Here is a 57671-nt window from a genome sequence, read left to right on the forward strand (position 1 = left end):
TTGGCCCGTAAACCTTTGATATAGTGCCCCCTGCCGGATCTGACGGCTATCCCGCCTGGCGCATCCGCATCATTTCTTCCCCTGGCGTAACGCCAAAATAGCGCTTAAATTCGCGTGAAAACTGCGACGGACTCTCATATCCCACCTTAATGGCGGCCACGCTGGCCTTCATACCTTCCTGCAACATCATCATGCGCGCCTGGTGCAGGCGATAGCTTTTCAGATACTGCAACGGCGAGGTGCTGGTGACCGCTTTGAAGTTATGATGAAACGCAGACACACTCATATTGGCTTCGGCGGCCAACAGGTCCACGCTCAGGCTGTCGGTAAAATGGTGCTCAATACGCCGTAAGGCACGGGCAATCTGGCTGAACTGCGTCTGCCGACTGACCAGCGCCAGCAGCGCGCCGCCGCACGGCCCTTGCAGGACGTGATAGAGAATTTCCCGCACTATCTGCGGCCCCAACACGCGGGCATCGCGCGGGTGGCTCATCACATCCAGCAGGCGCTCGGTGGCACACAGCATCTCTTCCGTCAGCAGCGCGGAGTGGATTCCGCGCGTTTGCGGTTCCGGATGGAAGCCATCGTCTTCACCGATATCAATCAGCAGATCCTGTAGCTTCAGCGCATCTACGCGCAGTGACAATCCCGCCAGCGGCAGCTCCGGCGTCGCAAAGGTTTCGCATTCAAACGGCAGCGGGACGGTCAGCATCAGATATTTGGTGGCGTCATACTGGAACTCGCTGTTACCGAGGTAACCCGTTTTCTGCCCCTGAAACAGGATCACAATGGCGGGCTGGTACATCACCGGCTGACGTGCCCAGTAGCGATCGGCGTACATTAGCGTGATGCCCGGCACCGGAGCCAGTCGTTCTTTATCGCCCGTCACCAGGCCGATGACCTGTTGCGCCAGTCGGGCGCAGATTGCCTGTCGATCCATTATTGCTCCCCATTTACCGAAAGAAACCCGGCGCTATCATCGCCCGCACATTGCCATTTCTCCAGCCTTTTGGAGAATCAGGCAAGAAACAGGCAGGAATGTGCATTGAGCCAACAGCACCTTGTGGTGACAATTGAAGCGACTCTTCAGACAATGCCCCACTCACCAGGACTGTCATCGATGAATAATTTTTTACTGCATACTCCCACCCGTATTCTGTTTGGTCAGGGGCAGATCGCCCATTTAGCCGCTGAAATTCCTGCTAACAGCAAAGTGCTGATCACCTTCGGCGGCGGCAGCGTGAAGAAAAATGGCGTGATGGACCAGGTGTACAGTGCGCTTGAAGGCTTTGACGTACAGGAATTTGGCGGTATTGAACCGAACCCCAGCTTCGAAACGCTGATGCAGGCCGTTGACGTGGTTAAACGTGAAAACATCACCTTCCTGCTGGCGGTGGGCGGCGGTTCGGTGCTGGACGGCACTAAATTTATCGCCGCTGCTGCTTTCTACCCGCAAGATCCGTGGCACATCCTGCAAACCGGCGGCGCGGAGATCCATAAAGCGCTGCCGATTGGCTCGGTGCTCACACTGCCTGCAACCGGATCGGAATCGAACCGCAGCGCAGTGATCACCCGCCGTTCCACCCACGACAAACAGGCATTTCGCAATAATCATGTGTTCCCGCGCTTCGCCGTACTCGACCCGGTGTATACCTACAGCCTGCCACCGCGCCAGATTGCCAACGGCGTGGTCGATGCCTTTGTGCATACCATCGAGCAGTACCTGACTTATCCGGTCGATGCCCGGGTGCAGGATCGTTTTGCCGAAGGCCTGCTGCTGACGCTGATGGAAGAAGGCCCGAAAGCCCTGGCCGAGCCGGAAAATTACGCGGTGCGCGCCAATGTGATGTGGAGCGCCACCATGGCCCTGAATGGCCTGATTGGTGCCGGGGTGCCGCAGGACTGGGCGACCCATATGCTCGGCCACGAACTGACCGCGCTGCACGGGCTGGATCATGCACAGACACTGGCCATTGTGCTGCCTTCGTTGATGAACATTAAGCGTGATACCAAGCGTGAGAAACTGTTGCAGTTCGCCGCCCGCATCTGGGGCCTGCACGATGGCAGTGATGATCAACGTATCGATGGCGCGATTGCCGCCACCCGCAGCTTCTTCGAGCAGATGGGTGTACCGACGCGCTTTAGCGACTACCAGCTCGACGGTTCTTCCATTCCGCAACTGCTCAAGAAACTGGAAGAAAAAGGCCTGACCGCGCTGGGTGAACGCCAGGACATCACGCTGGACGTCAGCCGTCAGATTTATCTGGATGCCCGTTAATCCCCTCCCGTTGTCTGTGTATCAACTAGACTTAGAGCCATCAACCGGTGCCCGCGCACCGGTTCACTCGCTGATAAGGAGATAACATGGCAGATCAACCAATCATTAAACTGCACGATGGCAATATGATGCCGCAGCTCGGACTGGGTGTCTGGCAGGCCAGCATTGATGAGGCTCGGGCCGCCGCCGTTAAGGCGTTATCCGTGGGTTATCGTTCCATTGATACCGCTGCAATTTATAAAAATGAGGAAGGCATTGGCCAGGCATTACAGGAAACCGATGTCGCCCGCGATGATATCTTCGTGACCACCAAACTGTGGAATGACGATCAGCTCAACGCCCCACAGGCGCTGGAAACCAGCCTGAAAAAATTGCAGCTGGAGAGCGTCGATCTCTATCTGATGCACTGGCCTTGCCCGGGGAAGAACAACTTTGTTGCGGCCTGGCAGGCGATGATTGAGCTGCAAAAGCAGGGGCTGACCAAAAGTATTGGCGTGTGTAATTTCAACGAGCCACACCTGAAGCGCCTGCTGGATGAGACAGGGGTCAGCCCGGTGATTAACCAGGTTGAACTGCACCCGATGCTGCAACAGCGCACCCTGCATGCGTGGAATGCGCTGCATCAGATTCAGACCGAATCCTGGAGCCCGCTGGCACAGGGCGGTAAAGGCGTATTCGATCAGGATGTGATTAAACAGCTGGCGAAAAAGTACGACAAAACCCCGGCGCAGATTGTCATCCGCTGGCATCTGGACAGTGGGCTGGTGGTGATCCCGAAATCGGTCACGCCGTCGCGTATTGAGGAGAATTTCAAGGTGTTCGATTTCCGCCTGCAAAAAACGGAGATCAGTGAGATTGCCGCGCTGGATCAGGGTAATCGACTGGGGCCGGACCCGGATGAATTGAATTAGTATTCCGTCATTTCGTATTATCTGTCACGGGCGAGGCATGCCTCGCCCCTACAAAAGCGCGAAACGTTAAAAACTACCTTGCCCGACCTGAACGGCGGGATTCACCGCCAGCTGCCCCGCCGTGCCACGATCCGCCATCTCCAGCGTCTGGCTGTAATAGGTAAACGGGAAATGCTCTGATGATGCCTGAGTAAAGGAGACAAACAGCTCGACGTCGCCATCCACCCACAGTGTATCTTTCCAGCCGCGATCTTCTGCCATCGGCTGTGCGCCATTCACGCTCTTGATCAGGAACATCACGCCCTGAATATGGAACGACTGCGGCATATCAGCATGAATAACCCAGCGCTCAAAACTGCCCTGCTGTGCCTGCACGTCAATGCGCGTCATATCCCACAGCGCGCCGTTAATGCCGGGCATTGAATCCCCCAAACGGAACTCGCGCGTGCGGCTGACAGCACCCTCGATCATCTGATCGGCCAGCAGACGCATCGGTAAGTTATCCGTCACTAACGGCAGCAGCCCGGTCGGGCGCAGGGTCAGGATCAGCGTTGAGGTCAGAATCGAAGAGGGTTCAAAGAAACCGCGCAGACGGTCGACAATCCCGGCGGCTTCCCCGGCGGTAATCGAGACTTCATCGCCCTGGGACATATCAACAAGGATTTCACGTCGTTCGCCAGGCGCCAGCGACAGCTGTTCAACCGCTACGGGTGCGGGCAGGAAGCCCTGATCGCTGGCAATCACATTAAACGGGCGGCTGTCACTCATGCGCAGCTGATAGCGGCGAGCGTTAGAAGCATTCAGCAGACGCAAACGCACCCAGCCTCGGGAGACTTCGAGAAACGGATTCTGTACGCCATTCACCAACAGCGTATCGCCAATAAACCCGCCATTACCCGGTGGGTCATACTCCGGTGCACCAAAATTATCCAGCCGCTTGTCCTGAATAATCAGTGGAAAATCGTCCACGCCGTAGTGATTGGGGATAGGTAAGGACTTACTCACTTCATCCTCGACCAGCCACATCCCGGCCAGGCCGTTGTAGACGTGCGGAGCCATGCGATTAGGCGTGTTGGCATGATACCAGCAGGTGGAGGCCGCCTGACGGATCGGCACCACCGGCGCCCAGTCAACACCCGGCGACATCATACGCGCCGCGCCGCCCATCAGCACACCCGGCACCTGCAGGCCGCTCACCGTCATCGACACCGGTTCATTCAGACGGTTGCTGTAGATCAGCTTAACGTCATCCCCGTTCCAGACGCGTACCGTTGGGCCAAGATAGAGACCATTCATTCCCCATACCGGCACTTTATTGCTGCCGTTAAAGGCCCAATGGCTGCGTTGCAACGTCAGGAACAGCGGCTGCCCGCGACGTGACTCGATCAGTGGCGGGACCGGTAACGGATTGCCCTGCCCGGCACCCGCAGCACGGGCACGTAAGGGAAGAGTAGAAGCACAGAGGGCAATGCCTGAGGCTTGAATAAACTGACGACGACTGAAGGACATACCCACTCCGTAAGTCAAAACGGCCGCCGCAGCGACGCTATTCCATTTTTTATCATTATGCGCGGGCTGTGTTTCCGCGTGATGTGCTGTCGTAAAGAGAGGACAGCGTGGCCGGATCACCGGCCACTCCGTTAATTTATAGCTTACCTGACGCTTCGCGTGCAGCGACTTCGGCATTTAACTCATCCAGCTTCGCCGACATCAGTTCACGACAGTGTGTCGCCAGCTTGCGCACGGACTGCTCGGCAAAGGCCTGGGTATCAACCGGCGGCAGCATTTCAACAATCGCCAGCCCGTTCTTCAACCGGTTCAGTTCGATTTTTCCGTGAATATTCGACACCACGATCGGAATAATGGGCACACCAGCCGCAACCGCCGCATGGAAGGCACCCGTCTTGAATGGCAGCAGGCCACGACCGCGGCTGCGTGTCCCTTCCGGGAACATCAGGAAGGAGATCCTTTTACGTTTAAACTGATCCACCAGTTCACCAATAGTACCGTGTGCTTTGGCGCGGTTATCACGGTCAATCAGCAGGTTACCTGTCAGCCAGTAGAGCAGACCAAAGAAAGGCACCCACAGCAGGCTGCGCTTACCGACAGTGACCGTTGTTGGCTGCACCATGCTGGCCGCCGTGATCATGTCGTAATTGTTCTGATGGTTACAGATATAAATCGCGTTCGGGTAGTTTTCAGCGCCCTCTGGCTTGCGCAGCTCCACCTTCAGACCGAATATCGGTGCCAGACGACCAAACAGATGACCAAAGGTAGCAACATGGCGCGGATCGCGCGGCCTGAACAGACAACAGTAGATACAGCCAAACACACACAACAGGATCGAATACATCACCACGATGATGATACGTAGAAGAGAAAGCATCACTACCTCGTTTTTACTTACAGGTCACACACCGGACAGGTCCATGCGCACTCATGCTTATTATATTTTTTGGGAAATAATCGCCGAGCTGGCCCGTCAATGACGATCGGGCCAGACGAGCGAATTACTCCTCGCTGTCATCCGTTGGGGCTGCACGCACCGGGCCGTCAACGTCGACCCGATCAATGCGCTGCAAGCCACGCGGCAACAGCGTGCCACGACGCCCACGCTCGGCACGGAACTTTTGCAGATCGGCCGCTTTCAGCGTCAGCTTACGTTTACCCACATGCAGCGTAATATCACTTTGTGGTGTCAGCAACAGCAACCAGGCCAGTTTATCCTCACCGGAGGCTGCCTGAGCCGACGGGATGGAGACAATTTTATTCCCCTTCCCTTTCGACAGCTGCGGCAGGTCACCCACCGGGAACATCAACATACGTCCGGCAGCAGTAATGGCCAGCAGCAGATCGTCATTGCTGTGGATCGCCATTGGCGTCATCACTTTGGCATTTGACGGCAGGGTCAGCAGCGCTTTACCGGCACGGTTACGTGACACCAGGTCGCTAAAGGTACAGACGAAACCATAGCCCGCATCGGACGCCATCAGCAGTTTCTGATCGTCCTCCTCCATCAGCACCTGTTCAATAACGGCGCCCGGTGGCGGTGTCAGTTTACCCGTCAGCGGCTCACCCTGACCACGCGCCGATGGCAGTGTGATCGGATCGAGCGCATAGCTGCGCCCGGTGGAGTCGATAAAGGCCACCGGCTGGTTACTCTTGCCACGAGCGGCAGCACGGAAGCTGTCACCCGCTTTGTAGCTGAGGCCCGTTGGGTCAATATCATGGCCTTTGGCGCTGCGCACCCAGCCGCTTTGTGACAGGACGATCGTCACGGGTTCGGACGGCACCAGCTCACTTTCGCTGATGGCTTTTGCTTCTTCGCGCTCACGCAGCGGTGAACGACGATCATCGCCATACGCATCGCTGTCTGCCTGCAACTCTTTCTTCAGCAGGGTATTCATTTTGCGTTCAGAGGCCAGAAGCCCTTGCAGATAGGCCTGCTCTTTTTCCAGCTCATCCCGCTCCCCGCGAATTTTCATCTCTTCCAGTTTGGCGAGATGGCGGAGTTTCAGCTCGAGGATGGATTCAGCCTGGATTTCAGTGATGTCGAAACGCGACATTAATACCGGCTTCGGTTCATCTTCCGTACGAATGATATGGATGACGTCGTCGATATTGAGGAACGCCACCAGCAAACCAGCAAGGATATGCAGACGTTTCTGCACTTTTTCCAGACGGAAGTTCAGACGGCGGCGCACCGTATCACGACGGAACACCAGCCATTCATTGAGAATTTCCAGCAGGTTTTTCACCGCCGGACGGTTATCCAGGCCGATCATGTTCAGGTTAATGCGGTAGCTGCGTTCAAGATCGGTGGTCGCAAACAGGTGGTTCATCACCTGTTCCATATCCACACGGTTGGAACGCGGCACAATCACCAGACGCGTCGGGTTTTCGTGGTTCGATTCATCGCGCAGATCTTCGACCATCGGCAGCTTTTTGTTACGCATCTGCGCAGCAATCTGCTCAAGCACGCGCGCGCCGGATACCTGATGCGGCAGCGCCGTAATCACCACGTCACCGTCTTCTTTCTTCCATACCGCACGCATACGCACCGAGCCACGACCGCTCTGGTAGATTTTACGTATTTCGTTGCGCGGGGTAATGATCTCCGCTTCCGTCGGATAATCCGGCCCCTGAACGATATCGAGCAGGTCATCCAGCGTGGTTTTCGGGCTGTCGATCAGTGTAATGGCAGCTTTGGCGACTTCACGCAGGTTATGCGGTGGAATGTCGGTTGCCATGCCCACGGCAATCCCGGTGGTGCCATTGAGCAAAATGTTCGGCAGGCGCGCCGGCAGCATCGACGGTTCCTGCATGGTGCCGTCAAAGTTGGGTACGTAGTCAACGGTGCCCTGCCCGAGCTCGCCCAGCAGCACTTCGGCATACTTTGACAAACGTGACTCGGTGTAACGCATCGCGGCGAAAGATTTGGGATCGTCCGGTGCCCCCCAGTTCCCCTGGCCATCAACCAGCGGGTAACGGTAGGAGAACGGCTGCGCCATCAACACCATCGCTTCATAGCAGGCGCTGTCACCGTGCGGATGGTATTTACCCAGCACATCACCGACGGTACGAGCAGATTTTTTGAACTTAGCGTTGTTGCTCAATCCCAGTTCTGACATCGCATACACAATGCGGCGCTGAACGGGCTTGAGGCCATCGCCAATATAAGGAAGCGCACGATCCATGATGACGTACATGGAGTAGTTAAGGTACGCATTCTCAGTAAAGGTATGCAGGGCAAGGCGCTCTGCACCATCCTGCGTCAGATCAGTCATTATTCTCTTTTCCTCACATCGCGGCGCGTTAAGGGCCTGCCAACTCCGCACCACACAGCGGTAAGTTTGGCGAGGATAGTACCTTATCTGATAAGGGTCTGTCACAGGGATCAATGGTTCAGCACGAGTGACAGCAACAAATTGTCCTGCACTAAGGGAGAAATGAATATTCCCCAGCCCGGAGAAATAAAACTAATAATATGAGAACAAGATCACACTTATTCACCCATTCATTAATGTGATCCCTCTCCCAAATAATAATCCCGCATTCTGCTGTTTTAATTTTGTCCCGCACAGGGACACGCTTTAGTATTGCCCACATCCCCGACAGCAACTAGATTTAATCTCACTCAGTCAGCACAAGATAAATCCGACCCGAAAGGGTGAATAATTAAAACATAATACCCAAAGTCATTGACGTAACAGCACGACAGCAAACACCGCTGGCATGTCAAATATCAAGGGTATTCAAGGGTGATCTGATGCAACTACTAACCTCTCGACAACACAAATTGCTGAAGTATCTTCTGCAACATCAGGAGTATGTTCCGGTTAAAAATATGGCCAGCCTGCTGGCCGTGTCAGAAAAAACGGTACATCGCGATATCCAGTTTATCGAAACACTGTTAACCGAGTGGAATATCACTACAGATAAAAAGGTTGGCATTGGTATTATGCTGATTGCCGATGACAGCCAGCGTTTAATGCTGCTGGAGCAACTGATAACACCAGAAGAAGGCGGCGCTGAGGCGCTGGCCAATAATTCACGCCGGGTAAAAATTGCGTCTCAACTTCTGAGCGATACCCCGCGGGAAACCTCCATCAGCAAGCTGTCTGAACGCTACTTCATCAGTAGCGCCTCTATCGTCAATGACCTGAAGATCATTGAAAGCTGGATTGCCCCACTCGGCCTGGCACTGGTCCGCAGTCAGAGCGGTACGCATATTGAAGGCAGCGAAAATCATATTCGCCAGGCGATGGCCTCACTGATTAATGATGTGATGAATTTCCAGGACCCGGGGACGGTCAATCATTCACGTCTGGACCCCGGCAGTTATAAAGCCCTGACGCACTATTTTGGTGAAGAGGATGTGCTGTTTGTTCAGCAAATCCTGGAGCAGATGGAACGCCAGTTAACCTATCCCCTGGGTGAACCTTATTATATTAATCTTTTCACCCATATTTTAATTATGATGCACCGCATGGCGCTGGGTAACCCGCTTATTCTGAGCGAAGAAAACATCAGCCAAAAACCGGACGAAATTATTTTCGCTATCGCACAGGAAATGATTAATCAGGTTGAAATCAGAATTAATAATCAACTACCTTGTGATGAAGTCTGGTTTGTTTATCAATATATCATTTCCTCTGGCATTGTGGTCGAGGAAAATGAGGATAACCCTCCGTTGTATTGTCAGTTATCCAATAGTGAGTCGCGCCATTTAACGCTGGATTTAATCGCCACCTTTTCTGCCGTGATTAATATTGACCTGAGCAGCGACCGTCTGCTGCATGAAGGGTTGCTGGTGCATATTAAGCCGTTACTTAACCGACTTAAATATCAAATACGCATCCGCAATCCGTTACTGGAAGATATAAAAAAAGAGCTGGCCGATATTTATCAGTTGACCGGACATGCAGTGTCGCAACTGTGCCAGCGCTTTAAATTACCGGAGATTGCCGATGATGAAGTGGGTTATCTGACCGTGCATTTTCAGGCGGCACTGGAGCGCCAGATTGCTCACAAACGCATCCTGATTGTCTGTTCAAGCGGTGTGGGCACGTCGCACCTGCTGAAGAGCCGCATTCTGCGCGCCTTCCCTGACTGGGTCATCGCTGGCGTCGTCTCGGCCAGCACCATGAACCAGTGTTGCCAGCAGCAGGATATTGAACTGGTGATCTCCACGATTCATCTGGCCGACCAGCCGCTTCCGGTGGTCTACGTGTCGGCCTTTTTTAACGACGACGATATTAAACGCGTCACCGAGAAGGTCATCGCCAGCAAATTGATGCAGGCATCCGATCGTATCAAGGCACCCGAACACGCCTTTTCAACTTGCTCTTAAGAGGTCTGCAAATGGATATCAATAAAATTCTCAGCGCCCGGCGCGTCAAATTAAACATGAACGCCAGCACGAAAGATGAAGCGATACGCGAACTGACCGATTTGCTGTATGAGGACGGTGCCCTGACCTCGAAAGAGGACTTTATTCACGACGTCTGGTTACGTGAAGCCGAAGGCTCGACCGGATTCGAGAATCATATTGCTATTCCACACGGCAAGTCGCTGGCAGTAAAACAGACCACGCTGGCGATTGGCCGGACCCGCGCCGATATTCCGTGGGAAACGCTCGATGGCAGTGAAGTGCGCTGCATTATTTTATTTGCGGTCCGTATGGAAGATCAAAACACCACACATATTCGTCTGTTGTCTCAGGTGGCCTGTGCCCTGGCGGATGATGATGTGATTGCCCAACTGTTACAAGAGCAGGATGCAGACAGCATTATCCAACTGTTCAGCCAGTACGCGGAAACAGACCTCTGTTAACACTGAAGACGAGGCTTACCATGAAAATTGTTTGTGTGGCCGCCTGCACGGCAGGCATCGCGCATACCTACATCGCGCGCGAAAAACTGATTAAGGGCGCGAAAGCGCTCAACTTCGACATCCTGGTGGAAACCCAGGGCACCATCGGCACCGAGAATGCCCTGAATGCGGCAGACATTGCCGCGGCTGACGTAGTGATCCTGGCCGTCGATATCAAAATCAACGGCGAGGAGCGTTTTAAAGGTAAACCGGTGGTGCGGGTGAAAACCGATGTCGTGATCAAATCCCCGGTGAAGTTCCTGGAAAAAGTGGCCGATTCGTTAGCACGTGCCTGAGCACTCTCACGGGGAAATCACGATGAACACTCAATCAAACAAACTGGGGCAAGAGATTAAGGGGCATCTGCTGACCGGTATCTCATGGATGATCCCGTTGATCGTCGCCGCCGGGATCTGCATTGCGCTAGGCCAGGTGATCGGCGGCCCGGACGTCGGTAAACAGACCGGCAGCGTGGCCTGGATGCTGAATCAGATCGGCGGCTGGGGAATGGGGCTGATCGTGCCGCTGATTTCTGCGGCGATCGCCTGGTCAATTGCCGATCGCCCCGGCTTTGCACCCGGTCTGATCGTGGGTTTTATCTGCGGCCAGATCGGCACCGGGTTTATCGGCGGCATTCTCGGCGGCTTCCTGGTGGGCTACACCGTGCTGCTGCTGAAACGCAGCATCAGGCTGCCCACGTCTATGCAGGGGCTGATGCCGGTGATGATCCTGCCGGTGCTCAGTACCGTGATCGCCGGGTTGCTGATGATGACGTTCATCGGCCAGCCGATCATCTGGTTGCAGAAAGCGCTGATCCATCTGCTGGAGTCGATGCAGGGCGGATCGAAGTTCCTGATGGGAGCGATCCTCGGTGCCATGGCCACCTTTGACTTCGGCGGGCCGGTGAATAAAACCATGTCCCTGTTTGCTGACGGCATGCTGGTTGATGGCATCTATGGCCCGGAAGCGGTGAAGTTTGTCGGCTCAATGATCCCGCCGTTTGGTATCACCCTCTCCTTCCTGCTGACGCGCAATAAATACACCCGCGCAGAAAAAGAGGCCCTGAAAGCCGCCTTCCCGATGGGCATCTGCATGATCACCGAAGGGGTGATCCCCATTGCCGCCCGTGACCTGTTCCGTGTGGTTGGCAGCTGTGTGGTGGCCTCCGCCATCGCAGGCGGGCTGATTATGGTCTGGGGCGTAGAGGCGCCTGTACCGCACGGCGGGATGTTTGTGGTGCCGCTGTTTACCAAACCCGTGATGTTCTGCCTGGCCCTGGGGATCGGCACGGTGATCTGCGGCGTGATGCTGTCAGTCATTAAGAAACGCGTGACCGAAGCGGATGAAGAGTTTAACGATGTCGACGATGGCAGCATGCGCGACGAAGACATTAAATTCACCCTGGAATAAGGAGTTGTTATGTACGCCTCAATGAAAGCCGTGATTGCCGATGCCTTTCAGCGACAGTACGCGGTCTTAGCCATTAACTGCTTCAATCTGGAGAGCGCCCGTGCGGCCATCAGCGCCGCCAGCGCACAGCGCGCCCCGATTATCCTGAATATCTATCAGGGGCACTGCGAACACTTCCCACCAGCAGTCGCGCTGCCGCTGGTCAGGGCGCTGGCAGAGCAGGCCAGCGTGCCGGTGGCCCTCAGTCTTGACCACGGCCGTGACTTTACGCTGATTGGTCAGTGCTTCCGCGCCGGGTTTACCGGGCTGATGATTGACGCCTCCGCTTTTCCGCTGGAGGAGAACATCCGCCAGACTCAGCAGGTGGTACAGATGGCCCACACTGCAGGGGTTTGCGTGGAGGGCGAGCTGGGCCATATTGCTGATGCGCCGGTCTATGACCTGCAGGATGCCAGCGTGAAGATGACCCAGGTGGCCGATGTGATGCCGTTTATCGCACAGACCGATATTGACCTGCTGGCGGTATCCGTCGGTACGGCACACGGCATCTATCCGCCGGGTGTGACACCCGCGATTGATTTCACCCGGCTGGAGGAGCTGCATCGCGCTTCACCGTTACCGCTGGCCCTGCATGGCGGCAGCGGCACCAAAGCGGAAGATATTCGCCGCGTCAGCCAGCATGGTGTGGCAAAGATTAACGTTGGTGCGGCGGTGTTTGAAGCCGGAAAAAGCGCACTGCAACAAGCCTTAAAACAGCACCCTAAGGCGGAGCTGCCCGATCTGATGGCGGTGATGGAATCCGCCTGTCGCGAAGTCGTTACTGAGTATCTCAACTGGTCTGGCGCCGTGGGTAAAGCGTAACGCCCGATCCGATTCCGTTCACCCTGCGTTCCGTCAGTGACCCGTCACTGATGCAGGAAAGTTTTGCCTAAAATCTGACTCTGAGGGAGTACAACCATGTTGATGTCAATGCACGAACTGTTAAAACCAACCCGTGAAAATCGCTTCGCCATTGGTGCCTTTAACGTTGCCGACAGCTGCTTTATCCGCGCCGTCGTCGAGCAGGCAGAGGCCAGCAACAGCCCGGCGATTATCTCCATCCACCCCAGCGAACTGGAGTTCGTGACCGATGAGTTCTTCGGCTATGTGCGTGAACGCACCCTGCGCAGCCGCATTCCTTTTGTTATCCACCTTGATCACGGCGCATCGGTTGAGCACGTCCAGCGCGCCATTCAGTGCGGGTTTACCTCAGTGATGATTGATGGATCGCTGCTGCCGTATGAAGAGAACGTGGCGCTGACGCAGGAAGTGGTGAAGCTGGCCCATGCGGTGGGGATCTCTGTGGAAGGTGAGCTGGGCACCATTGGGGATACCGGCACGTCAGTGGAGGGCGGGGTCAGTAAGGTGATTTATACCGATCCTGATCAGGCAGAGGACTTTGTTGCCCGCACCGGCGTGGATACGCTGGCGGTCGCCATCGGCACCGCGCACGGTATTTATCCAAAAGATATGAAGCCGGAGCTGCAAATGCATATCCTGCGCGAGATCTCACAGCGCGTGTCGATTCCACTGGTGCTGCACGGCGGATCGGCCAACCCGGATGCGGAGATCGCGGAGTCGGTGACACTGGGTGTCGGTAAGATCAATATCTCCAGTGATATGAAGTATGCCTACTTTGCCAAAGCCCGTGAGATTCTGAGCCGCGAAACCTGGTGGGATCCGAATGTGATCTACCCTGAGCCGATCAAGGCGGCAAAAGAGGTGATTGCTTATAAGATGTCGCTGTTTGGTTCGACGGGCAAAGCGGATTTATATCGTTAGGGTGGGTCTTTGGTCTGGGCCGCTGTTTTAAGGGCCAGGCATGCCTGGCCCCTACGGACGGTGTAGGGGTCGGGCATGCCCGCCCCTGATGCGTTATTTCCCCGCCAACCACTGCTTCACAACCTGCTGGTATTCCCCAGTGGCTTTACTCAAGTGCAGCCACTGGTCAACGTACATCTTCCAGCTGATATCATCACGTGGCAGCATCCACGCCTTCTCACCGTACTGTAACGGCTTGTCCGGGTTAATCGCACACAGCGACGGATAGCGCTTCTGCTGATACTGGGCTTCCGACGCATCGGTGATCATCACGTCCGCTTTCTTATCCACCAGCTGCTGGAAAATCGTCACGTTATCGTGAAACAACGTCAGGTTGGCCTCGGGCAGATAAGCATGCACAAAGGCTTCATTGGTGCCGCCCGCCGGTTCAATCAGACGCACCGACGGTTTATTCATCTGTTCAACGGTGTGGTATTTCTTCTTATCCGCGCAGCGCACCAGCGGGATTTTCCCGTCGGTATCCAGCGGTTCCGCAAACCACGCCGTCTGCTGACGCTTCAGTGTCACTGAAACACCGCCCAGAGCGATGTCACACTGCTTGCCGATAAAGTCAGGTGTCAGGGTTTTCCAGGTGGTGGGGACCCACTTCACCTCGGCGCCCAGGCTTTTTGCCAACGACTGCACCAGCGAAATATCAATGCCTTCATAGCCGCCATCCGCACGCAGATAGGTATAAGGCTTGTAGTCTCCCGTGGTACACACCACCAGCGTTTTACTCTGCATGGCACGGTCAAGATGCGATTGCGCGCTGGCGCTTCCCGCTACCAACAGAAGGGCCACAGCCCCGATTTTCATCATCATAGTTCTCTCATTGTTATTATCAGTGCCGCGTATTGTTGCTTAAAACGCAATAGTATTGTGATCCATACCCCATTTTTCTCACCCCTGTCGTCAGATACACTCTCCGAAATTGCACACAGCTGAGAAAAATTTATGAGCCAGATTCTGATTATTGATGCCGGGAAAGCCTTCGCTCATTCAAAAGGCGAACTGAACCACACGCTGACTAACGTGGCCGCCAGCTTCCTGCGTGACGCGGGTCATCAGGTCGATGTTACCGTACTCGACGACGGTTACGTAGTCGCTGAAGAAATCGAAAAATACCTCGCTGCCGATACCATTATTTACCAGATGCCAGGCTGGTGGATGGGCGAGCCGTGGACGCTAAAAAAATATATCGATGAAGTATTTACCGAAGGCCACGGCAAACTGTACGCCAGCGATGGCCGTACCCGCTCTGATGCAGCCAAAAAATATGGCTCTGGCGGCCTGTTACAGGGTAAAACCTATATGCTGTCGCTGACCTGGAACGCCCCGTTACAGGCGTTCACCGATCCGGAACAGTTCTTTGAAGGCGTGGGCGTTGATGGCGTGTATCTGCACTTCCACAAAGCAAACCAGTTCCTGGGTATGGACGGTTTACCGACCTTTATCTGCAACGATGTGATCAAACAGCCGGATATTGACGGCGATATTGCACGCTATCGGACTCATCTGAACGCGATCTTTGCTTAACTAAAGGTACACACCTCGAGTAAAAGGAAACAGTATGCTGACCGTGATCGCTGAAATTTGTATCAAGCCAGGCCGACGTACTGCCGTTTTACAAGCGATAGAAACGCTGACGCCTGTCGTTCTGGATGAGGAAGGCTGCGGCAGTTATCAGGCGCTGATTGACCATAAAGCCCAGGTACCGTGGAAGCAGTACTCACCGGACTCGATCTTTATGGTGGAGCACTGGGACTCACTGCGCCATCTTGAGCAGCATCAGCAGGCTGCCCATATGGAAGCACACCGTACCGCGATTAAAAACGATGTGGTGGATGTGAAGATCTTTGTGCTGGAACCGGCACTGTAAAGACACGCGGGCTGATCGGAACAGAAGGTCAGCCCCTGCTTTTTGCCTTATAACAACGTCTTGCTGGCAAACTGCTCACTGAGAAAATCCAGGAAACAGCTGATCCGCGCCGACAGCGTGCTGTTACGGTAGTACACAGCATGAATCGGGTGGTGCATCTCACGCGTTTCAGCCTCCAGAACCGGCACCAGCCGACCGGAAGCCAGATCCTCACGGCTGAGAAAATCCGACACGCGGGTAATACCCATGCCGTTCACCGCCAGCTGGCGCAGCGTTTCCCCACTTGATGCCATCACCGTTGGTTTAATCTGTAAAAGCTCCCCCTCCACCCGCCATACCGGCCAGATATTGTGCTGGTCAAGATTGCAGAAGCCCAGTAACCGATGGTTCTCGACCATATCGGCCACGCTTTGCGGTACACCATGCTCCTCCAGATAGCCCGGGCTGGCCATCAGCCGCAGCCTGCTGCACCCCAGCGCGCGAGCATGCATCGTGGAATCGCGCAGCTCGCCAATACGGATCGCGATATCCGTCTGCTGTTCCAGCAGATCGATCACCACTTCATCAGTATTCAGCTCCAGCTGGATCAGCGGATAACGGCGTGAAAACTCCGGCATCAGCGGCACAATCACATGCAGCATAAACGGCGTGGCAGCATTGACGCGCAGCCGGCCAGACGGGATCTCACGCCGCTGAGCGATCTGCTCTTCGGCGGTTTCGACTGAACGAATGATCTGCCGCGCGTGCTCAAGAAAGATTTGCCCTTCTTCAGTCAGTGCGATACGGCGAGTGGTGCGGTGCAGCAACGTGGTTTGCAGCTTGCTTTCCAGCCGACTGAGGGCGCGGCTGATACCGGACGTGGTCTGGTTAAGCTGCTCTGCGGCGGCAGTGATCGAACCGGTATCGACCACAACAACCCACGCACGAAGCTCTTCAAGGGTGATTTTCAATAGTTCAACCTGCTGGAAAGATGACACTCACAATACTAACAGAATCATCACGAGTCCTGGCGCAGGTTGACATTTTTATGCGTTTACGGCATTACCGGGCGTGAATACGGAAACAATCCGATCAAGCGTCAGCAAAGCAGATGATTAGATTTTACTTTCAGAAGGGGTAAAAAGAACACTGCAGAATGGGCAAAGAAGATTTTTGTTCTTATGAACTCTTGGAGCACTGTGGTCGGAATTTTTACTGCATTTAGGACATGCGATGGAGATGAGGAAGCCGTTGGATTTAGGTTGTTTTTGATTATAAGCCATAAATATTTCCTGTGTTGTTTGGACGCGTATAGTACACCCTCAATCAACATTCCCCTTACTCTTTCTTTCTTAAAAGCAGTTTTAGCTATCAAAATGGTGCGCCAACAGGCTGTGAATGCTCAACATAACCCTCTGTCACAAGGCCGCATCCGTTAATCCTCGTTAAGGAGCGATGCGAATAATTTTCTGCGTCAGGCGCATGGCTGAATCAAACGGGCCTGTATTGCGCACAATTTTGACCATCACGCTGGCACCCAACCAAAGCTGATAAAGGTTTTCCGCCACGTTGGTGGGATGATCATCGATAGTCAGAGAACCCTCAGCGACACCGGCCTCTAACGCTTCCGCCAGGCGCGATATGATTCCTGAAGTTCCTGACTCAAGTGTCACGCGCATAGTGTCAGAAAGATCGGCCACTTCAGCCCCGAGTTTCACGGCAAGGCACTTACCCTGACAATGCGAAAACGATTGTGATTCACGCCATTGCCGCCAGTAGTTCATCAGCCGCTGCGCCATATTGAGACCAGGCTGGCTCAGGGTGCTATCAATTTCTGCCAGATAATCATCAAAATAACGAGCCAGCATCGCTACCCCAAATGCTTCTTTCGAGCTGAAGTAGTGATAAAACGAACCTTTGGGCACACCCGCATCAGTGAGTATTTCGTTTAATCCGACAGCCGAAAAACCCTTGCCTGCCATGATACGTTGGCCTGTGGCGAGGATATGGTCGCGGATGTCGTTGCTATGATGTTGAGTTGAAGTCGTCATAGGTTAACGTTACCAAAAAACTAGACCAGTCGTCTATATGGGGCAGCTAAATATCGCTGCCCCAGGTAAGCACCGTTTATTCGGTCAGCTGTCGGATCAGTTGTTCCGCCGTTGCCGCTGATGAAGTTGGATTTTGTCCGGTGATCAGCAGACCATCGCTGACGACATACGAACTCCAGTCCGCCCCTTTGGAATAAATTCCACCTTTGGCAATCAATTCATCTTCCACTAGGAAAGGCACCACGTCAGTCAGGCCCACTGCGTCCTCTTCACTATTGGTAAAGCCGGTGACTTTGCGGCCTGCCACCAGCGGTTGCCCTTCGGGTGTTTTAACGTGGCGAAGGACGCCCGGTGCATGGCAGACCAGTGCCACAGGCTTGTTTGCCGCGAGGAAGGCTTCAATCAGCGCGATAGAGTTTTTATCTTCGGCCAGATCCCACAGCGGGCCATGGCCGCCCGGATAAAAGACCGCGTCGTACCCGTCTTGCGAAATGCTGTCCAGACGCACCGTGGCGGCAAGCTGGGCAGTTGCTTCTGCATCGGCCTCAAAGCGGTGGGTCTGTTCAGTCTGAAAATCCGGCTCATTACTTTTTGCATCTAACGGCGGGTTGCCGCCCTTTGGCGAGGCCAGCGTAATTTCTGCGCCCGCATCTTTAAATGCGTAGTAGGGAGCTGCCAGCTCTTCAAGCCAGAAACCAGTTTTACGTCCGGTATTGCCCAGCTGGTCGTGTGAGGTTAACACCATAAGAATCTTCATCTTAATCTCCTGCCTGTCAGTTTGAAATGCTTGAATTAGACCAGTCGTCTAGATGGTAGTTGTAACAAGGCTTCATCTGCTCAAGTCATGTCGTTAAGCTAACAGCAATTAGACCAGTCGTCTACAAATAATAGTTAACATCTTCAGATTGTCTTTCATCCTGGGGACAGATCATTCAGCGTGAGGCAAAAGCATCCTTGCTTAAAAGGCAGTTTAAAAAAACTGCCCCCCGGCGATCACCTTTCAATAAACTGGGAAATTAATTCTCTTTTTCAACAGCTTAACTTCAACTCCAGGGTCAACTGACATCAGACTTCGATTTCAGCCATATCGCCTTTTTCCTGCAACCAGTTACGGCGGTCTTCGGAGCGTTTCTTCGCCAACAGCATGTCCATGATAGCCATGGTGTGCTGAATATCCTCATCGCTGATGGTGAGCTGCACCAGACGACGCGTGTTGGGATCCAGCGTGGTTTCGCGCAGCTGTAACGGGTTCATCTCACCCAGACCTTTGAATCGCTGCACATTCGGTTTGCCTTTCTTGCGCTTCAACTGCTCAAGAATACCGGCCTTCTCGTCTTCATCCAGCGCGTAATAGACCTCTTTACCGAGATCGATACGGTACAGCGGCGGCATCGCAACGTAGACGTGACCGTTTTTCACCAGCGTGCTGAAGTGGCGCACAAACAGCGCGCACAACAGCGTGGCAATGTGCAGACCATCGGAGTCCGCATCCGCAAGGATGCAGATCTTGCCGTAGCGAAGCTGGCTCAGATCGTCACTGTCAGGATCGATACCGATCGCCACTGAAATATCATGCACTTCCTGTGATGCCAGAACCTCATCAGAGGAGACTTCCCACGTATTGAGGATCTTACCTTTCAGCGGCATGATCGCCTGATATTCACGGTCGCGAGCCTGCTTGGCAGAACCGCCCGCCGAATCCCCTTCCACCAGGAACAGCTCGGTACGGTTAAGATCCTGAGCAGAACAGTCCGCCAGTTTACCCGGCAGCGCCGGTCCGCTGGTCAGCTTTTTACGCACCACTTTTTTCGCCGCACGCAGGCGACGCTGCGCGCTGGAAATCGCCATTTCTGCCAGCATTTCTGCTGTCTGGATATTCTGGTTCAGCCACAGGCTGAAGGCATCTTTAACCACGCCTGAAACGAAGGCCGCGCACTGACGGGATGACAAACGCTCTTTAGTCTGCCCGGCAAACTGCGGGTCCTGCATTTTGACCGACAGCACGTAGGCGCAGCGATCCCAGATGTCTTCCGCCGACAGCTTCACGCCGCGCGGCAGAATATTGCGGTATTCGCAGAACTCGCGCATCGCGTCGAGCAGACCCTGACGCAGGCCGTTAACATGCGTACCGCCCTGCATGGTCGGGATCAGGTTAACGTAACTTTCCGTCAACAGCTCGCCGCCTTCTGGCAACCACAGCAGCGCCCAGTCCACCGCTTCCACATCACCGGAGAAGGCCCCCACAAAGGCTTTTTCTGGCAGGGTTGGCAGGCCGTTAACCGCTTCCATCAAATAGTCCGTCAGACCATCGGCGTAGCACCAGGTCTGCTCGGTGTTGTTCACTTTGTCTTTAAAGACAATCTCAACACCCGGGCACAGCACCGCTTTCGCTTTCAGCAGATGGCTCAAACGTGAGACCGAGAAACGCGGACTGTCGAAGAAAGAGACATCCGGCCAGAACTGTACGCGGGTGCCGGTGTTACGTTTGCCGACGGTGCCAGTGACCGTCAGGTCCTGCACTTTATCGCCGTTTTCAAACGCCATCTCGTACACTTCACCGTTACGACGAACGGTAACTTCCACACGTGTTGACAGGGCGTTGACCACCGAGATCCCGACGCCATGCAGGCCACCTGAGAACTGATAGTTTTTATTGGAGAATTTGCCCCCGGCATGCAGGCGGCAGAAAATCAGCTCAACGGCCGGCACGCCCTCTTCGGGGTGAATATCCACCGGCATGCCGCGCCCGTCGTCGATCACTTCCAACGACTGGTCAGCGTGCAGAATCACTTCCACGCGTTTAGCGTGACCGGCCAGCGCTTCATCCACGCTGTTATCGATCACTTCCTGGCCTAAGTGGTTAGGACGCACGGTATCGGTGTACATGCCCGGGCGGCGACGCACGGGTTCAAGGCCGCTGAGAACCTCAATGGAGTCAGCGTTGTAGCTGGATTGAGTCATCGTAACAATCTGATTGGTGGTGGCTAAAAATGAGTGACCAGACTCCGGCTATCTCATTCCTGGAAACCCAGGAAGTCGAGCATCGCGGAGAAATGGCGTTCGAATCCGATAAAAGCATGATTTCCGCCCTCTTCTACCGTTTGGCGGCAGGCGCTGTAGTAGTCCAGGGCCTGGCGGTAGTCGAGCACTTCATCACCCGTTTGTTGCAGTAACCAGAGCAAGTCTGGTGACTCTAACGGGTCAATTTGCATCACTTTTAGATCGTAAATATGGCGAGACTCTAACACATATTGCTGACCGGTGTATGGGTTCTCGTTGTGGCCGAGGTAATCAGCCAGCAGCTCAAACGGGCGTACCGCTGGGTTCACCACCACGGCGGGCAGCGTGAAACATTGGGACAGCCAGGTGGCATAATAACCGCCCAACGACGAGCCTATAATGCCCAGCGGCTCGCCCGCTGACTGCATAACAAACGTCTCCAGCAGCGCGGCAGCTTCGGAGGGGAATGCCGGAAGCTGGGGCACATGCAGAGTGATGTCAGGACGTTGCTCTGCCAGCCACTGTTTAAACTGCGTTGCCTTGGCAGACTGCGGCGAACTGTTAAAACCATGCAGATAAAGCAGCGTGGCCATCGGTCAGTATCCTTCTGAGTCGAGATCCGGGTTAAATATGCGCGTGGTCAGACGTTGCACCTGAGTGTCGAGCCGACCATCGTCATACAGGTCCAGCCAGCGCCAGCCTGGAGACTCAGCGTCAATCGTGAAGTTGGTACAGTGTGGTTTGAACTGGACGCAGGTGGAAGGTGAAGCCAGCACACGCCGCCCCTGCCATTCAAGGTCGAGTTCTTGATGGATATGCCCGCATAACAAATTTCTCGCCTGCGGATAGCGTCGCAGGACCGTATCCAGCATATGCGGATTACGCAGACTGTGTTGGTCAAGCCACGAACAGCCAGACGGTACCGGATGGTGATGCAATAATACCAACGTGTGCCGCTGCGGCTCTGCTGCCAGTACACTTTCAAGCCATTCCAACTGGTACTCGCTCAGTTCACCGTGCGGGACACCGAAGACCTGACTGTCCAGCAACACAATTTGCCAGTGATCCCCGACCAGCACCTGTTTTTGGTCGGCAATCGTCGAGGCCGCCAGCGTGGTAAACATGGTTGGCTGGAAGTCATGGTTGCCAGGCAACCAGACGCAGGGGGCAGGCAGGCGAGCAATGCCCTCAGCGAAATGCTGATAGGCAAGAGCGGAGTGGTCCTGTGCCAGATCGCCAGTGGCGACAATCAAATCGTAGTGACGCTTATCCGCTGCGATAACATCCAGCACGGCATCAAAACTGGCCCAGGTATTTACCCCTAGCAGCGTTTCATGTTTACCTGCAAAAAGGTGAGTGTCCGTTATCTGTAAAATCCTGACTTTGGACCCACTCGCCACAGGAAGTTTTAACAGGCTATCCAATCAAAGTCCTTAAGGTAATACCCATCTGTTTCAGGCCGCAGGCGCATCGGCTTCCTGCTTTATACATTCATTTGGGTACACATCTGAAAATTGTTGCAGCGTTTTCAACATACCGGAACGGCTATCGCACCGTGGGACAAACAGTAGCGCAACCAGTCCGCTAAAAATTGGTTAATTTGGTGCTTTTCATCACGCTGATGCAGCTTTTTATTAGGATAATCATAGCGTGCTTTAAAGCGATAGATCTGCTGAGTGGAACACACTTCCGCCACCATCGCGTCATGATACAACCGCACGGACATCGAAGGCAGGCTCCAGTAACTGACCGCAGGGGCCGTTTGCCTGATTTCCACCAGCGTGGTGTAACGGGTCGACTCCTGAATGGTGATGAGATAGCTGGCACCGTTCACCTGATACGCCATCGATTCACCCACCCGATCCTCCTTTGGCAATAAACGCCGCAGCTGCGCAAAGTTCGTTTCGCAGACACGCATCATTTCAGGAAAGTCGGGGACATAACGTTTCATTATTCAGGATTCCACTCTTGGCGTAGCTGTTTATGGTGCAACTCCAGCCATTGCAAAGCAATGACAGCAGCAGCGTTATCGATTTTCCCCTGTTCCACCCATTGATAAGCCTGACTCCGGCTGACCACATGCACAAGAATATCCTCATTCTCTTCCTCCAGGCCGTGGTTTCCCTGCGCCACGCTGGCATCCACTTCACCGACAAACACCGTCAGACGCTCGGAGGTGCCTCCCGCACTAGAGAGGTAATTGCTAATCGGCTTGATACGACCCGGCGTTAGCCCGGCTTCTTCCAGAGCTTCTCTGCGCGCCACACCCTCCGGGGTTTCTCCCGGTTCGATCATCCCGGCCACCAGTTCAAGCACCCAGGGCGTCGCGCTGGTATCGTAAGCGGCAATACGGATCTGCTCAATCAGCACCACTTCATCACGTTTCGGGTCATAGGGTAGCAGCACGGCAGCGTGACCGCGCTCAAAAATTTCCCGCGTCACTTCACCACTCATACCGCCATTAAACAAGCGATGACGAAAGCGATAGCGTTCGAGCGAAAAAAAACCGCGATAAAGCGTCTCTCGTGCAATAATTTCTACATCGTTTTTTGTGAAAGTCACTGGGTATTTACGACCAGTATCCATAACTCTGTCTCCTGCTAAGTGATGGCAAAAACGTAAAGTGCAATAGTATTCCGACAGTTGTCTGGTTCTTAACGACTTATTTGAGTAAATTAAGGCAGGATGGCACTTTCAGCCAACTTACCTTATCGGAACTCTCTGCTATTATCGGCGATAATTTTTGGCCTACGTCAGCGCTACCATAGCAATTTTGCTGCACTACAAGGAATGCAAATGAACAAACTGCTCCCTTTACTCATCGGTCTGAGCCTGGGCGGCTTCAGTGTTGCCAGCCAGGCTGAAAACCTGCTGCAGGTATATCAGCAGGCACGTTTATCAAATCCTGACCTTCGTAGCTCTGCCGCCGATCGTGATGCTGCCTTTGAGAAAATTAACGAATCCCGCAGCCCACTGCTACCACAGTTAGGCCTGGGCGCTGACTATACCTATAACAGCGGCTACCGTGATGCCAGAGATACCAATAGCACCACCAAAAGCGCGTCGTTACAGCTGACTCAGACCATTTTTGACATGTCAAAATGGCGTGCACTGACGCTGCAGGAAAAAACGGCAGGCATCCAGGATGTCACTTATCAGACGGCACAACAGACCCTGATTCTGAACACCGCAACCGCCTATTTCAATGTGTTGAACGCGATCGACACATTGTCGTATACCGAAGCCCAGAAGCAATCTATTTACCGTGAACTGGATCAGACCACTCAGCGTTTTAACGTGGGTCTGGTCGCCATCACTGATGTGCAGAACGCACGCTCCCAGTACGACAGCGTACTGGCCAGCGAAGTTTCCGCGCGTAACGACCTCGATAACGCGGTAGAAACACTGCGTCAGGTGACCGGCAATTACTATCCGAGCCTGGCATCGCTGAACGTCGATGCGTTTAAAACGGAAAAACCTCAGCCAGTGAATGCCCTGCTGAAGGAAGCGGAAAGCCGTAACCTGTCGCTGCTTTCTGCACGCCTGTCTCAGGACCTGGCGCGTGAGCAGATTCGTTCATCAGAAACCGGCCATATGCCTACGTTGGATCTGACGGCCTCAACCGGTTTATCCAACAACCGTTATGGCGGCGACCGTTCCAGTCCCAATAACACTGACAACATCACAGGCAGTAACCAGGTAGGTCTGAGCTTCAACCTGCCACTGTACAGCGGCGGTGCCGTTAGTTCCCAGGTGAAACAGGCGCAATATGCGTTTGTTGCCGCCAGTGAGCAGTTGGAAAGCGCACACCGTTCCGCCATCCAGACCGTGCGTTCCTCGTTTAACAACGTGAACGCCTCGATCAGCAGCATTAACGCTTACAAGCAGGCGGTTGTCTCTGCACAGAGCTCGCTGGATGCGATGGAAGCCGGTTACTCCGTGGGTACCCGTACTATCGTTGACGTGCTGGATGCCACCACCACGCTGTATAACGCTAAGCAGCAGCTGGCGAATGCCCGTTACAGCTACATGATTAACCAGCTCAATATTAAATCTGCGCTGGGTACGCTGAACGAGCAGGATCTGCAAACGCTGAACAATCATCTGGGCAAAGATGTCGGCACCTCGCCAGAAATCGTCGCCCCGGAAAATGCACAGCAAGCTGCCAACGCGGACAGTGCTGAACCCCGTTCAGCCAGCAAAGCGACGCCGGTTAGCAACAAATCGGCCACCCGTGGCAACAGTAATCCATTCAGTCAGTAATTCCCCAAGGGGCAGCAAACGCTGCCCCTTCACAATCAAACGTATAGCTACGTAAAGATCCCCTCCAGGTCAGGCTTCATCGCTTCATTTTTCACCGCTGTTCCCCTATCCTATGCACTACCTTTGGGCACAGGACGAAAAGTGATGAAACGGACTAAACAGATTAATCATGCCTCCTTTCGCAAAAGCTGGAGTGCACGCCATTTAACGCCGGTCGCACTGGCGGTGAGTGCAGTATTTATGCTGGCCGCATGTGAACAGGCCGACGAAACCGTATCGATGTATCAGAACGCTGATGACTGCTCGGCCGCTAACCCAGGCAAGAGCGCACAGTGCACTACGGCGTTTAATAGCGCCAAAGAAGAAGCGGTCAAAACCGCACCGAAATATGCGACCCGTGAAGACTGCGTGGCAGAGTTTGGTGAAGGTCAGTGCCAGCAGGCTCCTGCTCAGGCGGGCGTAGGTACTACCAATGCGGAATCTCAGTCCAGCGGAAGCTTCTGGATGCCACTGATGGCCGGTTACATGATGGGCCGTATGATGGGTGGCGGTATGGGGCAGCAGCAGCCGCTGTTCTCCTCGAAGAACCCAGCCAGCCCGGCCAACGGCAAGTTCGTTGATGCCAGCGGCAAGAGCTTCGGCGCAGCAACCTCGGGCCGTACCATGACAGTGCCTAAAACAGCGCTGGCGCCAAAACCGGCCACCACCAGCACCGTCACCCGCGGTGGCTTCGGTGAGTCCGTTGCCAAGCAAGCCACCATGCAGCGCAGCAGTGCTACCAGCACCAACCGCAGCATGGGGGGCTAATCGCCAATGAAACGTATTGCCATTGCTGAACGCCCTGACTGGCGGGAAAAAGCGACGGAATATGGTTTTCGTTTTCACACCATGCACGGGGAACCGTACTGGTGTGAAGATGCCTATTACCAGTTCACGTTGCAGCAGATTGAGTCACTGGAAGATGTGACCAGCGAACTTCATCAGATGTGTTTGCAGGCGGTGGAACTGGTGGTCAACAGTGAAGAACTGCTGACCAAGTTCCGCATTCCGAAGCACACCTGGGATTTTGTGCGTGAATCCTGGAAAAGCGGCCAGCCGTCACTTTACTCAAGAATGGATCTCGCCTGGGACGGTGTGACGCCGGCCAAGCTGCTGGAAAATAACGCCGATACCCCCACTTCGCTGTATGAAGCGGCCTTCTTCCAATGGCTGTGGCTGGAAGACCAGCTGAATGCTGGCCACCTCCCTGCGGGTAGCGATCAGTTCAACAGCCTGCAGGAAAAACTGATCGAGCGCTTTGGCGAACTGCATCAGCAGCACGGTTTTAGCTGGCTACACTTTGCCTGCTGCCGTGATACCGATGAAGACCGTGGCACCGTTCAGTATCTGCAGGATTGCGCCACGGAAGCCGGGCTACCGAGTGAATTCCTGTATATGGATGAAATCGGCCTGGGTGAGAAAGGGCAGTTTACCGATGTTCACGATCAGGTGATCGGCAATCTGTTTAAGCTCTATCCATGGGAATTTATGCTGCGTGAGATGTTCTCCACCAAACTGGCTGACGCCGGTGTGCGCTGGCTGGAGCCTGGTTGGAAAAGCATTATTTCCAATAAAGCGCTGCTGCCGCTGCTGTGGAAAATGTTCCCGAACCATCCGAACTTGCTGCCCGCTTACTTTGCTGAAGATAACGTACCGCATATGGATAAATATGTGGTTAAACCGTTGTTTTCCCGCGAGGGTGCCAATATCCGCATCGTAGAAAACGGTAAAGAGATTGCACGTGTTGATGGGCCGTACGGTGAGGAAGGTATGATCGTGCAGCAGTTCCATCCGCTGCCAAAGTTCGGCGACAGCTATACGCTGATCGGATCCTGGCTGATCAACGATCAGCCAGCGGGTATTGGTTTGCGTGAAGACCGCGATCTGATCACTCAGGATCTCTCGCGCTTCTATCCACACGCGTTTATCGAATAATGTGTGATCGTCGGGCGAGGCATGCCTCGCCCCTACCCATGATTGTGCAAAATTGCACGTCGTGGTCTGGTATGCCCCGCCCCTACATATGCTTGTGCAAAATTGCACGCCGTGGTCTGGTATGCCCCGCCCCTACATATGCTTGTGCAAAATTGCACGTCGTGGTCTGGTATGCCCCGCCCCTACATATGCTTGTGCAAAATTGCACGCCGTGGTCTGGTATGCCTCGCCCCTACATATGCTTGTGCAAAATTGCACGCCGTGGTCTGGTATGCCTCGCCCCTACATATGCTTGTGCAAAATTGCACGCCGTGGTCTGGTATGCCTCGCCCCTACATATGCTTGTGCAAAATTGCACGCCGTGGTCTGGTATGCCTCGCCCCTACATATGCTTGTGCAAAATTGCACGCCGTGGTCTGGTATGCCTCGCCCCTACATATGCTTGTGCAAAATTGCACGCCGTGGTCTGGTATGCCTCGCCCCTACATATGCTTGTGCAAAATGGTCACGTAGTGGCCGGGCATGCCCGGCCTCTGCTACCCCACCTGCACCGACAGCATGCTTAATGACCCCATCACAATCCCATCCACCGGGACAGATATCGCTTCGCCCTCAGCACGTGCGCCGAGCACATACAACAACGGCAGGTAATGTTCTGGTGTCGGGTTCGACAGCGCCGCCCCCTCGTGCTGCATAAAGTTCACCAGTGGATGCTGCTCATCTTCGCCTTCCCAGCTCAGATTATCGCGCACGTACTGGTTAAAAGATTCTGCCCACGGATAGGCTTCTGCTTCGCCCTGCCAGCGCACCATACGCAGGTTGTGTACCACGTTTCCACTGGCAACAATCATGATGCCCTGATCGCGCAGCGCTGCCAGTTTACGGCCTAATTCAAAATGGTATGCGGCAGGTTTCGTCCCATCCACGCTGAGTTGCACCACGGGAATGTCCGCATCCGGGTACATTTTGATTAATACGCCCCAGGAACCGTGATCGAATCCCCACTCCTGATCCAGATCGACTGCCACCGGGGCCAGTGTTTCCGCTATCTGGCGGGCGAGTGCCGGCGATCCCGGAGCCGGATACCGTGTATCAAACAACGCCTGCGGGAAGCCGCCAAAATCATGAATTGTGCGTGGTTTTTCCATCGCCGTCACCGCCGTGCCGCGCGTGTACCAGTGGGCAGAAACGGCAATGATCGCTTTTGGACGTGGCAGGTTTTTCCCCAGCTCACGCCAGGTCTCGGTCCAGATATTTTCTTCCAGTACGTTCATCGGACTGCCATGACCGAGGAAAAGTGCAGGCATACGTGTGTGGCTCATGGTGTGATTCCCAGAAAGTGGTATTCAATGGAAGTCACATTACGCCCTTTTTTCCACGGATGAACCTGGATAACCCTGACGAAGATATTCAGAAAATTTGAAGGGGAAATAGCGGAAGGAAAGAATGCAGATTGAAGGAAGTATGGCGGGGGGAATTCCTTTGCATAATTCAAGCTACAGGAGAACCAATGCGCCCACCACTTGAAGTATGACGAGGAATTCCCCTAAATAATTCAAGCTATGGGCAGGCGGCAACGCAGCAAGTCCCCGGGAGCATACATCAGTATGTGACCGGGGCGCGCGAGGAGAGCCAACGCACCCATCGCTTGAAGTATGACGGGGAACTCCCCTAAATAATTCAAGCTATGGGTAGGCGGCAACGCAGCAAGTCCCCGGGAGCATACATCAGTATGTGACCGGGGCGCGCGAGGAGAGCCAACGCACCCATCGCTTGAAGTATGACGGGGAATTTAGCTGGCCTGACGCGTCTCGTGACTACGACGATACGCCACCAGATCTTCGATCGTCACAACTGGCATGTTGTGTTGTTTAGCAAACACTACCGCTTCCGGCGCGTGCGCCATAGAGCCATCATCGTTGGTCAGTTCACACAGAACACCGGCTGGCTTGAAACCTGCCAGCGTGACCAGGTCGATAGTGGCTTCAGTATGGCCACCGCGGGTCAGAACACCACCTGAACGTCCACGCAGCGGGAACACGTGGCCAGGACGATTAAGGTCTTCTGGCTTTGCATTGTCAGCAATGGCGGTGCGGATGGTGGTCAGGCGGTCAGAGGCGGAAACACCGGTGGTCACACCCTGTGCCGCTTCAATCGTCACGGTAAAACCGGTGCCGTAAGAGCTGGTGTTGTTCTGCACCATCATTGGCAGGTCCAGCTGTTCCAGACGTTCTTCCGTCAGACAAAGGCAGACAATGCCGCTGCCGTGGCGAATGGTCAGTGCCATCTGCTCAACGGTCATGGTTTCAGCGGCGAAGATCATATCACCTTCATTTTCACGATCTTCATCGTCTAAAACCATCACACCGCGGCCTTCGCGCAGTGCTTCGATGGCACGGGTTACACGCTGTTCAGGCGTGCCAAATTCAGAAAGTAGCGACTGATTCATGGTAAATAAACCTTAAATAAATGTATGGGTTACCAGAACCAGGGCGTGCTTAGGAGTGTCATGCGGTGACAAAAAAATAACGCGAGGCGAGCAAAAGCCCGTCAAGAATCGTTACTCTCTCCCATCCGGACTCTAACCGTCGGCCCCGGAATTACACCGGATCTGCTGTCCTTCAGGAATGACCCTGAAGCGCTCGCGGGCTTTCAGCAAAAGCTGATTTACCGCCGGTGGGGAATTTCGCCCCGCCCTGAGAATAAGCAAAATCATCATAGCGCTGAAAAAGTGACAGATCAACGAACAAAATGGGCAAATTGATATCCATTTTTTCGCTATGGTGTTTTCAGGTTTATACCGAACGCATCTGGGATTACACTAGGATAAAATTCGCTGTTATCAGGAAACCGCTATGCTTGACCCAAAAAAAATTGAACAACTGGCCCGTCAGGTCCATGAGTCTATGCCGAAAGGCATCCGTGAGTTTGGTGATGATGTGGAGAAGAAAATCCGTCAGACATTACAGGCACAGCTGACCCGTCTGGATGTGGTTAACCGCGAAGAGTTTGATGTACAGACTCAGGTACTGCTGCGTACCCGCGAGAAGCTGGCTGCGCTGGAACAGCGCCTGACAGAGCTGGAAAGCCGCGTTTCCCCTGCCCCCGTACCGGTCGTTAGCGAGCCAAAAGCGGCAGAATAGGCCACGCTTTAGTGATACGGCTGCCCTCCCCGGGCAGCCGTTGAAGGCTAGCTTCTTCCGGTACCAGAAATAATCGTTTTAATGATATTACTGGTGGAAATACCGTCTTCGAAGTTGAGCACTCGCACGTCACCGCCGTTGGCCCATACCTCTTTACTGCCAGCAATGTCTTCTGGCTTATAGTCGCCGCCTTTCACCAACAGATCGGGAAGGATCTCAGCGATCACACGCTGCGGCGTATCTTCTTCAAACCCAATCACCCAATCTACAGCTTCCAGCGCACCCAGCACGATCATACGGTTAATCAGCGGGTTCACCGGGCGGGTTTCCCCTTTCAGACGTCGGGTCGAGGCATCGCTGTTTACCGCCACAATCAGGCGGTCACCCAGCTTACGGGCATTGGCCAGGTAGGAAACATGCCCGGCGTGCAGAATGTCGAATACGCCGTTGGTCATCACCACTTTTTCACCGCGCTGACGGGCTTTCGTCACTTCGGCAATCAACTGAGCTTCATCCATCACACCAAAACCCGATTCCGGGCGCGCGCGGATCGCATTTTCCAGCTCTACCGGAGAAACCGTTGAGGTACCGAGTTTACCCACCACCACGCCCGCGGCCGCATTGGCCAGGAAGCAGCTCTCTTCCAACGAGTTACCCGCCGCCAGCGCCGCCGCCAGCACGCCAATCACCGTATCACCCGCACCGGTGACATCGAACACTTCCTGCGCCAGGGTCGGCATATGGAATGGCGCTTTACCCGGCTGAAGCAGGGTCATACCGTGCTCTGAACGGGTCACCAGCAACGCAGACAGCGCGTGCTGCTGCATCAGAGCAGTACCGCGTTCCACAATTTCTTCTTCCGATTTACACTTGCCCACCACCGCTTCAAATTCGGAGAGGTTTGGCGTCAGCAGCGTTGCACCGTGGTAGCGGCCGAAATCGGTACCTTTCGGATCCACCAATACCGGAACCCCCGCTTTACGCGCCAGGGCAATCATCGTTTCCACGGTGGCCAGTGCGCCTTTCGCATAATCAGACAGCACTAACGCGCCAATTGTTGGCAGCGCCTGCTCAATACGCTGATGCATCGGCTCAGGATCAATGCCTTCAAATCCCTCTTCGAAATCCAGACGGATGAGCTGCTGATTGCGAGACAACACGCGCAGTTTAGTAATAGTCGGATGAGTAGGCACAGAGACAAAATCACACTGGACATTCACGCCAGCCAGGGACGCGCTGAGGGCACGCGCGGCATCATCAACACCGGTCAATCCAACCAGTCGTGAAGCAGCACCCAGCGCGGCAATATTCATCGCTACGTTGGCCGCACCACCAGGGCGCTCCTCCACATGATCCACTTTCACCACTGGCACCGGAGCCTCAGGTGAAATGCGGCTGGTTGGGCCGTGCCAGTAGCGATCCAGCATCACATCGCCAACCACCAGCACACCCGCACGCGTAAAATCGGGTAGTGTAATTTTCATTCCAGAGACTCCAGACTGCAGTAAAAATGAGTGCGCGCGATGATATCACAATTGTCTTAATGGCAAATCATCGCATCTGCACGTGAAATCAGGCGCCCAACCATGCCTGCCAACTGGCATTGACCACCGATCTTTCACCTGACCAGGCCGTATCCTCTACCAGGCCAGGCAGCTCCTGCAACGCCAGATGGTGCAAGGCATCGCGCAGCGTGACATAAGCATGCGTCAGTGCTTCCGCCTCTTCCTGCTCCATTTTGCCGCTGTTCGCCAGCAACGCCAGAATGCGCACGTTATCGGACCAGCGGGTCAGCATGGGCTCCTGGGCGGCATAACGCAGCACCAGGTATTGCGTAATAAATTCAATATCGGTAATCCCGCCTTCATCGGCTTTGATATCCCAACGCCCTTTGTGCTTGTGACCCAGATGGGCGCGCATTTTCTCACGCATTTCGCGCACTTCTGTTTTCAGCGCGTCGGCCTCTCGGGGTATCGAGAGAATGCCACGGCGGATCTGGTCGAAACGCTGGCTCAGGGCGGCGTCACCAAACACGATGCGCGCGCGCACCAACGCCTGATGCTCCCAGGTCCAGGCTTCATTGCGCTGATAGTCATCAAAGGCATCGAAGGTGCTGACCAGCATCCCCGCCGCCCCTGACGGGCGCAGGCGGGCATCCACTTCGTAGAGAATACCGGAGGAAGTACGGGTGCTAAACAGATGCATCACACGTTGTGCCAGGCGCAGATAAAACTGCCTTCCGTCAATACTACGCTCACCCAGTGTCACCGCTTCTGACGGACAGTCATGCAGGAACACCAGATCGAGGTCAGAACTGTAACCCAACTCCCAGCCCCCCAGTTTGCCGTAGCCCACAACCGCAAAGCCGCGCTCGCTGTCGGTGGTCAGATGGGAAGGCCGGCCGTAACGCTGTACCATCATGTTCCACGCCTGCTGAACCACGGTCTCAATCATCGCTTCCGCCAGCCAGGTCAGATGATCGCTCACTTTCATCACCGGCAAGGTTTTGGCAATATCTGCGGCAGCAATACGCAGATGCTGTGCTTGTTTAAACTGACGCAGCGCTTCCAGCTGCTGCTCTTCATCTTCTTCCGGGATACGCAGCAGATATTGTCGCAGTTCATCACGATAGGCATCTGTTGCCGTGGGCTGATACAACGTGGCAGGGTCGAGCAGTTCATCCAGCAATAGCGGATGCCGGGCCAGCTGGCTGGCAACCATCGGGGAAGCAGCACACAAGCGAATTAAGTGCTTCAGCGCACCATGGAATTCAGTGAGCAGCTCCAGATAGGTGCTACGCGTCACCACGCCCAGCAGCAATGGCGTAAGGCGGCTCAGCGTGACCGGGGCATCATCACGTGGCACAACCTCACTCAACAGTCGCGGCATCAGCTGATCCAGCGCCTGACGGCCACGCGGGCCAATCGTACGTTTATCGACGTCCTGGCGGAAATCGGTAATCGTGCGTAGCAATTGCTGGCGTGCATCGCTGTCGAGATGGGGGACCAGCGGTTCCAGCTCCGCCTCTTCCAGCTGGTCCTGCCACAATACGCCATATTCACCCGCTTCACGGTTCTCACCGTTTTCAGGCGCATCGTCACCAATCAGATCGTTAAAAATGGTCCGTACCGCCAGCATATGGCGATCCAGCTCAAGGTGTAATGCAGCCCAGTCGGCAAACCCCATCGCCCAGGCGAGACGCGCGCGATCCAGCTCGCTGCCCGGTAGCGTCTGTGTCTGTTCATCGTTGATACTTTGCAGCAGGTTTTCCAGCCGCCGCAGGAACAGATAGGCCTCCTGTAACTGCTCCACCTGCTCTGCCGGTAACAGATTCAACTGACCAATCGCGTCCAGCGTTGGCAACAGGGAACGTAGCTGAAGTGAACGCTCACGCCCGCCACGGATCAGCTGGAACACCTGTACGATAAATTCCGTTTCGCGAATACCGCCCGCACCGAGCTTAATGTTATCCGTCAGCCCGCGTCGCCGGACTTCGCGGGCGATCATGCTTTTCATATTACGCAGTGACTGGATCACACTGAAGTCGATGTAGCGGCGAAACACAAACGGCCGCAGCATCTGGCGCAGTTCCTCACTCCAGCGGTCATTCCCACCGCCCATCAGGCGCGCTTTAACCATTGCATAGCGTTCCCAGTCGCGTCCCTGCTCCTGGTAATAATCTTCCAGCGCCGCAAAACTCAGCACTAATGGCCCGCTGTCGCCAAACGGGCGCAGACGCATATCAACGCGATAAACAAAACCATCGGCCGTGGGCTGATCCAGCACCTTGATCAGCCGCTGACCCAGCCGGGTAAAGAACTGAGCATTGTCCAGTTCACGGCGGCCCCCCTGCGTGGTGCCGTTTTCCGGCCAGGTGAAAATCAGATCGATATCAGAGGAGAAATTCAGTTCGCCGCCGCCCAGTTTCCCCATGCCGAGGATCAACAGCGGCTGGGGTTCTCCGGCAGCGTTCATTGGGGTGCCAAAATCACGGCAGCAGGCGTGCCATAACCAGTCGCGGGCAGCCACAATCAGGGCTTCCGCCAGTTCGCTCAGTTGACGTAAAGATTGTTGTGTATCACTGGTGGCCAGCGTCTGCATCCAGGCAATGCGCGTCAGCATATGACGACGGAACAGGCGGAGTTCGCGCATCAGCGCATTCTCATCATGCACCGTCTCCAGCTTTGCTTGCAGCCAGTCAGCATAATGATGCCATTCATCCGGGTGCGGCGGGGAGTGCTGAAGCTGCTGCCACCCTTCAGGGTATTTTGCCAGGTTATCGCTGATAAAATCGCTAAATACCAATACTGCCTGCTGCTGCGCAGAAGCCTCGCTAAACAGCGGGCTTAGCAATGCACACTGTTGCTGCATGAGCAGCGGCAGAGGTTGACCTGGTGATGGCACCATACAATAAACACTCCCTATATCCCCCTCATACTTCGAGCTGCAGCTCGCATTATGAGGGGGATTGCATTGAAAGACCCCGAAACGGGTTACAGACTGCCGTTTTTCCAGAATGCCGACTGTTTCAGCGCCTGCTGACGATGGGCATCCAGCCAGACATCCTGCTGCCCCACAATCGCTTCACGCAGCTGCTTCCAGCTTTGTAACCAGGCATTGACGATGGTGGCATCATAGGCGCCCGCCAGCAGATGAACCGCCAGAATCTGGCGATGCAAACGCGTCAGTTTGTCCTGATATTCACCCGAATGATTCAGGTGATCGAATGTCTCTTTCAGATCGGCTGCAATGCGGCCCAGCATGATGTCGCTGAAGCGTTTGAACGAACCTTGTAGTTTGGCATCCGACTTTTGATCGACGAACTGGCGCCAGCGCTCAGTGGCAATCCAGTGAGTAAGCGCTAACTGAGTTTCCAGCCAGAGGGGACTGAAGCAACATTTTTGCGCGTCAGGCTGATCATCCTGCAACGCCTCTTCCAGCAACGTCAGCTTCTGACGCAGTTCGCTGCTGGCTTTGCGTGGCACCAGCGCACCGTACAGAGAAAACGTCTGACGCAGCACTTCAAGCGCATCTTTCACTTCATGCAACGCACCCGAACTGCCGCGCAGCCACAGCTCCTCGTGATATTGCCACTGGCTTAATGCCAACAGAAATGATGCACGCATTCCCTCTTCCACGGTCGCTTTTGGCTTCACTTTTAGCAGGGGAACCGGACGCAGCGCACGCGGCAGGTCGCCCTGAGCCAGCGCATAACCACGCGCCGCTTTACTCAGGCTCCCCAGACGCAGACCGTCAATCGTTGCCAGTTCAGCGGCAAAGGCCAGCAGGTCATCGCGCTGACCGCTTTTCAGCTCCAGCTCGACTTCCATCAAGGGTTCACAGCGGTCATCTGCCGTGATCTCACCGCAGTCATAGGCCACCTCTATCTCGCTTTGTAGGTAAGTAACCACCCACTTTTCACGCACAAAATGCGTGCTAAACAGCGCCTTGAGCTGCGGTTGTAAGGCTGTGATATCGGTTCCTGCAGGCCAGACATCGGCAGGCAGTTGCTGAATATCCAGCTCGGGCTTAGCCAGTGCCACATTATATTCCGGGCGCTGGTGCAGCCCACCAATCGTCTGACCGGCGGTTTTCAGCGTCATTTCATAGCGGTCACCGAAGCCGCGAATACGCAGCCCCATATCCCAACGGCGCAGCTGGTTGTCAGGGGTTTCGAAGTAGATATTCGTCAACGTCTGACCGGCAGTGTACTGATGAGGCCAGGCGGTGAGTTTGCTGGCGATTTTTGCAGCCGCTTCTGGTGCGGCAATGAACTTTAATTCGATTTCGATGGTCATAATGTCTTATTTACGTCGTTAACGGCAGAGTAAACGGTTAAGGTGTCTGATTATGCTCGCATTGCCAGGCGGGCGATCGTTCCTTTTGCCTATGAAGAGTAATGCACAAGAGACAGCACTGTCTCTGGTTTATTACGTTTTCGCGCACAACCTCTCAGGCGGCTTGAGACCAGGATAGTTCTCATTCAGCTTTCTGTGAGGCCGCTCCAGACTGTGCGATTACCTTTTTACAGCCCTTATTTAGAAAGAGTTCGAATGAAAATAACTCACCTCATCGGCCTGACATTGCTCACGTTGAGTGCTGCGGCAACCGTTCATGCCGAAGAAAAACGCTACATCTCCGACGAGCTGTCCACCTGGGTTCGCAGTGGCCCCGGTAATGATTACCGTCTGATCGGCACGTTAAACGCAGGCGAAGAAGTTGCCCTGCTGCAGTCGAATGATAGCAGCAACTATGGCCAAATCCGTGACAGCCAGGGCCGTACCACCTGGATCCCGCTGGCCCAGCTTAGCCAACAGCCCAGCCTGCGTACCCGCGTCCCGCAGTTGGAAGAACAGGTGAAAATGCTCACCGCTAAACTGGCGAACATCGACAGTAGCTGGAATAACCGCACCGCCGATATGCAAAAAAAGGTCGCTGGCAGCGATGACGCGATCAACAGCCTGAAAGAAGAGAATCAGCAGTTAAAAAACCAGTTGGTCGTCGCGAAGAAAAAAGTCGATGCGGCCAATGTGCAACTGGATGACAAGCAGCGCACCATCATTATGCAGTGGTTTATGTATGGTGGCGGTGTCGCTGGCGTTGGCCTGGTGCTGGGCCTGCTACTTCCTCATATGATCCCACGCCGGAAAAAAAGCGATCGCTGGATGAACTAATCCTGCACTTGTTTGCGTTAAGGGTATCTGCGGATGCCCTTTTTGCCATGTCTGCGATTTATCATTTACGCAACATGGATGTTATAGTCTGACGATTAATACTCAGTTAATTCTGATTATCAGCCTTGTGGAGACCCGCAGTGAAAACATACCTTGTCGGCGGCGCCGTGCGCGATGGACTGTTGAATTTGCCGGTGAAAGACAAAGACTGGGTGGTGGTAGGTGCCTCTCCTCAGCAGATGCTGGAGCTGGGCTTTGAGCAGGTAGGCCGCGACTTCCCGGTGTTTTTGCACCCTTCAAGCCATGAAGAGTATGCGCTGGCCCGCACCGAACGTAAATCCGGCAGCGGTTATACCGGATTTGTCTGCTATTCCGCGCCGGATGTCACACTTGAGCAGGATCTGGCACGGCGCGATCTGACCATCAATGCCATCGCACAGGACGCCGACGGCCACTACTATGATCCCTACGGCGGGCGTGACGATCTTGAAAACCGTCTGCTTCGCCACGTCTCTGAAGCCTTCAATGAAGATCCACTGCGTGTGCTACGCGTAGCGCGTTTTGCCGCCCGTTACGCCCATCTTAACTTCCACATTGCCAGTGAAACCCTCGCCCTGATGCAATCGATGGCAGAGAGCGGCGAACTCTCTCACCTTACGCCAGAGCGCGTCTGGAAAGAGACTGAAGCGGCCTTACAAACACGCAACCCGCAGGTCTTTTTCCAGGTACTGCGTGACTGCGGGGCACTGGCGGTGCTGTTTCCGGAGCTGGACAACCTGTACGGCGTTCCCGCCCCGGCAAAATGGCACCCCGAGATCGACACCGGCGTGCATACGCTGATGACGCTGGCGATGGCAGCCCAGCTCAGCCCGGAGGTTGATATCCGTTTCGCCACGTTATTCCACGATGTGGGCAAAGCCCTGACGCCGCCAGAAAAGTGGCCAAGCCATCACGGACATGGTCCGGCAGGCGTACCGCTGGTCGCGGCCCTGTGTGAACGCTTACGTATTCCGAATGCCCTGCGCGATCTGGCACTGCTGGTGACCGAATTTCACGACCTGGTGCATACCGTCCAGAACCAGTCAGCAACCACGCTGGTGGCGTTGTTTGACCGACTGGATGCCTGGCGCAAACCCCATCGCGTGGAGCAAATCGCACTGACCAGCGAAGCCGATGCCCGTGGGCGCACCGGATTCGAAAATAATCCGTACCCGCAGGGAGATTATCTGCGTGAGGCGTGGAAGGTCGCGTTGAGCGTGTCGACAAAAGACGTTGTCGCGGCCGGTTTCAAAGGCGCGGAGGTGCGGGAAGAACTGACGCGCCGCCGGATAGCGGCACTGGAAAACTGGAAAACCGCTTAATATTGCCAAACGTAAGGGTCAGGCAAGCCTGACCCAATGCACGTTACAGGACAAATACCGCGTAAACCGCGGCTGCCACGATAAAGCGATAGATAGCGAACGGGATAAACGAAATACGTTTGATGATGTGCAGGAAGCTCTTAATCGCGATCAACGCCACGATAAACGCGGTGACAAAACCGACGGCAAACATCGGGAAGTCAGCCATCGTCAGGAAGCCCATGCTCTTGTAGAGATCCAGACCGGTCGCGCCAATCATCATCGGCACTGCGAGGAGAAACGAGAACTCAGACGCAGCATAACGGCTTACGCCCATCAGCATCCCGCCCGAAATGGTGGCTCCGGAACGTGAAAAGCCCGGCCACAGCGCCAGACACTGGAAGCAGCCAATAATAAACGCCTGACGATAAGTAATGTCATCCACACCCACCGCTTTCGGCTGTTTTGGCTTCAGCAATTCAGCCGCAATCAACAGCACGCCACCCACCACCAACGCATACATCACGTTGACCGGGTTAAACAACGTTTTGATTTTATCATGCAGTAACAGCCCAATCACCACGGCGGGCACCATACCCAGCAGGATATGAATCAGAGTCAGCTTACCCTGGCCTGTGCCCTCATGTTTGACTTCACCAAAGTGAATGCCAATCAGGCCGAACAAACGACGCCAGAACATCACTACGACGGCCAGAATCGAGCCGAGCTGAATCACAACTTCAAAGGTCTCCGCTTTTTCGCCTTCAAACCCCAGTAAATGACCGACAATGATCATATGCCCGGTAGAAGATACGGGGAGAAACTCCGTCAGCCCCTCTACAATCCCAAGTATTGCTGCCACCCATAGCTGATGAATATCTGCCATCAAATCTACCCCTAACCCTGGTTAAACCATGAAAAATGGCGGTCGCTTTACGCTTCCGCCCAATGTGCCCCAACTGCATTAGGGCAACCTTAAGACAGAGCATAATGTGGTTTGGTTTCATCGTGATGGCAATGAAAACGGATTTATTTAGGATTAGTCCCGCGTTCGATGACCACGCCCACCTGGCGCGCCTGAGCGACAGCACCCGGTTTACTGACTTTGATTTTGACCCACGGCGAGGCGAATCGAGCCAGCAGCAGTGATGCAATCTCTTCTGCTACACGCTCTACCAACGCAAATTTACCCTGGCTGACGTGGTTAATAATCGCTTCAGATACATCGGCATAGCTCAGACAATCGTTAACATCATCACTGGCAGCCGCTTTACGGTTGTCCCATGCCATTTCGACATCGAACACCAGCTTCTGCTGAATCGTTTGTTCCCAGTCGTAAACGCCAATGGTGGTGATAACGGACAGTTGATCAATAAATACGATATCCATGATACGGCTCTCTGTTTTTGTGGTTGCCGGATACCATCCCCGGCGGTTTATGCGTATTATCCACGGATGCTGACTTTAAAACGACCCCCACAAGACGGAACGGTGTTATGAGTGTATTCGCGCTTGGCATGATCATTTTCGCGTATCTGTGTGGCTCCATCTCCAGCGCGATTTTGGTCTGTCGACTGTTCAGATTGCCGGACCCGCGCCACAATGGCTCGGGCAACCCAGGTGCCACTAACGTGCTGCGCCTCGGTGGTAAAGGTGCCGCCGCTACGGTGCTGGTGTTTGATGTATGCAAAGGGATGCTGCCGGTATGGCTGGCTTATCACCTGGGCGTGACGCCGCTTTATCTTGGTCTGACCGCGATTGCGGCCTGCCTCGGCCATATTTACCCGGTCTTCTTTCATTTCAAAGGCGGCAAAGGCGTGGCCACCGCATTTGGTGCTATCGCCCCAATCGGCTGGGATCTCACGGGTTTAATGACGGGAACCTGGCTGCTGACCGTGCTGTTAAGCGGATACTCTTCGCTGGGTGCGATTATCAGCGCACTGATTGCCCCGTTCTACGTCTGGTGGTTTAAACCGCAGTTTACTTTTCCCGTCGCCATGCTTTCCTGCCTGATCCTGTTACGTCATCACGACAATATTCAGCGCCTGTGGCGCGGGCAGGAAAATAAGATTTGGAAAAAGAAAAAGAAGAAACCGTAGGGCATCGTGCATTGATGTCGGGTTCAGGCATGCCTGAACCTGATGAGAACATTTATCCTGGGGTCAGGCGCGCCTGACCCCAATCATAATGCAGGCAGTTCCGCCAGCGGCCAGCGCGGACGCACGGTGACACTGAGATCGGCGTGTTTGTCACCTTTCATCCGCACCATCCCGGCATAAGCGATCATCGCGCCGTTGTCGGTACAGAATTCCGGACGAGCGTAGAACACCTCACCGCCCCGCTTCTCCATCATCTCCGCCAGCTTACTGCGCAGCGTGCGGTTCGCGCTGACGCCCCCGGCAATCACCAGCCGCTTGAATCCACTTTGATCGAGCGCCCGGCGGCATTTTATCGCCAGCGTATCGACCACGGCATCCTCAAAAGCACGTGCTATGTCCGCGCGGGTCTGCTCACTGTCGTCATTGTCGCGAATGGTATTCGCCGCGAAGGTTTTCAGGCCGGAAAAACTAAAATCCAGCCCTGGGCGATCGGTCATTGGACGCGGGAAGACAAAACGCTTTTCCACACCCTGTTGCGCCATTTTTGACAGCATCGGCCCGCCAGGATAGTCCAGCCCCAGCAGTTTAGCGGTTTTATCGAAGGCTTCACCGGCAGCATCATCCACTGATTCACCCAGCAGGGTATATTCACCAATGCCGGTGACGCTAATCAACTGCGTATGGCCGCCAGAAACCAGCAGCGCCACAAACGGGAAGTCCGGTGGATTATCTTCCAGCATCGGTGCCAGCAGATGCCCTTCCATGTGGTGCACGGCAATCGCCGGGACATCCCATGCAAACGCCAGCGAGCGGCCAATGGTCGCGCCGACCAGCAGTGCCCCTACCAGCCCAGGACCTGCGGTATACGCCACCGCATCGATATCCTGCGCCTGAAGCCCGGCTTCCTTCAGCGCCGCCTGTATCAGCGGCACGGTTTTACGCACGTGATCGCGCGAAGCCAGTTCCGGTACCACGCCACCGTAGTCGGCGTGGAGTTTGACCTGGCTGTAAAGTTGATTGGCGAGCAAACCGGCCGCATCGTCATAAATGGCAATGCCGGTTTCATCGCAGGATGTTTCAATTCCGAGAACACGCATGGATTTTTCACCTCATTCTTGCGGCGCGCAGTGTAGCATGAAGGCGCTTTTGCGGGCGGCAAATTTCCCGGTTAGTCGGTTACACCTTGTACAATAAGGTGTTTTTTTTCCCACCAGGGAGGTGGGTTTCGTGTATAATCAGTCCCCTGAAAAAAACCGGCAGCCGCACAGGCCTATCTGTTGGTTACTTAATGCTATGGTGCTTTACAACTAAGCCTGTGTTGGAGTAAAATTCCGCACCATTTTGAAATGAGCTGGCACCGATGTCAGCAGCAAAACCGAATTTATCGAGGTGAGAGTTACATGCCGGTAATTAAAGTACGTGAAAACGAGCCATTCGACGTTGCACTGCGTCGCTTCAAGCGTTCTTGTGAGAAAGCAGGCGTTCTGGCTGAAGTTCGTCGTCGTGAGTTTTATGAAAAACCTACTACCGAACGTAAGCGCGCTAAAGCGTCTGCAGTAAAACGCCACGCGAAGAAACTGGCTCGCGAAAACGCACGCCGCACTCGTCTGTACTAATATCCTGAGGGTTCGCCCTCATGCTTCACAGACTAGTTAGTAGTTATCAGGCCGTGCTTCCGGAAGGAATGCGCGGCTTGTTGTCGTTTATGAACCATAAATAGAAAGCGCCAGAGTTACCCCGGTAACGCTCTGTTTTGATTCCTAAACGCCAATACAGCCAGACACCTAAAGACGCGGAAGTATTTATTTCCGATGATTTTCTGTTTCTGGCAAGGCGGCAACGGAGTGAATCTCCGGGAGCTTACATCAGTAAGTGACCGGGGTGAACGATGGCAGCCAACACCGCCAGAAGCGGAAAGATGAAGGGTAATCCCCAATAGCTTTCTGTTTCCTGGCAAGGCGGCAACGGAGTGAATCTCCGGGAGCTTACATCAGTAAGTGACCGGGGTGAACGATGGCAGCCAACACCGCCAGAAGCGGAAAGATGAAGGGGATTTATGGCTGGACGCATACCGCGTGTATTTATCAATGACTTGCTCGCTCGCACGGATATCGTGGATCTCATCGATGCCCGGGTGAAGCTGAAAAAGCAGGGCAAGAATTACCACGCATGCTGTCCTTTTCATAATGAGAAAACGCCCTCTTTCACCGTTAACGGCGAAAAGCAGTTTTATCACTGTTTCGGCTGTGGTGCGCATGGCAACGCTGTCGACTTCCTGATGAACTATGATCGTCTGGAATTCGTTGAAAGCATTGAAGAACTGGCGACCTTATATGGACTGGAAGTACCGTATGAAAGCGGCAGTGGTCCAACCCAGCTTGAGCGTCATCAGCGTCAAAGTCTTTATCAGTTAATGACCGGTCTGAGCGACTTCTATCGACAGTCACTGACACAAAATGCATCGGCAGGCGCACGTGACTATCTGGCACAGCGCGGCCTGAGCGATGATGTCATTAAGCACTTTTCCATCGGTTTCGCCCCGGCAGGCTGGGATAACGCGTTAAAACGTTTTGGCCGTAATCCTGACGACAAACAGTCGTTGATCGATGCGGGCATGCTGGTCACCAATGACCAGGGCCGCAGCTACGATCGCTTCCGTGAGCGGGTGATGTTTCCAATCCACGATAAACGTGGGCGAGTCATTGGTTTCGGCGGTCGCGTATTAGGCGACGGCATGCCGAAATACCTCAACTCACCGGAAACCGATATTTTCCACAAAGGTCGCCAACTTTACGGCCTGTTTGAAGCGCTAAAAAACCATCCGGAGCCGTCCAAATTACTGGTCGTTGAAGGCTATATGGATGTGGTGGCGCTGGCACAGTTTGGCGTTGATTATGCCGTGGCCTCACTCGGCACATCGACCACCGCAGAGCATATTCAGCTACTATTCCGGTCAACCGACACGGTAATTTGCTGCTATGACGGCGACAGAGCAGGCCGTGAAGCAGCATGGCGTGCGCTGGAAACGGCTTTACCTTACATGAATGACGGTCGTCAGCTACGCTTTATGTTCCTGCCTGACGGCGAAGACCCGGATACGCTGGTGCGTAAAGAGGGCAAAGAAGCATTTGAAACGCGGATGGAGCAGGCTATGCCACTCTCGTCGTTTCTGTTTGATACGTTGATGCCGCAGGTGGATTTGCGTTCCCCTGATGGGCGCGCTCAGCTGAGTACGCTGGCGCTGCCGCTGATTAGCCAGGTGCCCGGTGAAACATTGCGTATATACCTGCGTCAGGAACTGGGTAATAAACTGGGTATCCTTGACGACAGCCAGTTGGAGAAGCTGCTGCCGAAGCAGGCGGAAAATGCGAAGCCTGTACCCCAGCCCCAGCTAAAACGCACAACCATGCGTATACTTATTGGGCTGTTGATACAGAATCCACAGCTGGCCATCATGGTGCCCTCGCTGGATGGGCTTGAGCAGTCAGAAATACCAGGTTTCCCGCTATTCGTGGAGTTAGTGAGCACTTGCGTAGCGCAACCTGGCTTGACGACCGGACAGCTACTAGAGTTATATCGCGGAACAAAATTTAGCCAGAGCCTTGAAACCCTGGCAACCTGGAACCACATGATCGTAGATGATGAAGTGGACACCATGTTTAAGGACGCGCTGGCGAGTATGTACGACGATGCGCTGGAACGCAGGCTGGAAGAACTTATTGCCCGCGACCGCACGCACGTACTCAACGCAGAAGAGCGCCGCGAGTTCTGGACATTGAGCCAGGCACTGAAGAAACAGTAAATGAATAAGGTTTTGACCTTATTACACAGAATTTAGAGGCGTTATCGGCGCAGTCAGTTTGGACACCGTCTGCACGCAGCACCCGGAGCGTACTGAAGTACGTGAGGACTGCGAGCACAGCCGGGGTTCAAAATGGCAAGTGAGATAGCCTCGACAAAGATCAAAGCGGCTTAAGTGCCGAATATCCGTCAGGTAGATCCTGACAGCCGCCATGACGGGCAGCGGCAATAATCTCAACGCCCTCACTGTTATTGTTGGCACGTTAGCCGACCCGACACCAATCTAATTTAACAGAAGTGTGGATACCGTCTTATGGAGCAAAACCCGCAGTCACAGCTAAAGCTACTTGTCACCCGTGGTAAGGAGCAAGGCTATCTGACCTATGCCGAGGTCAATGACCATCTGCCGGAAGATATCGTCGACTCCGATCAGATCGAAGACATCATCCAGATGATCAACGACATGGGCATCCAGGTTGTGGAAGAAGCGCCTGATGCCGATGATCTGATGCTGAATGAGAACAACAACGATACGGACGAAGATGCTGCTGAAGCCGCTGCTCAAGTGCTCTCCAGCGTTGAATCTGAAATCGGACGAACCACTGACCCGGTGCGCATGTACATGCGTGAAATGGGTACGGTTGAACTGCTGACGCGTGAAGGCGAGATCGACATAGCAAAACGCATCGAAGACGGTATCAACCAGGTTCAGTGTTCCGTTGCTGAATACCCTGAAGCCATCACTTATTTGCTTGAACAGTATGACCGCGTTGAAGCGGGCGAAGCACGCTTGTCCGATCTGATCACCGGCTTTGTCGACCCGAATGCCGAAGCAGAAATCGCGCCAACCGCTACCCACGTGGGTTCTGAACTCTCCGCTGAAGAGCGTGAGGAAGAAGAAGAAGAAGATGAAGAGTCTGACGATGACAGCGCCGACGATGACAACAGCATCGACCCGGAACTGGCGCGTGAGAAATTCAACGATCTGCGCGTACAGTACGAAACCACCCGTACCGTAATTAAGGCCAAAAGCCGCAGCCACGCTGATGCTATCGCTGAAATTCAGAATCTGTCTGACGTATTTAAACAGTTCCGCCTGGTGCCGAAGCAATTCGACTTCCTGGTGAACAGCATGCGTACTATGATGGACCGCGTTCGTACCCAGGAACGCCTCATCCTGAAGCTGTGTGTTGAAATCTGTAAAATGCCGAAGAAGAACTTCATCACCCTGTTCACCGGCAATGAAACCAGCGAAACCTGGTTCAAAGCCGCACTGGCGATGAACAAACCGTGGTCAGAGAAACTGAATGATGTATCCGATGATGTGCATCGCAGCCTGACGAAACTGCAACAGATTGAAGCAGAAACGGGCCTGACGATTGAACAGGTTAAAGACATCAACCGTCGTATGTCCATCGGTGAAGCGAAAGCGCGCCGTGCGAAGAAAGAGATGGTTGAAGCGAACTTGCGTCTGGTTATCTCTATCGCCAAGAAGTACACCAACCGTGGTCTGCAGTTCCTGGATCTGATTCAGGAAGGCAACATCGGTCTGATGAAAGCGGTAGATAAGTTTGAATACCGTCGTGGTTATAAGTTCTCGACTTATGCCACCTGGTGGATCCGTCAGGCGATCACCCGTTCTATCGCGGACCAGGCACGTACCATCCGTATTCCGGTGCATATGATTGAGACCATTAACAAACTCAACCGTATTTCGCGCCAGATGCTGCAAGAGATGGGCCGTGAACCTACGCCGGAAGAACTGGCCGAACGTATGCTGATGCCAGAAGATAAAATCCGTAAGGTGCTGAAAATTGCTAAAGAGCCGATCTCCATGGAGACGCCGATTGGTGATGATGAAGATTCCCATCTGGGTGATTTTATCGAAGATACCACGCTGGAGCTGCCGCTGGACTCTGCCACCTCAGAGAGCCTGCGTTCTGCCACCCATGACGTGCTGGCCGGTCTGACCGCGCGTGAAGCGAAAGTACTGCGTATGCGTTTTGGTATCGATATGAATACCGACCACACGCTGGAAGAAGTGGGCAAACAGTTTGACGTGACACGTGAACGTATCCGTCAGATTGAAGCGAAAGCGCTGCGTAAGCTGCGTCATCCAAGCCGTTCTGAAGTACTGCGCAGCTTCCTCGACGATTAATCGACGCGGTGCTCAAAGATGGCTCCTCTCTGAGGGGCCATTTTTTTTACCTGTTATCCAGACCGCTCTACAAGCCGCGTAATTTCAATGCCCTGTCCAGCTCCGCATAAGCCGCGGTCATCTCTTCCTGTGAAGCGCGATTCAGCCCACTGGGGTTGGGTAACACCCAGACCTCCGTCTCACCCAGCATCAGCGGCTGGCGGCCCCACTCCACCTTACTGTGACGAAACGCCTGCTGATAAGCCTGCTTGCCCAGTACCGCCAGCGCCGCGGGCTGAAAGCGTTCAACCTTGTCCACCAGCGCCTGCCCGCCACTCCGTAACTCACTGCCTGCCAGCTCACTGGCCAGCACGGTGGGCCGTTCAACCAGCATGGTGATGCCACAGCGCGTTTCCAGCAGTTGCTGTTCCTGCTCAGGACGAAGCTGCGTCCAAGTGAATCGGGCCTGAAAAAGGGTTTTCCAGAAGCGGTTACCCGGATGAGCAAAATGATAGCCAGTATGCGCGGATGATTTGCCCGGATTGATGCCACAAAACAGCACCCGCAGGCCGGGCTGAATAATATCGCTAATGCCGTGTGCTTCCATGGTGAGATTCCTCCTTATAAAACAGGCCTCCGCAAACGCGGAAGCCCACACAGACCTTAAATCGCCGCGATCACAGCCGCAGTGATCGCTTCGGTTTTCATCACACCATTTACGTGCTGCTGCGCGGTAACCTGCTCAACGGCACGGAGAATAGCATCGGCAGCAGCCGTCTCCCCCAGATGTTCCAGCATCATCGCCGCCGACCAGATCGCCGCGATCGGATTCGCAATTCCCTGCCCGGCAATATCGGGCGCAGAACCGTGCACCGGTTCAAACATCGATGGCACCGTGGGATCGGGATTCAGGTTCGCAGAAGCCGCATACCCCAGCCCGCCCTGAATGGCTGCACCCAGGTCAGTCAAAATATCGCCAAACAGATTAGAGGCCACAATCACATCAAGCGTTTCCGGGTTCATCACCATACGCGCCGCAATCGCATCAATATGATAACGATTCACCGTCACATCCGGGTAATCACGGGCAATCTCTTCGGTGACTTCATCCCACATCACCATGGTGTATTTCTGTGCGTTCGATTTGGTCACGGATGCGAGGCGCTTGCTGCGTTTTTGCGCCATCTCAAAACCAAAGCGCAGAATTCGCTCCACACCCCGTCGGGTAAAGATAGAAGTTTCCACCGCCACTTCGGCAGGTGTCCCCTGATGGATGCGCCCGCCAGCCCCGCTGTACTCACCTTCCGTGTTTTCTCGGATGCAGAGAATATCAAACTCACTCTTTCGCAGCGGGCCTTCCACCCCCGCCAGCAGGCGGTGAGGGCGGACATTAGCATAGAGATCAAACTGTTTGCGGATGGGCAGCAGCAGGCCATGCAGTGACACATTGTCTGCCACTTTCTCTGGCCAGCCTACCGCGCCCAGCAAGACAGCATCAAACTGGCTCAGCGTTTCAATGCCATTCTTCGGCATCATTTCACCGTGCTCAAGGTAGTACTCACAGGACCACGGAAACCACTCGCCGCTCAGGGCAAAATCAAATCGGCCTGCGCTATGTTCCAGCACCTGCCAGGCAGCTTTCGTTACATCCACGCCAATACCGTCACCGGGGATCACGGCCACTTGATAGCTTTTCATGACTCTCCTTGGATTAATAAGATAACCATCAGAATGACATCTTCGCCCAGGTGGCTAAATTGTGCTGCTTTTTTCGGGTCGCCCGGCGGCAGATGCTGCCGAATACGCAGGCTGAGCCTGTGCGGCATTTTACAGGGCAGAGAAATTACATCACCTGCTGAATCGCCCAGATGGCCAGCGCATGATCTTCATGAGAAGGCAGCCCGCTGACGGTCACCGCGCCAATCACTCCCCCGTTCCCCAGCAACAGTGGGAAGCTGCCACCGCTGTCGGTATAACGCTGTTGATCGAGGAATTTCATCTCAGACATCGGCGTCCCCTGGGCTTTATTCAGCTCCTGAGCGTAGAGTGAAGAGTGTGCATTGCGCAGTACGGTGTGGCGCTTACGGGCGATCCATTCCAGGTTCTCCGAGCTTGAACCACTGAGTGCGGTACTGAACAGCACCTGACCAAAGGCATACACTTCAATCGCAACCGGCATCTTTTCCGCTACGGCACGTTCACGCAGCAGGCTGCCAATTTTCCATGCGCTATCGAAATCAAACTGATTGACGCGTACGGTCGCTTCCTGCTCTAGCAGGGTTTCAAGGCTGGGAATCGCTGACATGGGTCTCTCCGGCAAAGGGTAATCAATCTGCCTTGCAGGGTAAATGACATTAACTTTTCATTAAATAAAAAAAGGAAATAAAAATTTTATTTGGGAGGGAGATCAAAAATTGAGATGCAACTGAGAGTAACAACGGGTCGCAGGCGACCCGTTGTCCGTATCAGCGAAAGACGCTGACGGCTTCAACCAGACGCTCGGCCTGATGCTTCATGCGTTGTGCGGCAAGCGCACCTTCACTGACCAGCGCGCTGTTATCATGCGTCAGGCGATCGAGTGCTTCTACCGCCTGGCCCACTTCACCCAGCCCGGTCCCTTGCTCGGCGGTGGCAACGCTAATCTGCTGCAACAGTTCAGTGACGTTCTGCACTTTTTCGACGATATCCCCAATGGCTTTCCCGGCTTCATGCACCTGTCCGGCACCGGATTGTACTTTCAGGTTACTGGCGGCAATCAGGTGGCGTATCTCGCTGGCAGCACCGGCGCTACGCTGAGCAAGATTTCGCACTTCGCCTGCCACCACGGCAAAGCCTTTGCCCTGCTCACCGGCGCGCGCTGCTTCCACTGCCGCATTCAACGCCAGAATGTTGGTCTGGAAAGCAATGCTGTCGATCAGGCCGGTAATGGTGGCAATCTGCCGTGAACTCTCGGCGATTTCGTCCATCGTCACCACCACATTTTGCATCACTTCACCGCCTTTGACGGCGGCACTGCTGGCGGTACGTGAGAACTGATTCGCCTGCTCGGTGCTCTCGCCGTTGCGCTGCACCGTGCTGGTCATCTGATTCATGGTGCTGGCCGTCTGCTGGACGCTGGCCGCCGTCTGCTCGGTGTGGCTGCTGATTTTGTCATTACCGCGTGCCAGTTCATCGCTGGCCCGGTGAACATCCAGCACCTGATCGCTGACGTCGTTTAATAACCAGCGGAACATCAGCCCCAACTGGCCGACCGCGCGTAGCGTGGTGCCAATCTCATCCACCCGATCGAGGTGGTTAACATGCGGGTTGGCCCCGGTCGCCACATTCAGCGCCTGACGACATACGGCGGCCAGTGGCCGGGCAATCTGACGTTGCAGCCAGGTATCCACCAGCAGCGCCATTAACGCTGAGAACAGGGTAAATCCGCCCAGCGCGGCCCCGCTTAATCCCGACACAAACGCTGCAGCCACCAGCGGCAGCCACAATGCCAGCACCGCACCGCGGATGCGCCAGCGCAGTGACATCGTTTTCAGTAGCGTCAGCCCGCTCAGCCAGCCCGTACGCACCAACAGCCCACGATGCAAACGCCAGCCCTTCATCCGCCCCTGATTCATTTTCTGATACAGCGCCTCAGCCGCGCGCACCTCTTCCGCTGAAGGCTTAATGCGCACAGACATATGCCCCTGAATTTCACCGTTGCGGATCACCGGCACCACATTGGCACGCACCCAGTAATGGTCACCGTTTTTACGTCGGTTCTTCACCAGTCCGGTCCAGGGCAGTCCCTGTTTCAGGGTGGCCCACATATCGGCAAATGCGGCTTGTGGCATATCAGGGTGACGAACGAGGTTATGGGGCTGGCCGTCGATTTCACTGCGGTCATAGCCACTCACCTCAATAAACGCGCTGTTGGCGTAGGTGATATAGCTAGCGGCATCGGTGGTGGTCATCAGGGTGGTATCGTCGTCGAGCAGGTATTCCTGCTGAGTCACGGGCTGGTGGGTGTGCATTATAACGACCTTGTTATGGTTGTATGAATTTTGCAGGTATTTAAGGAGGGGTTGTCGGCAGGATGTAACTAAAGCTTTAACAATTTTCATCTGATTTGTGCGACAGCACACAACTGTCGCATCATTTCACGGACGGGCAAACGCTTCACGCAACCAGTGGATAAATCCGCTAACCGCGCGCGGGACCTGTGCTGACCATGGGCGTACCACATACAGCATATCGGCAAAGGCACCCACGGCCTGCCACTGGGGCAGTAATTGCACCAAAGAGCCATCCTTTAGCGCCGCTTGAGCACTGAAGTCCGGCAGCAGCGCAATCCCCAGGCCTTCAAGGGCAGCATCGCGGATCGATTCACTGTTATTGGTGGCAAATGGCCCGCTGACATTCACCGCGATACGCTCACCGCCCGTCAGCGGCTGGAAACTCCAGCGCGGCGGTTCCACCCCGCGTGGATAGTAGAGGCACAGATGGTCACTCAGCGCCTGCGGACTGGCAGGATGACCGTAACGGGCAAGGTACGCCGGTGATGCCACCACGACGGCGTGAGTGTGGCACAGCGGCAGCGCCACATGGGTTTCCGGCAGGCTGTTACTGTGGCGGATGGCGAGATCAAACCCCTCACTTGCCAGCGACACCAGGCGGTCGGACACCTCCAGCTGCACACGCACCTGGGGATGCTCGCGCAGAAACGCGGTGATATGCGGCACCAGCTGCTGGCGCGCAAACGCCACGGGCGCCGTCACCCGCACCAGCCCGCGCAGGGGGCCGGCAGAATCGCGCACGCTGAAAAAGCTCTGTTCAATCTGGGCAAACGGCGCACGCAGATCGTCCACCAGTTTCTCTCCGGCGCTGGTCAGTCTTACGCTGCGCGTGGTGCGCGTCACCAGCGGCACCCCGGCCAGCTGCTCCAGCTCTTTGATCTTCTGCGACATCGCCGCCTTGCTCACTTCCAGCCGTTCAGCCGCCGCGGTAAAACTGCCCTGCTCGGCCAGCACCGTCAGCCAGTGCAGGTGATTCCATAACGCATCGGTCTTCAGCTCTTTCATGGTTATTGTTCACTATAGTAAATAATCAATTCAAGTATAGCGGTTTTTCCCAACGGAGATTGCGGGTAAATTGGTTTCCAGAGACAGACGCGGAGTCACCGCCGTCAGCCCATTTTCAGCAATGAATTCACTAACAATGTCGAGGTTTCCATGCCGTTACTGCAATTTGATGTCATTCAGGGTCGTTCAGAATCAGAGCTGAAAACACTGCTGGATGCTGCGCACCGTGCAGTCCTGGCGGCCTTTAACGTCCCCGAGCGCGATCGCTACCAGATTGTTCACGAAAACAAAGGTTATCAGATGGTATTTGAGGATACCGGCCTCGGGCTTCAGCGTACCGATAATCTGGTAATGGTGCGGGTTTTTACCAGCCCACGCAGCAGCGAGCAAAAACAGTTCTTTATGGCTGAGCTGTGCCGGGAGTTAAAAGAGAGCTGCGGCATTCTGCCTTCGGACGTGATGATCACCTTTATGACCAATGACAAAGGTGACTGGAGCTTCGGAAACGGCGAGGCACAATATTTGACGGGTGCGCTGTAAGGCACGTCAGACTGGCAGCAGCTCGTAGCGTTTTTTATACTCTCGCGGGCTGACACCAACATGCTGACGAAAGATGCGGGAAAAATAGAGCGCATCGTCATATCCCACCGTCAGGGCCACCTGGGCAATACTGAGATGGGTCGACTGCAAAAGATTACTGGCGCGGATGACCCTTTGTTGTTCACGCCAGGCAAAGATCGTCATCTTCATTTCACGTTTAAACAGATGGGCGACGCGCGACGGTGAAAGAAAGACCTGACGGGCCAGTTGCTCAATGGTCAGATCCTCAGCCAGGTGGTCGTTAAGATACTGGCACAGCGTACTAATACGCGGCTCAATGGTCTGATGGCTGCACAACGGTTGCCGCTGAAAACAGTCAATAATCAAGCGTTCCAGGGCATTCATCGCCAGTGCTTCCGCCAGCAAACCACTACGGCCATTCTGCTGAATCACTTCAAGGAACAGTCGCTGCGCCTGTTCACTCGGCTGGCCGAGTGGCAGGGAGGTGATGCCGATGCCATTGATCACCTGATCCCAGCGCAACCAGTCAAGCCAGTATGGCCGTGGCAGAAAGTAGATCCACAGATGATCCCAATGTTCATGATGTTCGGCGCGGCCATAATGATGCGCCACGCCGGGAGGAAACAGGAAAAGATCGTTCTCCCGGCTGGCAATATCGCGGCATCCGGCCCGAATGCGTCCCTCACCGCGCAGGGTCAGATGCAGGATATAGCCCTTCATGCCCTCCGGACGATTAATGTAGTAATCCAGTTTGCTGCCACGTGAAATGGGGGTAAAACCGGCCACCAGCCAGGCGCTGAAGGTAAAACTTTTCATCAAGGGTGAGTCATTCACCATATCCTGCTGATTGAGTTCCATAATTCTGCTCTGTTCACCGGTTACCCCACTGCCTCAGTCTCCCGGCGTAAATTGATAAATATGCACGCCCCAGGGATCGAGGCAAACCTCGGTTCCCGCGTTCACACGACCTCCGTGAAGCACGTCCTCTGCCGCCTGAGGCAGACTAAAGCGTATCGCCGTCGCTGAATAATTAAAACAGAACATCAGCGGGTTACCCGCTTTATTGATCGTTTTACGGGTAATCAGTGGGAACGTATACCCGACTGTTTCACCACTCAACCGCTGGACCAGGCGGGCAATCAGGGATTGCCCCGCAAGGAAGCCCAGATAGATCGCCCTGCCCGCACCATAGTCGGCTTCGGTGATCGCCGCATAGTCACCCCACGCCGGATGCTGATAGCGCGCCAGTACCTGCACACGCGGATCGTTATCCGGTGTCAACAGCTCCATCCACAGCTCTACCGGCTCATCCTGATCCAGTTGCAGATCGGAACAGCTGTTCAGTGTCACCTGCTGTGGCAGGGCGAACTGGCTGTAGCTGACGCGGCAGCTCTGGTTAAGAATCCCGGGCTGACGCTCTGTCCGCACTTTAACATGCTGATCGCTGAAGCCACTTTTGAAACCAATTAAGGCCTGACCGCCCGCCTCAATATAGCGGTTAATTCGCATCAACAGCGCATCATCGGCAGCATACAACGCAGGCACCACAATCACCCGGTAGCGTGCGCTCTCCACATCAACATCGTTGATAATGTCCACGCCAATATTCGCGTCGTAGAGTGCATCATAGAAACGGCGGAAAATATCGTTATAGACATTGGTCTGCGCATCTCCCGGCTTAAACCAGTTAAAGGCTTCCATCGCGGTATTGCTGACTAAAATCGCCACATCGTTTTCACAGCGCAGGGAATCCAGCGTGGCGGACAGACGGGCAAAATCAGCGCCAATCGTTTTAGCTTCAAGATAGGTGGGATTTGCTGAAAAATCATGACTTAACAGCCCTTTCCAGTATGTCTCAAACGAATTATGGATCGAATGCCAGTGCCAGTACGACACCATTTTGGCCCCGGAGGCAATATGGCTGAAGGCCTGCAAACGCAGCTGGCCGGGATACGGCGTCCACTGGGCGAAGCCCTGCGCCTGGGTTTCCAGCACCAGATAATTTGCCCCCTGCTTTAGCCCGCGCGTCACATCCCCACCAAAGGCAATCTCCCGCCCGGTCAGCTGTTGCTGGGAGGGATGGTAGATATCCACCCCGGCAATCGTGAGTGCTTCGGCCGCAGCAAAATGATCCACACGTGGCTGGATACCGTACGAGTAACCGCGCCACTCAAAATCAAAGTTATGAGTGATAAACTGCTCTGGCTGCTTATATTCGGCGACAATCCGGCTTTGCCAGGCGAGATAATCGGTCACTTTCTGACGCTGGAACGCAGCAAAGGCACTGCCCAGGCTGGCATTGATCGTACTCTCTGGCGGCGGGAAATCCTGCCAGTTATCAATGCGATTACTCCAGTAGTCCAGCCCGAAGTCGACATTCATCTGACGGATATCGGGGTAACGCCGTTGCAGGCTGTGAATAAACTGCTGCCGCATCTCCGGCCCGACGTTATCGTAGTGTTTGGTTTCGTTATCCAGCTGGTAGCCAATAATCGCCGGATGGTGCTGCACATGGTCCAGCAGCACACGGATGATGTTTTCGGCGTAACTCAGAAAAACCGGGCTGACAATATCCATAATCTGACGACGACCATACTTCTGCTGCCCGGAAACCGTGGTAACCATCACCTCCGGGTGTTTTTTCGCCAGCCAGGCAGGAATGGCGTAAGTCGGGGTGCCGATAATCACATGGATGCCTGCGTGCTGCATGGCATCCAGCACGCGATCAATATGCCTGAAGTTGTACTCCCCTTCCTGCGGCTCCAGCGTACTCCATGTCGATTCCGCGATACGCACCACATTGATTCCGGCATCAAGCATCATGGCGATATCTTTTTCCAGCCGCTCCTCCGGCATATATTCGTCGTAGTAAGCCACTCCGTAATAGAGTTGAGACATTTTCTCCCCCTTATTCAGTAATAATATGATTGCGGCGGGAAAACAAACGAGTGCCTTCCAGCGTGAAGAATGAAATAGCGGTAAACACCAGTGCAACGCTGCCAAGAATGATATAGCTATCAGCAAAGCCCATATTTTTGTACATATGACCAATACCGCTGGAGAGGAAAATTTCACTGAAGCGTTTAGAGAACTGGAACCCAATCAGATAAACCGTGGCAGATAACCAGGGATTAAAGTTGGCGATGATATATTTTAATCCCGCGACCAAAAATACCGAACTTTCGAAACCATGCAGCATTTTCACTGCGCTAATGGATACCGGTCCGACAGCATAAGCGGAACCAATAATACGCAGACTCATAATCAGACCACAGTAAATCAGTGCATTTTTAGGGCCTATTTTATTGACGAACCAGGGCGCAAAGAACATCACCACGGCATCGAGAAATATCTGCGCGGTGTACAGATAGCCAAATACTTCAGCGCCGCGCGCTTTAGACGAGAAAAAATGGCTGTAGTAGATGGCAAACTGCTGGTCGTAGGTCTCATACACGGCGCCCACGCCCACCATATAGAGGCAGAAAAACCAGAACTTACGCAGTTTTAGCAGGTTACGAACATCCTGCAACGTCACCGGTGTGCGGGGGGCGACAGCAGCGCTGGCAACGGCAGCCACCTTCGGATCGGTTTTCCAGACAATCAGCATCAGGGCAATCCCCCCTGCGCTGGCCATCCAGAAAATATAATCCTGGTTAATCCCGTACAGCTCGCCCGCCAGGAACGTCCCAATCGCAGCACCAATTCCGCCAAACATCCGGGCGCGGCCAAACTCAAAGCCGGTCATACGGCTGACTTTATCAATATAGGCTTCGCATACCCCACAGCCCGCACCAAATGCCAGGCCGATATACACACCCCCGGCAAATGCACCGAGGATCACATTATATTTTAACAGTGGAGCAAAGACCCAAATCCAGTAAGGAGCAAAAATCGTAATAATGATCGCCAGCATCCACATCAGATGCTTACGAAATACCAGACGATCGGCAACAAAACCAAACAGGGGTTGTACGCAGACAGAAACAATAGCGGTAAAGGAATAAACCAGCCCCACATCTGCATAATCAATGCCGATGGTATCGGTCAGCCACAATGAAAGATACGGATAACAACTGCCCCAGCCAATAAAGAAAAACAAAAAAAACAGGCAACACATCAAATAATTTTTTTCAATCTTAAACATGATGCACCTCTTCCATATGACGGCCTGATTACCGTTATGAGATGCGCTAACTTAACGCCAATTAATTCGACAAAGCAGGAGTGACACGCTGGCAACATAGAAAAATCTGCTGCTACCGAAAGGTTTGTGAGGTAACTCACGCCGGGGAGAGGAAAAACGCGTGGGAAAGCACACTGACGCCCCGGCTAATACCAGAGCGCCAGTAAAGACTTAGAAGTCGTAACGCAGACGGACCAGGTTCATATCACCCAGATCGTCGGTGCTGGAGGTAAACACGTGTTCATAATCAACACGGAAACCGTAATCCAGTTTAAAGGTCACCCCCACGCCGTTATCAATGCGCTGGTAATCACGCCCGGTGACATACTGCAGACGGTCGCCCATCACGTACGGCATCACAGACTTCAGGCCATAAGCGCCGACCGGCACGGTATAACCGGCGAGGTATTCCATCCCCCACGCGTTACCCGAAAAGTAGTTATTCACATCGGCTTTTTTGGTGGTGAGGAAGTTATCGTACCAGCCGCCACCGACGGTGAAGGTCCAGTTATCCGGCTGCCAGCTCAGCGCAGTACCTACGATGTTCTGATCGTACGTCTTCTCATCACTGTTGCCCGGATTGCGCATTTCGGCACGGGTGTAGTTCCACGCGGTGCCCCACGTCAGGTCTTTGGTGATGTGGTAATCCACACCCAGTGAGCCACCGCCTTCACGCTTGTAACGCAGGCCGTTGCCTGGCAGATAGTCGCTGTCAGAGAACAGGTAAGAGGCATAGACATCGGCATCGCCAAAGGTGTTTTTATATTTCAGCATTTTGCGTGAGCGGTAAGAACCGTCGTAATCGCCGTTAATGCCGTTACCCGGTGCCTGGCCTACCATGTCGTAATCCCAGATATCAGTTTTGGCCCCCACCACATCGTAATAAACGCTATTCTGCTGGCCGAAGGTCAACTGGCCCCAGGTATTACTTTTCAGGCCGGTATATAACATACGGCGCGAGGTATTATTTGCCCCCTCGGCATGATGATTATCCCAACCAACCAGCGCCGGAATATTGACACCCAGTTCGTAATAACTGATCCAGCTAATGTCATCAAACAGATAATAATCAGCGGCGAAGCGGAAACGGGTACCGCCATCAAAACCATTTCTTTTATAGGAACCTTTATCACCATCGCCGGTCATATTATTGAACTGAGGACGAATGCTGCCGCCCACGGTAAAATTCAGACGGCTTAAGGGGTCACCGGCCTGAGGGTCCTGCTTCAGTACGGTAATCTCAGCCTGGGCAGCAAATGAAGCACTGCCGACAATCAGCCCCAGACCAATGGCCTGAGTTAAAATGCGCATCTTTGTTAACATTTTTTATTCCTGCGTAATATAGTCAAATAAATAGCACAAAAATAGTAGCCTGAACCGAATTGAAAAAGACTCATCTGCTGTACTGTTTTGTGCTGTTTACGCCGAAAATAAATTAAGCAAACATTTCAAAGGGTAACTTTAGTCATATAATTAATCATATTGTGCTTTATTTTTGTTATTTTTATAAAATAGGTAGATATATCTGATTGATGCAGGGAATACAGAAAACATCTTTTCTCGTCATTCTTTCTCTGCACAGGCCGTTTTACGCTGCGGCGGCACCCGTTTTCTGAGCGGGAATCCGGCCAGACAATCGAAGAAGCTTCCCGGCAGTGGCCGGAATGTGTGAGCCAAATCTGATTTTTCTAATTATT

General features: G+C 54.2%; 51 protein-coding genes and 1 riboswitch. Of the genes, 21 read left to right on the forward strand and 30 right to left on the reverse strand.

From position 1 onward, the window contains the following. Positions 1-46: 46 nt before the first annotated feature. A complete protein-coding gene (locus HHI26_RS07925; RefSeq protein WP_167863423.1) occupies positions 47-940 on the reverse strand; it encodes an AraC family transcriptional regulator in 894 nt (297 codons plus the stop codon). A gap of 180 nt (positions 941-1120) precedes the next feature. Between HHI26_RS07925 and yqhD the strand changes: the two genes are divergently transcribed. Together yqhD and dkgA are read left to right on the forward strand one after the other, a co-directional pair. Then, positions 1121-2278, forward strand: coding sequence for an alcohol dehydrogenase (yqhD, locus tag HHI26_RS07930; protein ID WP_167863422.1), 1158 nt, complete (start codon positions 1121-1123; stop codon positions 2276-2278). An 86-nt stretch (positions 2279-2364) separates the two neighbouring features. Then, the gene (gene dkgA / locus HHI26_RS07935) at positions 2365-3189 is read left to right on the forward strand and encodes a 2,5-didehydrogluconate reductase DkgA (protein WP_133843809.1); all 825 of its coding nucleotides are present in this window, start codon (positions 2365-2367) and stop codon (positions 3187-3189) included. 66 nt (positions 3190-3255) lie between these two features. On the opposite strand, the gene ftsP is transcribed toward dkgA, so the two are convergent. From ftsP to parC, 3 genes are all read right to left on the reverse strand, one after another. Beyond that, positions 3256-4698, reverse strand: coding sequence for a cell division protein FtsP (gene ftsP / locus HHI26_RS07940; protein WP_133843811.1), 1443 nt, complete (start codon positions 4696-4698; stop codon positions 3256-3258). A 136-nt stretch (positions 4699-4834) separates the two neighbouring features. Beyond that, positions 4835-5575: a 1-acylglycerol-3-phosphate O-acyltransferase gene (locus HHI26_RS07945; RefSeq protein WP_133843813.1), complete on the reverse strand. Its 741-nt coding sequence runs from the start codon at positions 5573-5575 to the stop codon at positions 4835-4837. Positions 5576-5699: 124 nt separating this feature from the next. Then, on the reverse strand, positions 5700-7976 hold the full coding sequence (gene parC / locus HHI26_RS07950) for a DNA topoisomerase IV subunit A (protein ID WP_171148877.1): 2277 nt from the start codon (positions 7974-7976) through the stop codon (positions 5700-5702). A 482-nt stretch (positions 7977-8458) separates the two neighbouring features. On the opposite strand from parC, the gene HHI26_RS07955 reads away from it, so the two are divergent. The 6 genes from HHI26_RS07955 (at position 8459) to HHI26_RS07980 (ending at position 13794) form a co-directional block, all read left to right on the forward strand. Beyond that, complete coding sequence (locus tag HHI26_RS07955) at positions 8459-10042, forward strand: PRD domain-containing protein (RefSeq protein ID WP_133843817.1); 1584 nt, start codon at positions 8459-8461, stop codon at positions 10040-10042. A gap of 11 nt (positions 10043-10053) precedes the next feature. After that, complete coding sequence (locus tag HHI26_RS07960; protein ID WP_133843819.1) at positions 10054-10524, forward strand: fructose PTS transporter subunit IIA; 471 nt, start codon at positions 10054-10056, stop codon at positions 10522-10524. A gap of 20 nt (positions 10525-10544) precedes the next feature. Then, complete coding sequence (locus HHI26_RS07965; RefSeq protein WP_133843821.1) at positions 10545-10859, forward strand: fructose PTS transporter subunit IIB; 315 nt, start codon at positions 10545-10547, stop codon at positions 10857-10859. Between the two features lie 22 nt (positions 10860-10881). Then, positions 10882-11973, forward strand: coding sequence for a PTS fructose transporter subunit IIC (locus HHI26_RS07970; RefSeq protein ID WP_133843823.1), 1092 nt, complete (start codon positions 10882-10884; stop codon positions 11971-11973). Positions 11974-11982: 9 nt separating this feature from the next. Beyond that, positions 11983-12834, forward strand: coding sequence for a class II fructose-bisphosphate aldolase (locus HHI26_RS07975; RefSeq protein WP_171148878.1), 852 nt, complete (start codon positions 11983-11985; stop codon positions 12832-12834). A 96-nt stretch (positions 12835-12930) separates the two neighbouring features. Further along, positions 12931-13794, forward strand: a complete 864-nt coding sequence (locus tag HHI26_RS07980; RefSeq protein ID WP_133843828.1) for a ketose-bisphosphate aldolase — start codon at positions 12931-12933, stop codon at positions 13792-13794. 93 nt (positions 13795-13887) lie between these two features. On the opposite strand, the gene HHI26_RS07985 is transcribed toward HHI26_RS07980, so the two are convergent. Continuing rightward, positions 13888-14652, reverse strand: a complete 765-nt coding sequence (locus tag HHI26_RS07985) for a transporter substrate-binding domain-containing protein (RefSeq protein ID WP_133844236.1) — start codon at positions 14650-14652, stop codon at positions 13888-13890. 135 nt (positions 14653-14787) lie between these two features. Here HHI26_RS07985 and HHI26_RS07990 point away from each other — a divergent pair, with 135 nt between their 5' ends. Then, positions 14788-15369 (forward strand): NAD(P)H-dependent oxidoreductase, encoded by a 582-nt coding sequence (locus tag HHI26_RS07990; RefSeq protein WP_133843830.1) that lies wholly within the window; start codon positions 14788-14790, stop codon positions 15367-15369. Between the two features lie 34 nt (positions 15370-15403). Next, positions 15404-15712, forward strand: a complete 309-nt coding sequence (locus HHI26_RS07995) for an antibiotic biosynthesis monooxygenase (RefSeq protein WP_133843832.1) — start codon at positions 15404-15406, stop codon at positions 15710-15712. Positions 15713-15759: 47 nt separating this feature from the next. Here the strand turns inward: HHI26_RS07995 and HHI26_RS08000 are convergent, their stop codons facing one another. The 8 genes from HHI26_RS08000 to nudF form a co-directional block, all read right to left on the reverse strand. Continuing rightward, complete coding sequence (locus tag HHI26_RS08000) at positions 15760-16662, reverse strand: LysR substrate-binding domain-containing protein (RefSeq protein WP_133843834.1); 903 nt, start codon at positions 16660-16662, stop codon at positions 15760-15762. Positions 16663-17136: 474 nt separating this feature from the next. Beyond that, a complete protein-coding gene (locus HHI26_RS08005) occupies positions 17137-17742 on the reverse strand; it encodes a TetR/AcrR family transcriptional regulator (RefSeq protein WP_133843836.1) in 606 nt (201 codons plus the stop codon). 76 nt (positions 17743-17818) lie between these two features. After that, complete coding sequence (locus HHI26_RS08010) at positions 17819-18499, reverse strand: type 1 glutamine amidotransferase domain-containing protein (protein ID WP_133843838.1); 681 nt, start codon at positions 18497-18499, stop codon at positions 17819-17821. 308 nt (positions 18500-18807) lie between these two features. Continuing rightward, complete coding sequence (parE, locus tag HHI26_RS08015) at positions 18808-20703, reverse strand: DNA topoisomerase IV subunit B (protein ID WP_133843840.1); 1896 nt, start codon at positions 20701-20703, stop codon at positions 18808-18810. 53 nt (positions 20704-20756) lie between these two features. Continuing rightward, positions 20757-21335 (reverse strand): esterase YqiA, encoded by a 579-nt coding sequence (gene yqiA, locus HHI26_RS08020; RefSeq protein ID WP_133843842.1) that lies wholly within the window; start codon positions 21333-21335, stop codon positions 20757-20759. 3 nt (positions 21336-21338) lie between these two features. After that, positions 21339-22166: a 3',5'-cyclic-AMP phosphodiesterase gene (gene cpdA / locus HHI26_RS08025; protein WP_133843844.1), complete on the reverse strand. Its 828-nt coding sequence runs from the start codon at positions 22164-22166 to the stop codon at positions 21339-21341. A gap of 104 nt (positions 22167-22270) precedes the next feature. Further along, entirely contained in the window at positions 22271-22696 is a 426-nt protein-coding gene (locus HHI26_RS08030) for a DUF1249 family protein (protein ID WP_133843846.1), read from the reverse strand. Continuing rightward, positions 22693-23328, reverse strand: a complete 636-nt coding sequence (nudF, locus tag HHI26_RS08035) for an ADP-ribose diphosphatase (protein ID WP_171148879.1) — start codon at positions 23326-23328, stop codon at positions 22693-22695. Before nudF ends, HHI26_RS08030 begins: the two co-directional genes overlap by 4 nt. A 210-nt stretch (positions 23329-23538) precedes the next feature. Between nudF and tolC the strand changes: the two genes are divergently transcribed. The 3 genes from tolC to HHI26_RS08050 all read left to right on the forward strand — a co-directional run bounded on the left by tolC (position 23539) and on the right by HHI26_RS08050 (position 26979). After that, complete coding sequence (gene tolC / locus HHI26_RS08040) at positions 23539-25005, forward strand: outer membrane channel protein TolC (protein ID WP_133843850.1); 1467 nt, start codon at positions 23539-23541, stop codon at positions 25003-25005. 144 nt (positions 25006-25149) lie between these two features. Then, positions 25150-25812 carry a DUF1190 family protein gene (locus HHI26_RS08045; RefSeq protein WP_133843852.1) on the forward strand — a complete coding sequence of 221 codons (663 nt, stop codon included), beginning with the start codon at positions 25150-25152 and terminating at the stop codon, positions 25810-25812. Between the two features lie 6 nt (positions 25813-25818). Further along, positions 25819-26979, forward strand: a complete 1161-nt coding sequence (locus tag HHI26_RS08050) for a glutathionylspermidine synthase family protein (protein ID WP_171148880.1) — start codon at positions 25819-25821, stop codon at positions 26977-26979. 536 nt (positions 26980-27515) lie between these two features. On the opposite strand, the gene ygiD is transcribed toward HHI26_RS08050, so the two are convergent. Both ygiD and ribB read right to left on the reverse strand, forming a co-directional pair. After that, complete coding sequence (ygiD, locus tag HHI26_RS08055; RefSeq protein ID WP_133843855.1) at positions 27516-28301, reverse strand: 4,5-DOPA dioxygenase extradiol; 786 nt, start codon at positions 28299-28301, stop codon at positions 27516-27518. Positions 28302-28771: 470 nt separating this feature from the next. Then, a complete protein-coding gene (ribB, locus tag HHI26_RS08060; protein WP_133843857.1) occupies positions 28772-29428 on the reverse strand; it encodes a 3,4-dihydroxy-2-butanone-4-phosphate synthase in 657 nt (218 codons plus the stop codon). Between the two features lie 109 nt (positions 29429-29537). Beyond that, positions 29538-29687, reverse strand: a riboswitch (FMN riboswitch). Positions 29688-29834: 147 nt separating this feature from the next. Between ribB and HHI26_RS08065 the strand changes: the two genes are divergently transcribed. Continuing rightward, positions 29835-30122, forward strand: coding sequence for an accessory factor UbiK family protein (locus HHI26_RS08065; RefSeq protein ID WP_133843859.1), 288 nt, complete (start codon positions 29835-29837; stop codon positions 30120-30122). A 47-nt stretch (positions 30123-30169) separates the two neighbouring features. On the opposite strand, the gene hldE is transcribed toward HHI26_RS08065, so the two are convergent. The 3 genes from hldE to HHI26_RS08080 form a co-directional block, all read right to left on the reverse strand. After that, positions 30170-31606: a bifunctional D-glycero-beta-D-manno-heptose-7-phosphate kinase/D-glycero-beta-D-manno-heptose 1-phosphate adenylyltransferase HldE gene (hldE, locus tag HHI26_RS08070; RefSeq protein ID WP_159337352.1), complete on the reverse strand. Its 1437-nt coding sequence runs from the start codon at positions 31604-31606 to the stop codon at positions 30170-30172. An 88-nt stretch (positions 31607-31694) separates the two neighbouring features. Next, a complete protein-coding gene (gene glnE / locus HHI26_RS08075; RefSeq protein ID WP_133843863.1) occupies positions 31695-34529 on the reverse strand; it encodes a bifunctional [glutamate--ammonia ligase]-adenylyl-L-tyrosine phosphorylase/[glutamate--ammonia-ligase] adenylyltransferase in 2835 nt (944 codons plus the stop codon). Positions 34530-34615: 86 nt separating this feature from the next. Then, positions 34616-35920 (reverse strand): inorganic triphosphatase, encoded by a 1305-nt coding sequence (locus HHI26_RS08080; RefSeq protein ID WP_171148881.1) that lies wholly within the window; start codon positions 35918-35920, stop codon positions 34616-34618. 255 nt (positions 35921-36175) lie between these two features. Between HHI26_RS08080 and HHI26_RS08085 the strand changes: the two genes are divergently transcribed. Then, positions 36176-36796 (forward strand): TIGR04211 family SH3 domain-containing protein, encoded by a 621-nt coding sequence (locus HHI26_RS08085; RefSeq protein ID WP_133843867.1) that lies wholly within the window; start codon positions 36176-36178, stop codon positions 36794-36796. A 140-nt stretch (positions 36797-36936) separates the two neighbouring features. Continuing rightward, on the forward strand, positions 36937-38157 hold the full coding sequence (locus HHI26_RS08090) for a multifunctional CCA addition/repair protein (protein ID WP_159337351.1): 1221 nt from the start codon (positions 36937-36939) through the stop codon (positions 38155-38157). 43 nt (positions 38158-38200) lie between these two features. Here HHI26_RS08090 and bacA read toward each other — a convergent pair whose 3' ends face one another. Together bacA and folB are read right to left on the reverse strand one after the other, a co-directional pair. Next, positions 38201-39022 (reverse strand): undecaprenyl-diphosphate phosphatase, encoded by an 822-nt coding sequence (gene bacA / locus HHI26_RS08095; RefSeq protein ID WP_133843872.1) that lies wholly within the window; start codon positions 39020-39022, stop codon positions 38201-38203. Between the two features lie 143 nt (positions 39023-39165). Next, positions 39166-39525 carry a bifunctional dihydroneopterin aldolase/7,8-dihydroneopterin epimerase gene (folB, locus tag HHI26_RS08100; protein WP_133843874.1) on the reverse strand — a complete coding sequence of 120 codons (360 nt, stop codon included), beginning with the start codon at positions 39523-39525 and terminating at the stop codon, positions 39166-39168. Positions 39526-39632: 107 nt separating this feature from the next. On the opposite strand from folB, the gene plsY reads away from it, so the two are divergent. Then, the gene (gene plsY / locus HHI26_RS08105) at positions 39633-40235 is read left to right on the forward strand and encodes a glycerol-3-phosphate 1-O-acyltransferase PlsY (protein WP_159337350.1); all 603 of its coding nucleotides are present in this window, start codon (positions 39633-39635) and stop codon (positions 40233-40235) included. An 83-nt stretch (positions 40236-40318) separates the two neighbouring features. Here plsY and tsaD read toward each other — a convergent pair whose 3' ends face one another. After that, positions 40319-41332, reverse strand: coding sequence for a tRNA (adenosine(37)-N6)-threonylcarbamoyltransferase complex transferase subunit TsaD (tsaD, locus tag HHI26_RS08110; protein ID WP_133843878.1), 1014 nt, complete (start codon positions 41330-41332; stop codon positions 40319-40321). 303 nt (positions 41333-41635) lie between these two features. Between tsaD and rpsU the strand changes: the two genes are divergently transcribed. From rpsU to rpoD, 3 genes are all read left to right on the forward strand, one after another. After that, positions 41636-41851, forward strand: a complete 216-nt coding sequence (gene rpsU / locus HHI26_RS08115) for a 30S ribosomal protein S21 (protein ID WP_001144069.1) — start codon at positions 41636-41638, stop codon at positions 41849-41851. 440 nt (positions 41852-42291) lie between these two features. Next, entirely contained in the window at positions 42292-44037 is a 1746-nt protein-coding gene (gene dnaG / locus HHI26_RS08120; RefSeq protein ID WP_133843880.1) for a DNA primase, read from the forward strand. Positions 44038-44349: 312 nt separating this feature from the next. Continuing rightward, on the forward strand, positions 44350-46194 hold the full coding sequence (gene rpoD, locus HHI26_RS08125; RefSeq protein ID WP_171148882.1) for an RNA polymerase sigma factor RpoD: 1845 nt from the start codon (positions 44350-44352) through the stop codon (positions 46192-46194). Positions 46195-46261: 67 nt separating this feature from the next. On the opposite strand, the gene mug is transcribed toward rpoD, so the two are convergent. The 5 genes from mug to HHI26_RS08150 all read right to left on the reverse strand — a co-directional run bounded on the left by mug (position 46262) and on the right by HHI26_RS08150 (position 51230). Beyond that, a complete protein-coding gene (gene mug / locus HHI26_RS08130) occupies positions 46262-46780 on the reverse strand; it encodes a G/U mismatch-specific DNA glycosylase (RefSeq protein WP_133843884.1) in 519 nt (172 codons plus the stop codon). 56 nt (positions 46781-46836) lie between these two features. Further along, on the reverse strand, positions 46837-47871 hold the full coding sequence (locus HHI26_RS08135) for a tartrate dehydrogenase (protein ID WP_133843886.1): 1035 nt from the start codon (positions 47869-47871) through the stop codon (positions 46837-46839). Positions 47872-48016: 145 nt separating this feature from the next. Then, complete coding sequence (locus tag HHI26_RS08140; protein ID WP_133843888.1) at positions 48017-48478, reverse strand: heme-degrading domain-containing protein; 462 nt, start codon at positions 48476-48478, stop codon at positions 48017-48019. Between the two features lie 160 nt (positions 48479-48638). Further along, the gene (locus HHI26_RS08145) at positions 48639-50183 is read right to left on the reverse strand and encodes a PAS domain-containing methyl-accepting chemotaxis protein (RefSeq protein ID WP_133843890.1); all 1545 of its coding nucleotides are present in this window, start codon (positions 50181-50183) and stop codon (positions 48639-48641) included. Positions 50184-50309: 126 nt separating this feature from the next. Further along, a complete protein-coding gene (locus HHI26_RS08150; RefSeq protein ID WP_133843892.1) occupies positions 50310-51230 on the reverse strand; it encodes a LysR family transcriptional regulator in 921 nt (306 codons plus the stop codon). Between the two features lie 150 nt (positions 51231-51380). On the opposite strand from HHI26_RS08150, the gene HHI26_RS08155 reads away from it, so the two are divergent. Next, the gene (locus HHI26_RS08155; RefSeq protein WP_133843894.1) at positions 51381-51770 is read left to right on the forward strand and encodes a tautomerase family protein; all 390 of its coding nucleotides are present in this window, start codon (positions 51381-51383) and stop codon (positions 51768-51770) included. A 6-nt stretch (positions 51771-51776) separates the two neighbouring features. Here the strand turns inward: HHI26_RS08155 and araC are convergent, their stop codons facing one another. From araC to HHI26_RS08175, 4 genes are all read right to left on the reverse strand, one after another. Then, positions 51777-52649, reverse strand: a complete 873-nt coding sequence (gene araC, locus HHI26_RS08160) for an arabinose operon transcriptional regulator AraC (protein ID WP_167863416.1) — start codon at positions 52647-52649, stop codon at positions 51777-51779. A gap of 33 nt (positions 52650-52682) precedes the next feature. Then, positions 52683-54689, reverse strand: a complete 2007-nt coding sequence (locus tag HHI26_RS08165; protein WP_159337347.1) for a beta-galactosidase — start codon at positions 54687-54689, stop codon at positions 52683-52685. Positions 54690-54699: 10 nt separating this feature from the next. Further along, the gene (locus HHI26_RS08170) at positions 54700-55935 is read right to left on the reverse strand and encodes an oligosaccharide MFS transporter (RefSeq protein WP_171148883.1); all 1236 of its coding nucleotides are present in this window, start codon (positions 55933-55935) and stop codon (positions 54700-54702) included. Positions 55936-56145: 210 nt separating this feature from the next. Continuing rightward, positions 56146-57297 carry an autotransporter domain-containing protein gene (locus HHI26_RS08175; RefSeq protein ID WP_171148884.1) on the reverse strand — a complete coding sequence of 384 codons (1152 nt, stop codon included), beginning with the start codon at positions 57295-57297 and terminating at the stop codon, positions 56146-56148. Positions 57298-57671 lie beyond the last annotated feature (374 nt).

Source organism: Erwinia sp. JH02, assembly GCF_013074405.1.
GTDB classification, from domain to species: Bacteria; Pseudomonadota; Gammaproteobacteria; order Enterobacterales; family Enterobacteriaceae; genus Erwinia; species Erwinia rhapontici.

Excerpts from the sequence above, each read along its gene's own strand:
- plsY (WP_159337350.1), top strand. The coding sequence starts at position 39,633 with ATGAGTGTATTCGCGCTTGGCATGATCATTTTCGCGTATCTGTGTGGC.
- yqhD (WP_167863422.1), top strand. The coding sequence starts at position 1,121 with ATGAATAATTTTTTACTGCATACTCCCACCCGTATTCTGTTTGGTCAG.
- ygiD (WP_133843855.1), bottom strand. The coding sequence starts at position 28,301 with ATGAGCCACACACGTATGCCTGCACTTTTCCTCGGTCATGGCAGTCCG.
- HHI26_RS08155 (WP_133843894.1), top strand. The coding sequence starts at position 51,381 with ATGCCGTTACTGCAATTTGATGTCATTCAGGGTCGTTCAGAATCAGAG.
- ribB (WP_133843857.1), bottom strand. The coding sequence starts at position 29,428 with ATGAATCAGTCGCTACTTTCTGAATTTGGCACGCCTGAACAGCGTGTA.
- HHI26_RS07985 (WP_133844236.1), bottom strand. The coding sequence starts at position 14,652 with ATGATGAAAATCGGGGCTGTGGCCCTTCTGTTGGTAGCGGGAAGCGCC.
- dnaG (WP_133843880.1), top strand. The coding sequence starts at position 42,292 with ATGGCTGGACGCATACCGCGTGTATTTATCAATGACTTGCTCGCTCGC.
- HHI26_RS07975 (WP_171148878.1), top strand. The coding sequence starts at position 11,983 with ATGTACGCCTCAATGAAAGCCGTGATTGCCGATGCCTTTCAGCGACAG.
- HHI26_RS08050 (WP_171148880.1), top strand. The coding sequence starts at position 25,819 with ATGAAACGTATTGCCATTGCTGAACGCCCTGACTGGCGGGAAAAAGCG.
- HHI26_RS07970 (WP_133843823.1), top strand. The coding sequence starts at position 10,882 with ATGAACACTCAATCAAACAAACTGGGGCAAGAGATTAAGGGGCATCTG.
- mug (WP_133843884.1), bottom strand. The coding sequence starts at position 46,780 with ATGGAAGCACACGGCATTAGCGATATTATTCAGCCCGGCCTGCGGGTG.
- HHI26_RS08135 (WP_133843886.1), bottom strand. The coding sequence starts at position 47,871 with ATGAAAAGCTATCAAGTGGCCGTGATCCCCGGTGACGGTATTGGCGTG.
- HHI26_RS08150 (WP_133843892.1), bottom strand. The coding sequence starts at position 51,230 with ATGAAAGAGCTGAAGACCGATGCGTTATGGAATCACCTGCACTGGCTG.
- HHI26_RS08145 (WP_133843890.1), bottom strand. The coding sequence starts at position 50,183 with ATGCACACCCACCAGCCCGTGACTCAGCAGGAATACCTGCTCGACGAC.
- rpoD (WP_171148882.1), top strand. The coding sequence starts at position 44,350 with ATGGAGCAAAACCCGCAGTCACAGCTAAAGCTACTTGTCACCCGTGGT.
- HHI26_RS08085 (WP_133843867.1), top strand. The coding sequence starts at position 36,176 with ATGAAAATAACTCACCTCATCGGCCTGACATTGCTCACGTTGAGTGCT.
- hldE (WP_159337352.1), bottom strand. The coding sequence starts at position 31,606 with ATGAAAATTACACTACCCGATTTTACGCGTGCGGGTGTGCTGGTGGTT.
- HHI26_RS08175 (WP_171148884.1), bottom strand. The coding sequence starts at position 57,297 with ATGTTAACAAAGATGCGCATTTTAACTCAGGCCATTGGTCTGGGGCTG.
- HHI26_RS07980 (WP_133843828.1), top strand. The coding sequence starts at position 12,931 with ATGTTGATGTCAATGCACGAACTGTTAAAACCAACCCGTGAAAATCGC.
- folB (WP_133843874.1), bottom strand. The coding sequence starts at position 39,525 with ATGGATATCGTATTTATTGATCAACTGTCCGTTATCACCACCATTGGC.
- HHI26_RS07965 (WP_133843821.1), top strand. The coding sequence starts at position 10,545 with ATGAAAATTGTTTGTGTGGCCGCCTGCACGGCAGGCATCGCGCATACC.
- HHI26_RS08045 (WP_133843852.1), top strand. The coding sequence starts at position 25,150 with ATGAAACGGACTAAACAGATTAATCATGCCTCCTTTCGCAAAAGCTGG.
- nudF (WP_171148879.1), bottom strand. The coding sequence starts at position 23,328 with ATGGATACTGGTCGTAAATACCCAGTGACTTTCACAAAAAACGATGTA.
- bacA (WP_133843872.1), bottom strand. The coding sequence starts at position 39,022 with ATGGCAGATATTCATCAGCTATGGGTGGCAGCAATACTTGGGATTGTA.
- glnE (WP_133843863.1), bottom strand. The coding sequence starts at position 34,529 with ATGGTGCCATCACCAGGTCAACCTCTGCCGCTGCTCATGCAGCAACAG.
- HHI26_RS08140 (WP_133843888.1), bottom strand. The coding sequence starts at position 48,478 with ATGTCAGCGATTCCCAGCCTTGAAACCCTGCTAGAGCAGGAAGCGACC.
- dkgA (WP_133843809.1), top strand. The coding sequence starts at position 2,365 with ATGGCAGATCAACCAATCATTAAACTGCACGATGGCAATATGATGCCG.
- HHI26_RS07925 (WP_167863423.1), bottom strand. The coding sequence starts at position 940 with ATGGATCGACAGGCAATCTGCGCCCGACTGGCGCAACAGGTCATCGGC.
- HHI26_RS08165 (WP_159337347.1), bottom strand. The coding sequence starts at position 54,689 with ATGTCTCAACTCTATTACGGAGTGGCTTACTACGACGAATATATGCCG.
- ftsP (WP_133843811.1), bottom strand. The coding sequence starts at position 4,698 with ATGTCCTTCAGTCGTCGTCAGTTTATTCAAGCCTCAGGCATTGCCCTC.
- HHI26_RS08080 (WP_171148881.1), bottom strand. The coding sequence starts at position 35,920 with ATGACCATCGAAATCGAATTAAAGTTCATTGCCGCACCAGAAGCGGCT.
- yqiA (WP_133843842.1), bottom strand. The coding sequence starts at position 21,335 with ATGGCCACGCTGCTTTATCTGCATGGTTTTAACAGTTCGCCGCAGTCT.
- HHI26_RS07995 (WP_133843832.1), top strand. The coding sequence starts at position 15,404 with ATGCTGACCGTGATCGCTGAAATTTGTATCAAGCCAGGCCGACGTACT.
- parE (WP_133843840.1), bottom strand. The coding sequence starts at position 20,703 with ATGACTCAATCCAGCTACAACGCTGACTCCATTGAGGTTCTCAGCGGC.
- HHI26_RS08010 (WP_133843838.1), bottom strand. The coding sequence starts at position 18,499 with ATGAAGATTCTTATGGTGTTAACCTCACACGACCAGCTGGGCAATACC.
- araC (WP_167863416.1), bottom strand. The coding sequence starts at position 52,649 with ATGGAACTCAATCAGCAGGATATGGTGAATGACTCACCCTTGATGAAA.
- HHI26_RS07945 (WP_133843813.1), bottom strand. The coding sequence starts at position 5,575 with ATGCTTTCTCTTCTACGTATCATCATCGTGGTGATGTATTCGATCCTG.
- HHI26_RS07955 (WP_133843817.1), top strand. The coding sequence starts at position 8,459 with ATGCAACTACTAACCTCTCGACAACACAAATTGCTGAAGTATCTTCTG.
- parC (WP_171148877.1), bottom strand. The coding sequence starts at position 7,976 with ATGACTGATCTGACGCAGGATGGTGCAGAGCGCCTTGCCCTGCATACC.
- HHI26_RS07960 (WP_133843819.1), top strand. The coding sequence starts at position 10,054 with ATGGATATCAATAAAATTCTCAGCGCCCGGCGCGTCAAATTAAACATG.
- HHI26_RS08170 (WP_171148883.1), bottom strand. The coding sequence starts at position 55,935 with ATGTTTAAGATTGAAAAAAATTATTTGATGTGTTGCCTGTTTTTTTTG.
- tolC (WP_133843850.1), top strand. The coding sequence starts at position 23,539 with ATGAACAAACTGCTCCCTTTACTCATCGGTCTGAGCCTGGGCGGCTTC.
- HHI26_RS07990 (WP_133843830.1), top strand. The coding sequence starts at position 14,788 with ATGAGCCAGATTCTGATTATTGATGCCGGGAAAGCCTTCGCTCATTCA.
- rpsU (WP_001144069.1), top strand. The coding sequence starts at position 41,636 with ATGCCGGTAATTAAAGTACGTGAAAACGAGCCATTCGACGTTGCACTG.
- HHI26_RS08065 (WP_133843859.1), top strand. The coding sequence starts at position 29,835 with ATGCTTGACCCAAAAAAAATTGAACAACTGGCCCGTCAGGTCCATGAG.
- tsaD (WP_133843878.1), bottom strand. The coding sequence starts at position 41,332 with ATGCGTGTTCTCGGAATTGAAACATCCTGCGATGAAACCGGCATTGCC.
- HHI26_RS08005 (WP_133843836.1), bottom strand. The coding sequence starts at position 17,742 with ATGACGACTTCAACTCAACATCATAGCAACGACATCCGCGACCATATC.